A 55,229-nucleotide genomic window follows, 5' to 3' on the forward strand; every position below is an offset into this window, starting at 1 on the left:
TGATGGCGTTCTTCCTCGAAGCGACCTTTCTCGGGATTTTCGTCTTCGGTCGCGAGCGGGTTTCGGACAGGCTGTATCTCGTCTCGTCCGTCCTGGTCGGGTTGGGGACGTGGCTGTCGGCGGTGTGGATTTTGGTGGCGAACTCGTGGATGCAGACGCCGCGCGGTTTCGAAGTCGCGATGCGAAACGGCACCCCCGTCATCACCCTCGTGGACCCCGTCGCCGCCTACGCTAACCCCCGATTCCCGTGGATGTTCGTCCACATGCAGAACGCCGCCGTCCTCTCCGTCGCCCTGCTCATGGCGGGTATTGCGGCCTACTACATCCGCCGCGGCGGCCCCGAGGACGACGACCGGTTCTGGCGGGCGACGCTCAAAATAGCGCTCGTCGCACTCCTCATCACCGCGCCGTTGCAGGTGGTCCACGGCGACGCATATGCCCGTCACGTTTCGGTGACACAACCGCAGAAGTTCGCCGCGATGGAGGCGGTCTGGGACACAGCGTCGTACGTTCCCGAATACATCGTCGCTTTTCCGACGTCGTTGAACGACGTCCTCAATCCGCGCGCGAAGGACATCTTCGGCATCGGGATTCCGGGCGGCGCGTCGTGGCTGGCCAGCGGCGGCGATGCACAGGCCCGAATCGCCGGACTGAACGAGTTCGAAGGGTCACCACCGGTGGCCGTTGTCTTCTGGTCGTTCCGGTTGATGGTCGCCATGGGCTTCTGGTTCATGCTCCTCGCGTTCTGGGCGGGGTATCGCTGGCGGGAGGGAGAACTGTTCGAGGACGACCTCCTTCACAGGGCGTTCACGTGGTCGTCCCTGCTCGGATTCTTCGCGGTCGAAACCGGGTGGATAGTCACGGAGGTCGGTCGCCAACCGTGGGTCGTCCAAGGCGTGATGAAGACCAGCGCGGGCGTCTCGACGGGGCTTTCGAGCACCGAAGCGACCCTGACGCTCCTCGGCTTCGTCGGCGTGTACGCCACCCTGTTAGTCGTGTACGTCTACGTCATTCGACGAATCGTCCGCGGCGGCGCGCCCGAAGTCGAACGAACGCGCCGGGAAGCGCCGGGAAGCGAGGTGACCGCGAATGATTGACCTCGCAACCCTCTGGTTCGCGCTCGTGTTCGTCCTGCTCGGCACGTTTCTCTTCCTCGACGGGTTCGACTTCGGGGTCGGGATGCTCTTTGCGACCCGTGAAGAAGAGGAGGACCGCGAAACGTTGCTCGCCGCCATCGGGCCGGTTTGGGACGGCAACGAGGTGTGGCTCGTCGTCTTCGGCGGGGCGCTGTTCGCCGTCTTCCCGGCGGCCTACGCGGGACTGTTCAGCCGCCACTACCTCCTCATGTTCGCAATCCTCGGGGCGCTCATCCTCCGCGGTATCGCGCCGGAGTTGTACGAACAGCGCTCCGACGAGCGCTGGCAACGCTGGTGGGGCCGGTCGTTCGTCGTCGGGAGCGCGCTGGCACCGTTCCTGCTCGGCATGTTCGCGGCCAACTGGGTGCTCGGTGCATCGACCACCGTGTCCATCGCCTCGCTCGCGTTCGGGTTGACGCTCGTCGCGCTCACGCTGGTCGAGGGGGGAGCGTTCCTCGGCCTCAAAACGCGCGGACCGCTCCGCGACGAGGTGACGCGCTACGGCCGTCTGGCCGCCCTTGCGTATCTCGTCCTTGTCGTCATCGTCATCGCCTACCTCGCAGCCACCCGTTCGGACTTACACGGTGCGCTGCTGTCGCCGCTCTCTCTCGCCAGCGTCGTCGTCTCCGTCGGGTTGGTTGCGGCCCTCGTCTTCGCGGGCAGGGCCGAGCGCTATCGCGCGGCGTTCGTGGCCGCCGCCGGTCTCCCGTACGCGCTCGTCGCGTTCGTCGGGAACCTCCTGTACCCCGCCATCGACCCCGCCGTCGGGTTGACGGTGCAGGAGGGCGTCGTTTCGGACCTGCCACTCACGATAATGACCGTGGCCGCCGCGTTCATCCTCCCCATCGTAGTGGTGTACTTCGGCGTCGTGTATTCCGTCTTCCGTGGTCCCGCGGACCCCTCGGAGACGTACTAAACACCTTCGGCGGCGTGCATCACCGGACCCTTCGGTCGATGGCGGGTGGCATCGACACGCTTTCCGAGTGGGTGAAATAGGGAACCCGGACGGCCGTACTCTCAGTTGGCCGGTGTCGGGACGCCGTCGGTTCGGAACGTCGTCAGCAGCACGTAGCCGATGGGGAGCATGAGCAATCCGCCGAGGACGAAGGGGAGCCAGTAGGCGACGGCAGCATAAAGCGCCCCCGCCACGATTGGACCGACCGCTCGGGCGATGCTCCCGGCGCTTTGGGTCAGGCCGAACGCGCCGCCCTGCGTGTCCTCCGTTGCGCTCTTCGAGACGAGCGTCGTGAGCGAGACGTTCGCAAAGCCGTTACCCGCCGCGAGCGGTGTGAGGATGAACAGGAGGACGAGCAAGCCACCGGAGAACGGGCCGATGGCCGGTAGATGAGTTCCGAGTGCCGGTGAGAACGGGAGGGAGGCGAGCGTCACGAATTCGAGAACGACGCCGACCAACGCGAGGGTACGCTCGCCGTAACGGTCCGTAAGTTTGCCGACGAGGCCGCCTTGAACGACGGCGATGATGACGCCGACGTAGGCGAGGACGTAGCCGTTCATCTCCGGGCCGAAACCGTACTGCTGCTCGGTGAACAGCACGAACATGCTCTCCATCGAGGAGAACGCCAACGAAAGGAGGAAAAACGAGGCGATGAGGCCCGCGAGCGCCGGATTCGAGAACGCCGACGCGAGACGGGCGATGCGGGACTGCGATTCGTTCGTCGACTCCTTGCCGTCGTCCTCTCTGGTGCGCGTCTCGGGGAGGACGAACGCGGCGACGACGAGGTTCAGGCCGCAAATGGCCGCGGCGGCGAAACTCGGCAGGGAGAACTGGGTGACGGGAACGAACGCGGGAAAGGAGTCCTGTGCAACAGAGAGGACGGCATCGCTCGAAACGACCCCGCCGAGCGCCGGGCCGAACACGAAGCCGAGTCCGAACGCCGCGCCGATGAGGCCCAAACCCTTCGCCCGCTCTTCCGGCGGCGTGATATCGGCGATGTACGCCTGTGCCGTGGCGATGTTGCCGCCCATCGCGCCCGCGAGAATTCGGGCGACGAAGAGGACGACGAGGCTTTCAGCGACGCCGAACAAAGTCCACGCGACGACGCTTCCGAACAGCGAGAGGAGCAGGATGGGGCGGCGGCCCCGCTCGTCCGAGAGACGACCGAGGACGGGCGCGAAGAGGAACTGCATGACCGAATACGACGCGAGCAGGAGGCCGATGACGAACTCGTTGGCTCCGAAGTGTTCCGCGTAGAGCGGGATGATCGGAATCAGTATCCCGAACCCGAGCAAGTCCACGAAAACGATGGCGAACACCGTCGCTAGCGCCCTGTTCGACCCGTCTTCTGCCATCAGAGCCCTCCCGCGACGACCGCGACGGCGTAAAACAGCGTCGTCGCGGACTTTGCGGCCTGTGGGACCCCGCTATCGAGGTTTTTCTTCACTCGACTGCTTCCCACGTGACTCAGTCCGGTGAGGACGAACCAGAGGACGACCATCGTCAGGACGAGGTGGCCGCGAGAACTACCGGGGAGGCTTTCGGTGGTGTAGAGAGTACCAGCCATGAGTCTACCGGTGAGCAGGAGTATCACGGACGCGAGCGAAGTGAAGCGCGAGAACTGCTGAGTCATCCATCGGAGTCCGTCCGCGCCGAGTTTCCCGTTTCGCGCCGCCGGGACCACGAGCGCGGCCATGAACACCGTCCAACCTGTCCACACGCCCGCGAACAGCGTGTGTATAATTCGTATCGTCACGTCGAGAACCGTCATCCGCCGGAGGTTGTTTCAGACCCTTCAAATAGCTTCGGATAGAATCGGACGCTGTATAATCCGGTTCCGATTATGAAACCAGATGTAGACAGAGGGCGGGGGATGCTTTCGCCCGCCGACAGAGCCTATCTCCTCGGCGAGGCCGAGATGGAACACGAACAGTCGAAGCGCAACGCCGAGGCGCGAATCAGGACGCGAATCACGAACACGGTGCTGGATTTCATGGTTCTCGTCCATCACCTCAAAAAGAAGGACAGACGGCAGGTGTTCGACACCGACGACGGGCGGTTCATGGACGGTCTGACGGCGATGCTCTCGTTCGCCTACATCGGCATGCGCGAGAGTGGGACCGATTTCGGACACGCGCTCGAACCCGCGGTTCGGAAGGCCGAGGAGGTCCACGCCGCCGACACGCTCGGCCAAGCGGTGTCCGTGGACGTACGGTTCGACGTGGAAACGGAAGTCGAAACCGCCGTGGACGACGTGGCGGCGGCCATCGACGCCGGAAAACCCGTCACGCCTGCGGAGTTGTTCTCCGTCATGGTCGGGAGTGACGCGTTGGAGGAGGTGAGCGAAGTCACGCTCCAACTGAGCGATGGAACTGACGGCGACGGACTGTTGAAAGAGGACGAGTTCGTCGCGCACGTCGCGGAGTATCTCGATGCCGACTTACGCTGGCTTCCGTACAATCGGGTGAAAGTCGTCGTCGAAGCGTGATTGTTTCGGGGGAATCGAAGAACAGAGACGGTCTGAATGGGTCGAAACGGGCGGTTGCGGTGCCGACGGACGTCGATCAGACTGGCTGTTCTGGCTGGTCGGGCCGTTCCACTCGGTCGTATTTGTCCTCGAACTCCTGAATCAACTGCCCCATCTTCGCGTACCACTCGTTCAGCATGCGCTGCATGTCGTGTGACACCTCGTTGGGGTCGGTGGGTTTGTAGACGTGATAGTAGCCACCCTGTTCGTAGTTGACCTGTTCTTTCTGGATGAAGCCCGACTGAAGCAGTCGCTGGATGGACCGGTAGGCAGTCGAGCGTTCCCGGTCGATGCGTTCCGCGATGTCGTCGATGGTCAGAGGGGTGTCGCTCTCGATTACGACTCGATAACACCGCTTGTCGAGTTCCTTGAGTCCGTGAATACACTCCAGCAGTCCCTCACACTCCATGTCCTGCTGCAGGTACTCGGCCATCGAGTTCGCCATTATCGAGTCGAGAATAGGGAGTTGGCACGTATAAGGATTTTGCATAGTTCGTACAAAACTACTGTGACGGGTGGACGAGGGCGGATTTCCACGTCAGTCGGACGTTTCGTCCGCATCGCCGACTATCTCGCCCGTCGTCTATCGATATCTCTCCGGCATCGATACCTCTCCCGGGTCACTCGACCGTCGCCACCGAGGAGGACTCGCGTTCTCGGAGGTTGACCAGCGCGCTGTAGACGACTGCCGCGGCGACGAACAGTGCAGACCCGAAGATGAGCACCAGACTGACCGTGTCGAGGAGGTGGATGCCGAACGCGTCCCCCACACGGTTGCTTGCGACGGCGACGCTGCCCGCGAGAAGCATGGCCGCGAAGTACTCCTTGATGTCGTCCTCGTCGGTCAGGTTCGTCGCCGCCGCGCCGATGCGCGCTCCGAGCGCGCTGCCGGCCAAGAGCGGCGCGACGACGGCGAGTTCGACGGCCCCGTTCTGCGCGTAGGAGAACGCGCCGAAACCGCCCGAGATGGTTATCTGAAGCACGTCGGTTCCGACCGCGACGACGGCGGGAACGCCGAGGACGTACACCATCGCGGGCATCAGGAGGAAACCGCCGCCGACCCCGAGGAACCCGGACAGGATTCCGACGAACAGCGCGATACCGAGGGTGAGCCATATCGAAATCTCGACGCCCCCGCTGATGGAAACCATCGGCGGAATCTGGAGCGCGTCGAAGCGGTCGGGGAGCGACGACTCGCCGCCACCGCCCCGCGCGTCGCGGAGCGTGAACAGACCGACCGTCGCCAACAGGAGGACGTAGGCGGTTCCGACGACCACGTCGGCGATTCCGGTCGCTTCGAGCCACAACACGACCTGTTCCCCGGCCTTGATACCGGTCGTCATGCCGACGATGAACAACAGCGCGAGTTTGTAATCGACCTGTCCGAGGTCGCGGTGTCGGAGTGCGGCGATGACCGACGTACCGAACACGAACGCGAGTCCGCTTCCGACCGCGACTTTCGCCGAGTATCCGAACACCAACAACGCGGGCGTGACGAGGAAGGACCCGCCCATACCGAAGAATCCGAACAGGATTCCGATTATCAGTCCGAACCCGATGAAGAGGGCGATGAGCAACAACTCCACGACTACTCACCCGTGAGCACGTCGAGCACGTTCGAACCGACCGACTGGACGACGACGCCGTATCCGGCGTAGAGAACGACCGCCTCCCCGAGAACTGCACCGACGGTCGTCACCGCCTGCATGCCGCTCAGCGCTTCTATTCCGACCATGCTCATCGTCCTCGTTTCCGTACCGACACCGGTTGTGTATGGATCATACTTTTCTACTCGGTACAGTCTATCCGCCCACGGACCTTAATAGTTTTGTGGATATTGTACAAGATAACGCGGAGAGAGCGAAACTGAAATCCGTCGTCCGTTCGACTTTCGGAACGACATGGTCGGCTTTAAGGGGGTCACTTTTCACCGCGAGAATCCCCCGTTACAACCACCGTCGTGGTCGAGTTTCCCGACGGTGTTGACATTCAAAAGTTCAGTAGAAATGCAATATTACCGCGTTCGGCGACGTCGTTGCCGCGGTTGGAGCGCAGACGTCGAAGGAAACGCGCGGAGAAGAACGGCCGCGAAGGAGCAGTGGCGTGGACCTCAGTCTGCGTCGGCCGAAACGGTCGGTTGGTTCGCCCCGTATTTCCGCCAGAGACCCTGTGCGTACGCACCGGCGAACATGCCGCCGATGGCGAACAGGATGGGGACGTTCCCGATTCCGAGGCTGGCGTACGCCGCGCCGGGGCAGATGCCGGACAGTCCCCATCCGGCGCCGAAGATAGCACCGCCGACGAGGACGTTCCGGTCGAACGATTTCAGCCTACGGGCGTACGCTTTCCCGGTCAGCGGCGCTCGTCGCGACCATCGAGTCGCGACGGCGAACGTCGTCCCGGTGACGACTGCCGCACCGCCCATGACGAACAGCAGGCCGAAGTCCTCGAACTGCAGGAAGTGGAGGACGACTTCCGGTTGTGCCATGTGGCTGAATCCGAGTCCGAAACCGAACAGCAGGCCACCCGCAACGATGAGGACGTTGAACAGCAGGCCTCCGCGTTTTGGCTTTCCGCTCATGGAGTCACCTGTAGGGCCTGCATCAGTTGTGCGACGCCGATCGCCACCGTCATGAACGTCGCCACGTTGACGATGGAGGTGAACGACGCCGATCCGACGCCACAGACGCCGTGGCCGGACGTACACCCTTTCCCGATTCGTGTGCCGACGCCGACGAGGATTCCGCCGCCGAGAAGTCGCCACCACTGGACGTCGGTCGTCCAGGCTTCGCCGTGAAACGCGAGTTGGTAGACGGCGGCTCCACCGACCATTCCCAGCGTGAACAGCACACGCCAGTCCCGCGAGGCGACGTACTTCGGCTTCTGAAATCGCGGCACGTCGGAGACGTACGACAGTGTGGACTCCAAGAACGTGCTCGCCCCGGCGATGATTCCGGTACCGAGGTAGATGACGGCGACCCCGAGACCGATGAAGACGCCGCCGATGGCGTACCGCTCGATTCCGTTCGGAAACAGGTTCGTAAATGCGAATGCTGGCAATGGATCCATGAGTTCTCTCCCGCCGCGTCAGTCACTCGTGAGCGAATCCTGACTCGCGGCGCAGTTGTTCGGCCCGAGTTCGAGTTCGAACGCTTCTTCGTCGTCTGTGTGCCGTTGCCCCAAGTTCGTTGCGATGATCTCCTCGTAGTTCGACGGACGCGGCGGCATGTCCGAGAGGACGAACTCGACGAACTCCACCCGGTCCATCGACAGCACAGCCATCGATTTCCGCAGTTTTCCGACGGTCGACGTGTAGGTGCCGTCGTCCGCCGTCGTCGCCGAGTCGCTGAAGTGTGCGGGTGCGACCACGATGTCGTCCGGGAGCGAGAGGACGCGGTCCTGCAACGTGTCGTAGAGCGTTCCCGCGGCCTCTGGCGCGCCGTCGTCGCCCTCTTCGAGGTCGGGGCGGGCGACGCTCTCGGTGAACAGGCCGTCGCCCGTGAACAGGACGCCGCCGACGCGATAGGAGGTCATTCCGGTCGTGTGGCCGGGCGTGTGGACGACTTCGATTTCCGTTTCGTCGAGTTCGAGGGTTTCGCCGTCCTCGACCGTTCGGTAGGAATCGTCGTAGTCGATGCCTCGCGCTTTGGCAGGCGCGGGGACGACGGCTTCGATATCGCTCCCGTCCGCGACGGTTCGAACGCCGCTCACGTGGTCCGCGTGGACGTGCGTGTCGATGGCGTAGCGGAGGTCGGCGTCGCGCTCCGACGCGTCCGCGACGTACTCGTCGGCGAAGGCGCGAAGCGGGTCGATGACTGCCGCTTCGTCGTCGAAAACGACGAGGTAGGAGAGACACCCGCTGGAGGGTCGCTGGTACTGAATGACCTCCGTGTCGAGGTCCGCGCTTTCGATTTCCTTCCGTTCGAGGACGCGCGCCCATCCTTTCATCCCATCCCCGAGGTGGTTCACGTCGTAGTCCCGTTCGGCGAACAGCCCGGCGATGTACTCGCTTGACCCGCCCTTGGCACAGAGAACCGTTACCTCCTCGTCATCAGGGACCGGGTCGAACAGTTCGTCGTCCAGGTCGTCGGCGAGATATTCGAAGTAGGGGACGTTTACGGTCTCGACGTTTTCGCCGTCGATGTGCCACTTCTCGTACTCGTCCGCCGCTCGAACGTCGAGAATCGTGACCTCGTTCCCGGCGTCGATTCGCCCGTACAGTTCCTCGGGAGTCACCGATTCCACTTCGGCGTCCGGCGATGGAAACGCTGATTCGCTCATGCTGTACCAACTGTTATCGCCCACAGCTACAAAAGGGTTCGTATAGTAATCCACAAAATATGCAATACAGTTTCGGCAACCAATCCGAGAACAGTACGTACAAGCGTACGATGGAGAATATAACATAGTCGCTCGTGGGTGCTTCCCACAATAATCAACACACTTTTAACGATGTGACCGATATTGTTCGATACGTCCAATACAGGAGATCAGACAATGAGTATAAAATTCGATATCACGGAGACGCTCGACGTAAAAGGACTGAACTGCCCGATGCCGGTCGTCAAAACGAAGCAGGCGACGGATTCGCTCGCCGAGGGCGACGTACTCGAAATCGTCGCCACCGACTCGGGGAGCATGAGCGACCTGAAGGGCTGGGCAAGCACGACCGACGGCGTGGAACTCCTCGACCAAGCGGAAGACGAGGATGGCGGCGAGTCGGTCTACAAACACTACGTTCGGAAGACGGAGTGACCATGAGTACGGACACGCCGAACGCCACCGAGGGTACGGACGCGGCGAATAGCGATTCGGACCCTGAACTCGCGGATCGCATCGAGGAGTTGGAGGCGGAACTCGCCGACCTGAAGGAGGAGGTCGACGGCCCCAAGAAGATGACCATCATCGCCACGAAGGGGACACTCGACATGGCGTACCCGCCGCTCATCCTCGCCAGCACCGCGGCCGCCTTCGGGTGGGACGTCGTGGTCTTCCACACGTTCTGGGGACTCGACATCCTCCACGAGGAGAAGTCGAAGAACCTCAAACTCAGCGCCGTAGGCAACCCGAGCATGCCGATGCCAAACGCGATGGCCGCACTCCCCGGCATGGACTCGATGGCGACGAAGATGATGAACCGCAAAATCGAGGAGAACGGGACGGCCACCATCGAGGAACTCATCGACGTGTCGTTGGATACGGGCGTCGAACTGCAGGCCTGCCAGATGACGATGGACCTGATGGACTACGACGAGGCCGAGTTCTACGACGGCGTCGTCTCCGGCGTCGGGGCCGCGACCGCGCTCGAACACATGGCCGAGTCAGACGTGCAACTCCTCGTCTAAATCGGCCATTCTCATCGCAGTTTCCTTTTATGAGTCACTGGTTGTCACACTCTCGCAAGATTTTTTGCGAAGATACTTGTTTCAGTGAACAAGGTCGAACCATGACCACCTCTCTCCTCCACTGACCGGATATCCGGGTCAGTTCGCCGTTTCCCGTTCGTTACGCCAGCGTAGCGACCGTCAATGACCCGTTCCCGGTCGGAATTCGAAATCGGAAGCACAGAGCGGCATCTTCGCCGAAGCACAGCGGAACGGAATTTACGTATGCAATCAGGTTCAGCAATCATCGCGAAACGAGTGGACGACGGACTTCCGAAAACGGATGAAATCAGCGCGCTCGCCGACGCGGCGGACTATGAGGTTATCGGGACGATAACCCAATCGCGGACGGAGGACTCGAACTATCAGTTCGGTCGCGGAAAGGCCGAGGAACTGGCAAAACGGATCTCGGATTCGGACGCCGATTCCGTCATCTTCGACAACCCGCTTTCGCCACAACAGACGTTCGAAATCGGGGAACTGTGCCCCGACGGGACGCGAATTATCGACAGATACCGTCTCGTCCTCGAAATCTTCGCGGAGCAGGCAGGAACGAAGGAAGCACAGTTACAGGTCAAACTCGCGGAGTTACGGTACGAACTGCCGCGCGTACAGGCCGAAATCAGGTTGGAGAAGGAAGTCGCGAACGAGCGGCGGTCGCGGAACGGCCTCGGCGAGAAGGAAGATCGACGCGTTACGGACATCAGGGACCGCATCGACCGCGTGGAGTCGAAGCTCTACAACCTCTCGAATATCGACGGACAGCGGCGCGAAAAGCGCCGCGAGGAGGGGTTTTTATTCGTCGCCCTTGCGGGCTACACGAACGCCGGAAAGTCCACGCTCCTGCGCAGACTGGCCGACGAGATGGTGATCTTCCCGGAACGCCACGGGGACCTCCACGAGAGCACAGGCGTCGAGGACAGGTTGTTCAAGACGCTCGAAACGACGACGAGACGGGCCGAGATTCGCGGGCGACGGACGCTTGTCACCGACACAGTCGGATTCATTCAAGACCTGCCCCACTGGCTGGTCGAATCGTTCGAAACGACGCTGACCGAGACGTACGAGGCTGACCTCGTCTGTCTCGTCGCCGACGTGAGCGACCCGGTTGGGGAACTGCGCGAAAAATTGCGAACCTCACACGACCTCCTCGACGACGAAGTCGAGAGGGTCGTGACGGTACTGAACAAGGCGGATGAGATTTCTTCGTCGGAAATCGATGAGCGACTCGCGGGCGTGGCCGACCTCGCACCGAATCCCGTGGTGGTCAGCGCCATCGAAGACAACGGACCCGATACTCTCGAAAAACGAATCGCCGACGAACTCCCGCCGTTGGACAAAGAGCGTATACAACTTCCCAACACCAATGACGGTATGGCGTTCCTCTCGTGGCTCCACGACCACGCTCGCGTTGAGGAGGTGCGCTACCCGTCGGGAGAGCACGTCGTCGTGGAGTTCGCCGCCGTCCCGTCCGTGGCGAAACGAGCGACTGCAAAGGCCGACACGATGGTGAGCGGAGGGTAACGACCGAATACTGATACGCCTCCCTCCCGAACGTCCTTCGATGCCCAGTGTGGGCAATCGGGGGAGTGGAAACCGTGAGTAGCGAAACACAGGAAACACAGCCACCGGAGGAGGGGGACAGTTCGATGGAGGACAAATTGGTCGACCCGCCCGGACGAGCGAGGGCGAAAGAGGAGCTACCGGGGCGGTTCGATTCGAAGCTTCGGGAGTCGCTCGGCACGTCGCCGTTCATCCTCACGAAGTTCGACGCGTTCATGAACTGGGTGCGGTCGTCGTCCATGTTCATGCTGCAGTTCGGCATCGCCTGCTGTAGCATCGAGATGATGCATACCTACGCCGTGAAGCACGACTTGGATCGCTTCGGGGCGGGAGTCCCGCGCGCGTCGCCGCGACAAGCCGACGTCATCATCGTGCCGGGGACCATCGTCTCGAAGTTCGCGCCGCGGATGAAACGCGTCTACGACCAGATGCCCGAACCCAAGTTCGTCGTCAGCATGGGGTCGTGTACCTGCTCTGGCGGGCCGTTCCAGCAGGGCTACAACGTCATCAAGGGTGCCGAGGAGGTCATTCCCGTTGACATCCACGTTCCGGGCTGTCCGCCCCGCCCCGAGGCGCTCATCTACGGCATCGCCCATCTGCAAGAACGAATCGCCCACGGCGAGACGAGCCCGGTGACGGTCAAGCCCTACGAACTGGAGCGGTTCGGCGACCTGGAACCCGACGAGTTGGTCCAGTCGCTGGCCGACGAAATCGACGAGGACACCCTCGTCATGCGCTACAACTGGGTGGATTCGCCATGAGTTCCCAACGCGAAGAACGCCTCCCGGCGGTGCGGGAACTGGAGGCCGAGGAAATAGCGGAACTCCTCGGCGACCACGTCATCGGCCGCGACGACCACTTCAATGCACCGGGGTTCGTGATTCGTCCGGACGAAGTACAGGCGGCGCTGACGATTCTGAAGGAGGAGGCCGGTTTCGACCACCTCTCGTGTCTGTCGGCCCAGCAGTACGAGGACCGCTACGAGAGCATCTACCATCTGAAGAAGTACGCCGACCCGACCCAAGAGGTGAGCATCGTCGTCCCGACGCCGACGGATGCTCCCGTGAGCCAGACCGCGGAACCCGTCTACCGAACCGCCGAGTGGCACGAACGGGAGGCCTACGACCTCGTGGGAATCGAGTACGAGGGCAACCCCGACTTGCGGCGAATTCTCCTTCCGGAGGCGTGGAAGGGGCATCCGCTCTCGTTGGAGTACGACCAAGACCGACCGCAAATCGTCACGTTGGAGGAACACAAGAACCCGATAACACAGGACGAGTACGCGGACAACGCCGACACGATGTTTCTCAACGTCGGACCGCACCACCCGGCGACCCACGGCGTCCTGCACATCGAAACCGTCCTCGACGGCGAACAGGTGTTGGACGCGCGCCCCGACATCGGCTACTTGCATCGCTGTGAGGAGCAGATGGCCCAGAACGGAAAGTATCGTCACGAGATAATGCCGTACCCCGACCGCTGGGATTACACGGCGAACATGACCAACGAGTGGGCCTACGCGCGGGCGGCGGAGGACTTGGCGGACATCGACGTGCCCGAATACGCCCAAATCCTGCGCACACTCGGCGTCGAACTCTCGCGCATGGCTGGACACTTCCTCGCCTTGGGAACCTTCGCACTGGACGTGTACGGCGACTTCACCGCCATCTTCCAGTACGCCTTTCGCGACCGCGAAATCGTCCAGAACGTTTTGGAGGACCTGACCGGCCAGCGCATGATGTTCAACTACTTCCGCCTCGGCGGGGTCATCTGGGACGTCCCGGAACCGCGGCGAGAGTTCTTCGACAAGACGCTGGACTTCATCGACGGCCTCCCGTCGGCGCTCCAGGAGTATCACGACCTCCTCACCGGCAACGAGATATTCCAACTGCGCTGTGTCGGTACCGGTATCCTCGAACCCGAAGTCGCAAAGCAGTACGGCGTGACGGGGCCGGTCGCTCGCGGTTCCGGAATCGACTACGACCTGCGCCGCGACGACCCGTACGGCTACTACGACCAACTCGACTGGAACGTCGTCACCGAAGACGGCTGTGACAACTACGCTCGCGTCCTCGTCCGCCTTCGGGAAGTCGAGGAGTCGGCCAGAATCGTCGAGCAGTGCGTGGAACTGCTGGAGGACTGGCCCGAGGAGGAGCGCGAACTCCAGTCGAACGTCCCACGGACGCTCAAACCGCCGATGGACGCGGAAACGTATCGGGCGGTGGAGGCCGCGAAGGGCGAACTCGGCGTCTACATTCGTTCGGATAACACGGACACCCCCGCACGATTCAAGATTCGAAGCCCGTGTTTCCACAACCTCTCCGCACTGCCCGAGATGGTGGCGGGCGAGTTGGTGCCGGACCTCATCGCCTCCCTCGGAAGCCTCGACATCGTGTTGGGAGAGGTGGACCGGTGATCGGACTGCTCAAATCGATGGCGACGACGATGAAACACGCGCTGGACGGGTCGACGTTCACGGTCGAGTATCCCGACGTCCCGCCCGAAGTGAGTCCGCGCTTCCGCGGCATCCACAAGTTCAGTCAGGAACGCTGCATCTGGTGTCGTCAGTGCGAGAACGTCTGTCCGAACGACACCATCCAGATAGTGATGGACGACCAGCGCAACGGCGAACAGTACAACCTCCACGTCGGCCAGTGCATCTACTGTCGACTCTGCGAGGAGGTCTGTCCGGTGGACGCCATTCTGCTCACCCAGAACTTCGAATTCACGGGTGACACGAGAGACGACTTGGTGTACAACAAGGAGCAGTTGAAGAACGTGCCGTGGTACAAGGACATCGACCCGCTCGAATCGCGTGAACCCGACCGAGGCGCGTGGATAGGAGAGGGAGAGGGAAGCGTCGATTATCAGTAACGCCGGTCCTCACCGAATTTCGTCGCGATGTCGGGGGATTCGCCCGCGTATCGAGAGCGATGGACAGTCACTCCGCCGACCCGACACCGAAGCACTCTTTCTTTTCGCGCTCGTCGCCACGGATATGGGAAGTGTCAAACGTACCTTGACCCTGCTCGTTGCGCTCGTCGGCGTCGCCTTCGCCGTCCACTACGTCCTCTTCGGTTCGCTCCCGCTCGGTAAACCGCAGATGCTCGATGACGACGAAGAGGAAGTCGAACTCGACTTCGAGACGGCGACCGAATAACCCCGCTCGTTCGAAGGGAGAACCGCGGACGACCGCTCCTTTTATCGCAATCGTCAGGGCTCGTACCATGTCATCGGCATGTACCGTCCCCGCACACGTCCAGGGGTCGGAACCGACCCGACCGTCTCCCAGTCGCCGGAACGATGCCGAAACAGCGTTCCGCGGTGCGTCGCGGTCAGAACGTCGCCATCGACCGCACACCATCCGATTGCCACCTCGTCTGACGTCGGGAAGGAAATCCGTTCGAGCGATTCCTCACCGTGAGACGTGAACAGGGCGTGGTTTCCCTCCTCCCACGACGAGGAGGACGCAGGTGCGCCACCGGCGTAGAGCGTGTCGCCGTGGACGAACGCGCCGCGGAAATACCGCTGGTCGTGGTCGCCGTCCAATCGCGTCCACGTCCTGCCGACGTCTGTGGAGCGGTACAGACCACTTCCTGTCGAAGCGACGATGGTTTCCCCGTCATCGAGGGCGAGGTGGTGGATGTCGTCCGTGTGCGGCGCGTCGCAGTCGATGCACCGCGACTCCCAGTTATCCCCGCCGTCGTGGCTCACGTGAACACCACCGACCTCGACGCCCGCGACGAGTCGTTCCGGCGCGTCGGGATGCGCACGGAGGCTTCGAACCTGCGCGAGACCGTCGTGACGGACCAACCCCCAGTCGATTCGGTCCCGCAACTCCCGAAAGCCGATGACTTCCTCCCATGCTTCCTCGCTGGACGGAACGCCCGAACCGAAGTCGGCGACGAACAGGCGGGCGGGCCGCGTGCCAGCGAATAGCCGCTCGCCCGTCGGGTCGGCGGTGACGCTGTACACCTCCTCGTCCGGAACCGGAAGCGCCGTCCACTCGTTCCCGTCGGGCGAGTAGTACAGTCCCGACTTCGCGGCAACGAACAACCCGTCCAGTTCATCGAACTGCTTGACTCGAAACACCTGGTCGGCGTCGAGTAGCTTTTCGGCCGTCGTCCCTCCGGATTCGCGAAGGCCCGAAATCCGATAGACACCGTCGTCGCTTCCTGCGATGAGCATGCGAACGAAATCGGTCAGGGACGGCTTAAGTGCTATCTGAATTGAATTTTTGTAGAACGAGTTTCATATTCCTCGGCTCATCCGAGCGAGCGACGGTGTACTGGCCCACCGAGTGTGAAGAGGATCGCTCACTTCCGCGCCGAATAGACGACGGTGGGCGGAACCTTCGCCATGCGTTCCGGAACGAAACTCCCGTACTCGGACTCGTACCGCTCGGGGTCCTCGTAGCCCGGTTCCCGTATCGTTTCGACGGTGAACCCGGCGTCGGTCAGGAGCGCCACCGTCTCCCCGACGCCGCGACTGTAAATCACCATCTCGGCGTCGAACTCCTCGCTGTAGTCACGACGTGGTTCGTCGGCGAAGTAACTCCGCTCGATTTCGCCCGTCTCTGGGTCGATCGTCTTGTAGTACGGATGATCGACGCTGAAGACGAGTTTCCCGCCGTCCTTCAGCACCCGATACGCCTCCGCAAAGCAGGCGTCGAGGTCGCGAACCCACTGGAACGCGAAGGCGGAAAACGCGACGTCGTACGTCTCGTCGGGAACAGTCGACATCTCCGTCACGCTGCTTTCGACGAACTCGATGTCCTGTTCGTGTGCGTCCGCGAGACTTCGCGCGAACGCCAACTGCTCCGAGGAGATGTCTACGCCCGTCACGTCCGCTCCGCGCTTCGATACCGCGATTCCGAACTGCGCGCCGCCGCACCCGAGTTCGATGGCGTTCGTTCCGTCCAATTCGCCCAGGAGACCCAAATCGTCGCCCTGTTTCGCGCCCGGCCCGAACGCGATTCCGATCGGAATATCGCCGTCGCCGTACTCCTCCTGAAAATAGCTCGCCCAACTGTCCCACCACGTTTTCGCCTCGTGTTCGGGTTCGTTCACCGTACGAATCGTCACTCCTCGGGTCCGAATAAAGGTTATCTGCAACCGATTTTCGTTCATTTGGCTCTGGTGAATCACTAGACGGCGTAGACTTCGACCGTTAGAACTAGGGAGATGAAGCGGGAAACCTCCGATTGTTCATGTCTAAGATCTCCCGCTTCACGAGCAAAGCGGTTACGTTGGCTAAAAACGCTATTGGTGGACGAGGCGAAGTCGCCGCCCCCGAAGGGGGTGGCGGCTTCGCCGACTACGCCCTCATTTCGCTGCACTGTCTGCGGGTTTACCTCGATGAATCGTACCGCAACGCACTCGATTTGCTGAGCGAGATGCCGCATATTTGCGGGGAGATCGGCCTCGAAGAGGGCGATCTCCCTGACCACTCGACGTTAGTCAAGGCGTTTGATAGATTCGAGATGAAGGTCTGGCGAGTGCTGCTCCGACTCTCGTCGGAGCTGCACGACCTCTCAGGTCACGCCGCCATTGACGCCACGTTTTTCGACCGCGAGAACGCCAGCAAGCACTACTGCCGCCGGACGAATTATCGTGTTCAAACACTGAAAGCGACAGCTCTCGTCGACACAGAGACGCAGGCTGTCCTTGACGTTCATTGCACGACTGAGAAACCGCACGACACACAGCTCGGCTGGCAGGTCGCCTGCCGCAACGCAGGCGACCTGCGCAGCCTCGCCGCTGACAAAGGGTACGATTGGATGGAATTACGCGAAAAACTTCGAGAAGAGGACGTGAGACCGCTGATTAAACATCGAATCTTCCGGCCCATCGACCACGCGCATAACGCGCGGGTCGATGGGCCTCGCTACCGCCAGCGATCGATGTGTGAGACCGTTTTCTCGGCGATCAAGCGCACGCACGGCGACGCCGTGCGTGCGCGAACCTGGTACCGAGAATTTCGCGAACTCGTCGTGAAATGTGTCGTTCATAACATCAAGCGTGTCGCAACATAGCCAAACCAACCGCTGTATGGCGATTCACCAGAGCCGTTCATTTATACTTGTGTGGCCACGTTCCGTTCGCCAAATCGAACTCACGTCGACCAAAAAAGCGAGAACAGTTTCGCCGTCAGCCTACCCGGTACTTGACGCCGTTGTAAATCCGCCGTCGCTGGTACACCAGTTCGCCGATGAGCCAGCAGACGAGGAGCAAGAGGGCGAAGATGAGGGCGATGAAGGCGTACTCGTTCATCCAGATGGGACGGATGAAGGGCGTCACTTGGTCCCAGCGTGCGCCGTAGTCGCGCATCGTGTCCTGCATCGAGGTTCCAGCGAAGGTGTTCGAGAGGAACACGGACATCCTGAGGCTCTTTCCGGTTCCGGGGTCGAGGTTCGCGCTGCCGGATATCTGGTACGTCCCTTGGGCGTTTTGGTCGGCGATGGTCGGCCCGTTCGATTCGTCGCCGGTTCCGATTCGTTCGGCGTCGTAGGGGAGCCACGGCGAGTAGAACTCCCAGACGATTTTCCCTTCGGGGGTCACTTCGATGACGCGGTGGTCCGAGGAGTCGACGACGAGGGTGTTGCCGTTCGGTAGGCGGTCCGCGTCACGCGGCCACGTCAGGGTGTCCGACGACCCGAGTTCCCACGTTCGGTCCCAGCCGTCGCCGTTCCTCTCGTACTCGACGATGCGGTTGTTCTCGGAGTCGGCGACGAGGAAGGTCGGCGTGCCGGATTCGCTTTCGAGGTAGTCCGGGTTGTGCTGTTCGTTGAGGATGTCGTGGCTGTCGTCCTCGCCGAGTTTCATCGTGACCTCGCCCGTGTTCCGGTCGACGACGATGACTTCGTCCATGTTTCGCGGGTCCAACGCGTACTTGCCGTCGCCGACCTTCTGGACGTTGTTGAGGTGCGACCAGTCGTCAGTGAAATCGCCGCCAGCGCCCTTATCGTAGTGGTTGCGCAGACGCCACTGCCAGACGATTTCGTCTTTTTCGAGGTCGTAGACGTACACCCGGTCGTCGTTCCGTCCGGACGTCTCGTTGTAGTTCCGCATGTTGCCGACGAGGAGTTGCGTCCCGTTGTTGATGAGGTCGATATCGTGGGTGTCGTGGATGGGGAGGAAGCGTTTCCACACCTTCTCCTTCGTCTCCGGGTTCATCTCGTAGACGACCGTACCGCCGCGCTGCGTCGAGACGACGAGGAGGTTACCGTTCGGGAGCGGGTCGACGTCGTAGAACCACGTCGCGCCCTCCTTCGAACCGTTGTACACCCATTCGACGCCGCCTTTCGGGCCGACGGCGACGAGGCGAGCGGGCTTTTTCTTGTTTCCTTGGCCTTGGAAGTGATAGCCTTGAACGCTGATTATCGTCGTTCCGTTGGCCGGTTGTTCGATGGTTCCGGGTTTGAGGTTCGATGCTTCTCGGTCGTACGTAATCGCGGAGACCACGGAGGGGGTCAACAGGGCGACGACCAGCAATAAGACGACGCCGCGCGTGAGCCATTGCCGCGGCGGCAGTCGTTCCGTCCAGTCCATAACATAGTCATGTCGAGGAACTGTTTGAGTATTTTGTGTTTCGTCTACCATTGTCGTTGGCTGATTTTTTATCGGACGAAAACCGTACTTGCGACGACAACTTCGGCGACGAACCTACGCCCGGCGTCCCAACACGTCGAACTGATGTGCGACGTATGTGAGCTCCCCGGATTCTATTTGTTCGTGGCGCGTTTCTGACCACTCCGCGAACACGTCCGAATCGATGTCAGGATTGTCGGCGAGCACGCCATCCACGGTATCGAGGATGAAGCGGAGGAAGCGCGCCTCCGCGGCGGGATACGATCCGTCGGACGGATACACTAACCAATCGGAACTGCCCGCGGCGAGGAGGTCGAACCGACCCCCACGCATCGCGGACAGAAGCCGTCGCCCGGCGTTCGCGGTCCCGTCCCCGCTTCCCATATCACGGTGATACACCCGTTCGACGCGCCCATCTAACGGATGTGGCGGGTCGAAGGTCGTCCCGCCGTCGAACGTTATCGGGAAATAACAGAGGCCGCCCGGTTCGAGGAGGGAACGGAACGACGGTAGCGCGGAATCGAGGTCGAACAGGTCGGCGACGGCGTGCCCCACGAGGGCGTCCCACCGTTCGTCGGTTTCGGCCGCGAATGTCGTCGCGTCGGCGACTTCGAATTCGACGGTCAACTGACGGTCGTCCGCCGTAAGCCGCAGTTCGTCGCCGTGCGGTTCGAATCCGGAGGACAGCAACCGCTTCCGAGCGGCCCGAACGTTTTCCGGGTCGATGTCGAGGGCGGTGTACCGAACGGACCGGGGAAGACAGTTCCACGAATGCAATCGCTCCGCCATCGCACCGATTCCAGCCCCGATTTCGAGGATTCGCGCCGACTCGGGGAGTTCGTCGCTGAATCGACCGAGAACCCGTCGATTCAGCGCGCGGTCGTCCACGGTACGCTTCGCGTCGAGATAGGTCTGGAAACTCACGGGACTGTGCTCCCCCCACGCTCGGTTACATCGGTGAGAAATCGGACTACCGTCGTCGTGGTCCCCTCCCACGACGGGTGGTTTTCGTACCGCTCGCGCGCCGAGTCGCCCATTCTGCGACGGAGGTTCGGTTCGTCGCGCAGGGTTCGAATCGCGTCGGCGATGGATTCGGCGTCGTCCGGCGGACACAACAGTCCGGTCTCCCCGTCGGAGACGATTTCGTTCGCGCCGCCCGCCGTCGTCGCTATCGTCGGTAGGCCGAACGCCATGGCTTCGAGGTAGACCAACCCCAACCCCTCGTACAGCGACGGGCCGACGAGGACGTGACTTCGAGCGAGGTGGTCCGCCACTTCCTCGTCCGAAAGCCGACCCGTGAATCGGACGGATTCGCGGAGTCCGAGGAGATTCCGAAGGTGACGAAGCCGCGCCGCGTATTCGGCGTCGGTCGGCGCGCCGACGACGGTCAGGGTCCAGTCGCCGGAGACGGTTGCGAGCGCGGAGAGCAGGACGTGAACCCCTTTTCGCTCGATGAGGTTCCCGAGGAAGAGGAGCCGGAACGGGCCGTCGGTGTCGTCGCCGACCACTGAACCAGTCTCCGACGATTTCGAGGAGTTCGACACCGCGGCTTCGAACCGGTCGCCCGCGGGGTACGCCACGGTCGTCGGACAGTCGCGAAGGCGTTTCACTGACCGTCGGGTGGTCTGGCTGTTGCAGACCGCGGCATCGACATCGTCGAAATACCGTCGTTCGACGGCTCGATAGCACGCGTTCTTCCACGCCACCCGCGACTCGCTCGACCTGAGGTGGTGAACCACGGCGACGACCGGCGCGTCGAGCGCGCGGTTTGCCCGAAGCAGCGACGGATGGCAGAGGTGGTCTTCGAGAACGGCGTCGAATCCCGAAAGCCGCGATTCGAGGTCGGCGGAGAGGTTGTGAAACAGCGATTTCGCGTAGCGGTCCCACGGGAGGCCGACGACAGAAACGTCGTGGCCGCGGTTCCGAAGCCCCTCGACCAGCTTTCTATCGTAGCGAAAGCCCCCCGAGCGTTCGGACAGCGACCCGTAGACGACGAATCCGAGTCGCATCACACCGTCCGTTCGAATGCGGCCCACGCGTCGTCACCCTCGTGCATTCTGAGAGTGAGTTCCGACACTTCGGGCGCGTCGAGCGTGTCGAGCGTACGGGCGCAGAACTCCCGGGCGAATCGCTCAACGCTGGGGTTTTTCCCCTCGAACTCCGGCAGGTCGTTCAGGCTTTCGTCGCGGTAGCGCGCGACCGTTTCGTCCAGTGACGCCCGAACGTCGTCGATGTCCACGAGATAGCCGAACTCGTTCAGCGATTCGCCGCGCAGACGGAGTTCGACCTCGTAGCGATGCGAGTGGAGTTTCCCCTCCGGGCCGGGGTTCGGAACGGTCAGGAAGTGCTGTGCGACGAACGTCCGTGAAACGCAAACTTCGTACATGGTTTCGATGGGTGGGTTTCGTGTGTGCCGAGCGAACGGCGTCGGGGTCGGTCAGTCGTAGGTCAACAGGACCGAAAGTGCGTCGTCTGGTCGCTCGTCCAACAGACGGTAGCCGTCGGCGGCCGATTCGACCGGAAAGCGGTGAGTGATGAGCCGGGACACGTCTAATTCGCCGAGCCGTCGCCACGCGACGCGCAGTCGGCGGTCGGTGTCCCAGCGGCCGCGCAGTTCGGGGTCGAGGGTGCTGACCTGCGAACTGGAGATGTCGATTCGGCTCCGGTGGAATGGCCCGCCGAGGTTCAGGTCCGCCCGCTTCTCGCCGTACCACGACCCGACGAGGACGCGGCCGTCGTAACCCGTCACCGCGACGGCGTCGTCGAGCGCCGAGGGGTCGCCCGATAGCTCGTAGCTCAAATCCGCACCGGCGGGCGTGTCCGGGCGGGACAGGTGAGAACGAACGGTTTCGACGGGTTCGGCATCGGCATCCGTTCCATCGTTACCGTCGCCGATTGCGGCGTCGAAACAGCGGTCCGCACCCATCTCGCACGCGAGGTCACGCCGCGACGGATGACAATCGAGGGCCACGAGGTCCGAGAGCGGGCACTCCGTGAGGAGTCCCGTCGTCAGCAACCCGACGATTCCCTGCCCGAAAACAACGGCTTGCTCACCGACTTTGGGTGACCCGTCGAGGACGAGGTTGACCGCCGTCTCGACGTTCGGCAGGAAGACGGCCTCCTCGTGCGCGTAGCCCTCCGGAATCCGAAGCAGGTCGTCGGGCGAGGCGAGGAAGTGACTGGCGTGTGGCTGAAACGCGAAGACGGATTCGCCGAGGAGGTCCGCCTCGACGTCGCTCCCGACGGCGACGACGGTTCCGACCGCGGCGTAGCCGTACTGAAGCGGGAAATCGAGCGACCCCGAGAGCGCGTCGATGGTCGCATCCGCGTCCATTTCGGTCGGCGCGTTCCCCCGATAGACGAGGAGTTCGGTGCCGGGGCTGATGGCCGATACCGACGTTCGAACGAGTACGTCGGACGGACCCGGCTCCGAAACCTCCGTCGTGCGAACGTCGAGTTCGCGTTCCCCCGTGAAGTACACCGCCTGTGCGGATGGCACACCTGCCATGCGACGGATTGCCGGAAATTCTTTGCGGCTACCACGTCGGGCGACCGCGGAGTCGGCGGAGGGCGGCACATGCCCGTTCACGAACCAGCGGCCCCAGCGGACGCTCGCAGCGAGCGAGATACACGGAAACCGGTTCGTACTCCCCGGTTTCCAACAGCCGAAGCGCCCGCGCGGTCGCCCGGTGGTTGCCGTCAACGACGCGAGGGGGAAGGCAGTTTCGCCGGGTCACGGCCACGAGCGGTTCGTTCGGCGGGTTCTCTCGAAACGAAAGGATTCGGGAAACGTCGACACCGGATTCCGCCGTCAGCGACTCCGGGTCGCCCGCCGCAACCGCCCCCGCTGCGCCGAGAATCGTTCCGTCGGAGGAGAGCGCGCGCCACAGCAGGCCGTCCGGACCATCGACCACGCGTAGCCGTTCGAATGACTCGCGAGAGAGGGTCAATCGACGCCACGAAATCGGCTTCTCGCGCCAGATGAAGGACGCCACGCCCGGTTTCAGACGGAGAAGACGGTCCAGCAACTCGCGCTCCGAGAGCGGTTCGAGGTCCCGATTCGGAACGTTCGGCTTGCGCTGTTCGAGTTCGACCCAGTGCCTGAGGACGGTCGCCTGTGAAACCCGCGTCATTCGGTATCCAGTTCGACGCCCGTAAACTCAAATCGTGTGCCGCCGCCCGCCGCTTTGTCGAGCGACACCCGCCAACCGTGGGCTTCCGCTATCTGCCTGACGATTGTCAATCCGAGACCGGTGCCACGCTCGCCGGTGGAGTACCCGGACTCGAACACCGCCTCCCGCGCCGACTCGGGGATTCCCGGCCCGTCGTCTTCGACGAAAAAGCCGTGGTCGGTCGTCCCCGGAGTCGTGCGTTCGGTCGGTCCTCCGTGTTGCAGACCGCCGTCCCCAACGATACCGTCGAGTTCGCCGACACGAACCGTCACGTCGGGGTGGCCGTGTTCGACGGCGTTGCGGAACAGGTTTTCGAGCAACCGCTGTAGCTGACCCTCGTCGGCGTTGATGGTCGCCGTCCACGAGGAATCGAGCGTGGCCGACCCGGTTTCGACCGACCCCCACGCGTTCATCGTTATAGTCCATCCTGACACAGACTCCGTTTTGTTCACCGTCCGTCCCTGCCGTGCGAGCGTCAGCACGTCGTCGACGATGTTCGCCATCCGTTCGTGGGCGTTCTCGACTCGGTCGAGGTGGTCTTCCTCGTCGGTCGAACGGTACAGGTCGAGGTAGCCCTTTGCGACGTTGAGCGGGTTTCGGAGGTCGTGGGAGACGACGCTGGCGAACTCCTCCAAGCGAACGTTTTGGCGTTCCAACTCCTGTTGGTGGGCTTTTCGCTCGTCCTCGCGTTCCGCTCGGTCGAGGGCGGCGGCGGTGTTCGCGGCGAGGAGTTGTGCGTAGTAGACGTCGAAATCGTCCAACTCCTCCGCGCCGAACGTGATGACGCCGCGGGTGCCGAGCGGAACGGATACCTCGGAAATATCGTCCGCGACGTGATCGGTTCTGACGACCGTCTCGCCGGTTTCGTAGGTCTCCACGGTCGCCTCTCGCTCGAAGGACGGGACGGACTCGCCGTAGGCCGTCCGATGCTCTTCCGCCCGCGCGACGAGTTGCGGCGAGGCGTCGTACTCCCAGATCGCGGCCATCGGCAGCCCCAAGACGTCCCGTGCGACCCGAACCGCGATTTCGCTCACGGAAGCGGTTGGTTCGGCTTGCATGAGGGTTCGGGTGGCGTTGTGGAGGGATTCGAGCGTCTCCTCCCTGCACCTTCGTTCGGTCACGTCGCGTAGATACACCGACACCCCCTTCGAAGACGGATAGACGGTCGCTTCGTACCAGCTATCGTACGGCTCGAAATACGCCTCGAACGTCGATGGCTCCTGCGTTCGCATGGCCTCCTCGTAACTCTCGTCGAACGCCGTGTCGCCCGCTTCGGGGAACACGTCCCAGATGACTTCGCCGAGGACTTCGGGTGCGGTCCGGTTGAGTATCTCCTCGGCCCGCTCGTTGACGAACGTGAACTGCCAGTCGTCGTCCAACGCGAGAAACGCATCGGTCATCCGTGCGAGGATTTCCTCGTGTTCCTCCTTCATCCCGATGAGTTCGGTCACGTCGCGCGAGTTCAGCACTAACCCCTCCACGTCGGGGGTCGCAATGTGGTTTTCACCCGTCGTTTCGAGGTAGCGCCACGACCCGTCAGCGTGCCGGAAGCGGTAGGTGATGGTCGGGGAGATTTCGGGGTTTTCGACCGCACGATAGAACGTCTCCACGACGTGCGGCCGGTCGTCGGGATGAATGTAATCGAAAGCCGCCTCACCGACCAGTTCGTCCGGGTCGTAGCCGAGAGGTTCGACGGACGGGCTCTCGTACTGGATGATGCCCTGCTCGTCGATGAGCGTCACGAGGTCGTGTGAGTGTTCGATGAGTGCTTTCAGTCGCGCCTCCGTTCGCTTCCGCTCGGTCACGTCGCGCACCGACCCGATGGTCGCCGTGCGTCCCTCGTAAGTAGTCTCACGGACCGAGAAGTTACCGTACCGCGTCTCGCCGTCCTTCGTCAGGAACCGGGCGTCGTAGCTCGACACGTCGTGCGTTCCGTCCATTCGGTTCGCCACGATAGCCCGCAGGCGTTCGTGGTCGTCATGGTGAACGAGCGACCAGACGTTGATTCCCTTGAGTTCTTCCTCGGTGTAGCCGGTTATCTCACAGGCCCGTTGGTTGACGAAGGTGAAACAGTCGTCCTGATAGATGTACACGGCGTCGTGGCTTCCCTCGACCACCGTTCGATAGCGCTCTTCGCTTTCCTGTAGGGCGTCTTCGGTCGTGGACGACCGGACGACGTTTTCGATTCGGTTCGCCAATACCCCATATTGGTCGGGCGAAAACCCCTTTTGAAAGTAGTCGGTGACTCCGGCGGAAATCGCTCGGCTTGCTATCTCCTCGTTTCCCGCGTCGGTAAAGAGGATAAACGGAAGCCCCGGAAACTCGTCACAGACCGAGTCGAGGAGGGATACCCCGTTCGTGTCGGGGAGGTCGTATTCGGAGACGATGCAGTCGATGTCGGTCGTACGAAGGGCGCGAAGCGCTTTCTCACCCGACGATGCGGTTCGAAGTCGTAGCTGACTCGATTCCCGTTCGAGGGACTTCGTCGCAGATTCGAGCGTCTCGGTGTCGCCATCCACGTAAAGAGCGGCGAGAGTTGTCTTCTCACCCATTTATCAATTTCGTTCTATAACTGGAGTATGATACCATAATTGTTATGTTCATCGATTGGTGTTTTCCCGGTCGAGGAGGCCGGACACCTTTATCCACGGGAGTCACCTCTGTCCGAACGGGGAAAGTAATGTTCGACGACAGAACGGACGCGGGCGAACGGCTCGGCTCTCGTGTCGTACGAGAAGGGGTAGACGCGGACATCGTGCTCGCCATTCCGCGCGGTGGGCTTCCCGTCGGACGGGCAGTCGCGGATGCACTCGGCGTTCCGCTCGACGTCGTCGTCGCGAAGAAGCTGGGTGCGCCCGGCAATCCGGAACTCGCCATCGGAGCCGTCGGCGCGGACGGGAGCGTCTGGCTGAACGACGAACTCATCGAGCAACTCGGCGTCGGCGACGGCTATCTCGAAGGGGAGCGGGAACGCAAGACGAAAGCCGCCAGTGAGAAGGCGTCACAGTATCGTGACGAGCGGGAAATACCGCCCATCGAGGGAAAACGGGTGCTCATCGTGGACGACGGCGTGGCCACCGGTGCGACGACTATCGCCTGTCTCAGACAAGTGAAGAACGCGGGTGCGAGCCACGTCACACTGGCCGTTCCGGTCGGGTCGCCAAGCTCCATCGAGGAGTTGCGTAGCGAAGCCGACGCCGTACTCTGTCTCGAAACGCCGTTCCAGTTCGGTGCCGTCGGACAGTTCTACCGAACCTTCGAACAGGTTCCCGACGAAGTGGCGAAGACGTATCTGGCGGGGGAGTAGCGTTCGAAAACGGACGGGAGACGAAGAGGTCCGGACGGGAACACGGGGAAGCGACCCCGACCGATAAGATTTTCTTGGTTTCGATTCGACGGTCGGATATTATCGGAACCTCAAACCACGATTAATGCGCAGTAGCAGCGTCATTAACGATGAATATAGATTGGTGAAAATCGCACCACATTGCGAAACACTTAAGTATATTTCGTCCTAACTCGTGGTTAGGAACTAAGCTTCCGGGATTCTTTGGGTCTTCCCCACTGGGAGCCTCCGCCAACGCACTACCATGACTACAACCAAGATACAACGCTACAGCGAGTCCGGCGTAACGGCCCACGAACGGGAACACGAGACCGAGGACGAGCAAGAGGAGGGGACCTGCCCCGAATGTGGGGGTCACCTCGTCACCGACGAGGGCCACGGCGAAACCGTCTGTTCGGAGTGTGGTCTCGTCGTCGAGGAGGACTCCGTAGACCGGGGACCGGAGTGGCGCGCCTTCGACTCGAAGGAGAAGGACCAGAAGAGCCGCGTCGGTGCACCGACGACGAAGATGATGCACGACAAGGGACTGTCGACCAACATCGGCTGGCAGGACAAGGACGCTTACGGCAACACCCTCGGCAGTCGCCAGCGCGAGAAGATGCAGCGGCTCCGAACGTGGAACGAGCGCTTCCGCACCCGCGACAGCAAGGAGCGCAACCTCAAGCAGGCCCTCGGCGAAATCGACCGGATGGCGAGCGCACTCGGCCTGCCGAAGAACGTCCGCGAGACGGCGAGCGTCATCTACCGCCGCGCGCTGGACGAGGACCTCCTGCCGGGGCGCTCCATCGAGGGTGTCGCAACGTCCTCGGTGTACGCGGCGGCGCGTCAGACCGGCATCCCGCGCAGTCTGGACGAAGTCGCAGCCGTCAGCCGTATCGACGAGATGGAGTTCAAGCGCACCTACCGCTACATCGTGCGCGAACTCGGCCTCGAAATCCAACCCGCGGACCCGCTGAGCTACGTCTCGCGGTTCGCCTCGGACCTCGACATCAGCGACGAGTCCGAGCGCCGGGCGAACGAACTGCTCAAGACCGCGAAAGAACAGGGCGTCCACAGCGGTAAGTCGCCCGTCGGCCTCGCGGCCGCGGCCGTCTACGCTGGCTCCCTGCTCAGCAACGAAAAGGTGACACAGAGCGAGGTCAGCGACGTCGCCAACGTGAGCGAAGTCACCATCCGGAACCGGTATCAGGAACTGCTCGAAGCGGGCCAAGACGGCATCGCGGCCTAACGACCACGATACCGTTCGATTTCCGACGACAGTTTTAGATTCGACCAAAGTACAATTCAGTAGGGAAAACCATTGTAATTTTTACTGTAATATTTTGTCAAAGCGGCCGATACACTAATTTTGCACGGTTTTTTATCCTTGGACACCCATGCCCGACTTTCGCATCGGGTTGAACAAGCGAGTCGTCACGAGTCTCATATTTCTCATACTGTTCAGTCTCCTCGTCGTTCAGCCTGGATTTCTCACCCCGCATTCCAAGGATGAGTCACGGCCGAAAGATCCCAACGACGTTCGACTCGTTTCGCCGACCCCGAACAGTTCGGCGAAACTGTGGCCGTTTACGAGCCGCCACAAACAGTACGACTCGTTGACCCTCCCAATCAACGTCGTCGTAGAGGGGGATACGTCTCGAGTGGTGAATCAACTCAAACATCGGCGGGAGGCCCATTGGAACAATGACTCGAACGAGTGGCAGGGCGTCGCCAGTGACGAGGAGACGGCCGGCGTCGGCAAACGCGCTGACGAGTGGCACAACACGACCGGAGCGGTGCGATACACCTATATCCAAGCGCAGGGGCCGCGTGGCGGGTGGATGACGGAGACGGCCCAGCTCCACGACGGCGCATACTTCGGTTCGCGTTACCACCTCCGGTTGTACGAAGGCGGAAAGGGAACGGAAACCTGGACCGCCATCCAAGCCCACCACGAATACTTCGACTGGTTTCGGCTCCGGCACACGGTCGGGTCACTCGAAAAAGCACAGTATTACCTCGACGGGCAGTACTATGGAAAGTGGTACGTCGACGAGGTTTCACGCCAACGGTACGCAAACGGTGGCATCATCGACTCCAACGGCTGGGTTTCCATCGTCGATTTGCGACCGAAGTCGGAGATGGGACCGGTGCCGACGGCGTTGATGACCGTCCTACTCCTCGGCTCGATAAACGTAAAGGACCCCGTCCTGAACTCGATTCGAGACGTCCTTTTGCGGCTGAAGAACGAAACGGTGCAACGTGGCATCGCCTTCAGCATCTCGCTCCTCGGACTGCCACTGTTGGTGCGCACGGCGAGTATCGCCGTCGAAACGACCGTCCCGTCCGTTCCGGTAAAGGCAATCGCTGGTGCGGGCTATCTCGTCCTCGCTTTCGGTCTCCCCCTGATGGCGATTTCCCTTCCGAACGGACGACAGTCGACGGACTGGTTCGCTGTCGCCATCCTCGCCCTCGGCCTCGGATTCCTCCTCGACTACCGAAGCATCGGCGTCAACGTGCTTCCGATCACGGTCGTGTTACACCGACTCGCCGTCCTCTGCGTCGTCGGCATACTCGCGGTCGGCGGTTCGTATCAGGAAACGGATGGACGTTGGAACACGTTGGTACAGGCTGGACTCGTTATATGGTTCGGCGTCCTCGTCTGGCCGCTACTCGACGCCGTCTAAATCGAGAACTGCATTTTCGGCATTTTCAGGAACGCCGTTTCGTACCCCTCGTGACGTGAGACGGTCGGCGGCGAGTCCACTCGAACCGTGAGTTCGTCGCCCTTCTCGGCGCTCGCCACGTTCGCGCCGTAGTGAAGCCCGATGTCCGGGTCGATGGTGGCGTTCAGCACGTCGTCGAACACCGTCTTCCCGCCCCGTTTCAGCGTCGCCGAGAGGGGCAGCATCGGAATCGGATAGCCGTTGTACGGCGTTCGCGGCGAGACGAGGAGGTACGTCTCCTTTGCGATGTCCGAATCCGAAACCGTCGTCACGAGGAAGTCGGCGTCGCCGCTCGATTTTCGGCCGACGAACTGACCGGGAAGGTCCGCCTTCTCCGAAACGTGGCTCATCGGCATGTCCATCTGCATCGGCGAAATTGCGCCTTTCTGTCCCTTTTTCTCGTCGAGCGTCGTGAACGGAATCTCCTCCAACGTGTCCCGGTCGAACTCGAAGTCGGTGGTGAGCGTCGCGCCGCTCTCGAACTGCCCGGCGAGCGCGCCGGTTCGACGGACGCTCAAGCCCGAAACGCGCACCTTCGCGGTGTACTTGCCGTCCCCGTCGAAGGCCATATTGTCCCCGAAGTGAAAACCCATGTTCTGTGAGAGCATGGGCCACATCGTCCGGGTGTCGCTCCAGTCGCCCTTCGACAGTTCGACTTCGACGCTCCCGGTCGGAAGGACGGTCTTCGTCTCCGAATCCCAGACGGAAGCCATCAGGTGCAGGTCGTCGTCCTCCTGGATGGTGACTTTCTCCTGCTGTTTCGCCGTCCCGCCGCCCATCAACCAGAAGCGATGCGGGTAGGAGTAAAACAGCGCGAGACGGTATCGTCCCTGTTTCGCCATCCCCGCCATCTTCATCCCTTCCTTGTGCGTCGGGATGTACACCGCGTCCGGGCGATTCTTCACTAGCGGGGGAGCCTGTGGCATCGTCCGCGTCTCGAACAATCCGGAGCACCCCGCAAGTGAGGAGACACCGAGGACGCCAGCGGTCTGCAAAACGCTACGTCGATTCATTGGTCCGAACTTACGACCCGCCGCGAAAAGGGATTCTGGTACACCCGTCGAAAAAGGGTTCATCGCCGAGACGCAAGGAAACGATCACTCGGGGTTCGGCGTCGGAAGCGACCGAAGCGAGCGCGGCGGGACGAGGAAGTTTCCGCGGCGGGACACGGTCATGTACTGCAAGATTCCGTTGTTCAACCGCTGACCGACCGAGGAGTTCCCCGCGAGGTCGGAACCGTTCATCGCGGTACGCGTCGCTTCGAAGTCCTCGATGGTACGCTGGAAGGCGACGAAATGGAGGCTGGCCTTGCCGCCGTCCGTCGAATCGAAGTCCCGTCGGAGGATGACGGGCGAATCGTCCTTCCGGGCTCCCGCCGATTTCTGTGAGTGGCCGACCATCCCGCGCTTCCGAGCGTGGTCCTCCACGTGGTCGATGCACTCGTCAGTCATCCCGCTCGAATCTCCGAGGTTGTTGCCGACTCCCTCGACCTTTTCTTCCTCGGCGTGGACCGGACAGAACATCTTTCCGACGCGCTGTTCGCGGCTGTCCTGTTCGTACCACTGGTCGAGGTGTAGTTCGATTTTCGAGATGTGTTGGGTGGTCCCGCCCGCGAACGGCCCGTCCCGAACCGTTATTCGGTCCTCGCTCGCCTGATTCTTCTTGAAGCCGGATTTGAATCCCATGTAGAGCGGCGCGTCCTCCGAAACCGGCTCCGAGTCCGGAATCCCGCTCACGTCCTGATTGTCGGCGGGCAGGCCGTCCCCGACGAACCCCGTTCGTCGGTCCGCCTTCTCGAAGACGTCCGTGACGCCGCTCACGTCCACGCCGTTCAGTTCGTCGCGGTTTCCGAGGAGCGCCTCCTCGACCGCGAGGACGAGTTGTGCGTGGTCGCTTTCGAGTTGCACCACGGCGTCCTGTTCGTCCAGTTTCGGGTCCTCGAACGGCGCGAGCGCCTTCGGTTTCGGAAGCACGTCCTCGGCCCCGAATCGGGCGAAGTAGGACGGCGAGTACCCGATGGAGAACAACAGGCCGTCGTGACCGCGCTCGTAAGCGCGTTCGAGGCTCCGAAGCGACTTCTCGACGGTCTTTCGTTCGGACTCGCTCGGCGTCCCGTTCCCGCCGTAATTCAGAAAGACGAGTACCTTGTGGCGGGCGGCCACGTTGTTCCCGTAGTCGTCCGTGGCGAGAAACCGGTTCCACGCGTGCTGGCGCTCGGGGAGCGTCGAAAGGTCGGACGGTCCCTTCGGTACGTCCGGCATTCCGCCTCGGTCGAGACAGGCGGACAGCGCCGCCGACCCGCCGATGGCGACGGCGGCTTTCATGAACTCGCGCCGGGGGATTCCTCGCGTCGAATCGCTCATCGTTCGACGCTAGCGGGGCCGCGAGAAAAGGGGTTCTGGTACACCCGTCGAAAAGGGGCGCAAAAACGCGTGCAGTGGGAAAGGAGGACGGAAATCAGCGTTCGTCCAACACGTCGTCGACTCGCTCGGCCGTCTCGCTGGCGCGGATGTTCGAATAGCTCTCGTGGGTCGTCGCAATCGAGGCGTGACGGAGCGCCGACTGGGCCAGTTCCGCGTGACCTTCGCTGTACAGTTGGTGGCCCAATCCGCGTCGCGCGCCGTGCGGTTTCAAGTACTCGCCGTCGATGTCGAGTCCGGCGGACTCACAGAGGCGTTTCATCAGATTGCGCGCACCGCGGGTCGAAATCGCGGGGATGACGATTTCGTGCTCGCGTATTACGTCGTCGATGTCGTTTTCGTCCAGTATTTTCTCGACCTGCGCGTCCGAAAACTCCTCGCCCAAGGCCTCCCGAGCGGCGCGATACTTCGACGGCGCGTGGTCGGTCGGAAACACCGGAAACCGTGGTGTTGGCGGGTCCGAAACCCGATGATAGCGCTCTAACGCCTCCGCCGCCTTCCGCGGCAGTTGGGCGTACTCGTACTCCCGCGATTTGCCGAAGACGCGAACCGAACCGCCCTCGATGTCCACGTCCTTCCACGAGATGCCGGTTCGTTTGTCGTCCGCCGGGGCGCGGAACACTTCCGCGCCGCGGACGCCCGAGAGCGCGAGGAGGCGGACGAGAGCTCTGTCCCGGTAGGCGCGTTCACGCGACACGTCCGCTTCGCCATCCAAAGCTTCCTCAACTCGGCGGTCCATGAACGCCAGAATCGCGCTGCGGTCGCGGGCCGACCAGAACTGCCGGTTCGCGTCGGCGGTGTCTTCGGGCAGTTCGGCCTGCGCCCGCGAGACGGCGGCCGGGTTCTTCGAGATGAGTTCGTCCGCCTCGCAGAAGCCGAGAAACGCTCGGACGTAAGCGTAGTAGGTATGTGCCGTCGAGGATTTCACCTCGTCCTCGCGGACCTGTCGCTTGAGGTGACGGGCGTAGCGACGGCAGTCGATGACGTCCACGGCGTCGAGGACGGTGACGTCGCGCTCCCGGGCGAGCCAGTTCGCCCACGCCGTCAGCGCGGACCCGGCGTTGGCGCGGTAGTTGCCCGCCTCGATGCTGACGAGGTACTCCTCGATTGCGTCGGTGAGTTTCGTCCCCGTCATGCCAGTCGTGGGTCGAACGTTCCGGTGAGTGCGGTGCCACACCGCGGACACGTCAGGGTCGATTCCTCATCGACGAAGCGTCCGACCGGGCCGAGATAGCCACAGGAGGGACATCGTCGTATCGGTAGCTGAATCATCGCAACACCGTCCTGTGGGTACGGAAGCGATAAAAACCTACGTCCTACGTCCCTTCCGAAGCGTCGCCGACGTCGCTGGGCGGGTGCACTGAGATGTGCCCGTCGCTCTGGATGAAGACGTGGTGGCCGTCGAAGGTGAACGCGAAGTGACCACCGCTGCGGCACATCCCGTCGCGACGGGGACCGAACAATCCGTTCAACGCGTCGGGGTCGAACTGTTCGTACAGCGGTCCTATCTCCGTCGGGTCGGCGTCCATCACTTCCGCGATGGCGTTTATCACGGTCGTACTGAGCGGTTCGGTGGTGGTCCAGTCGTGATGCGTGTGGTACGTCGCGGTGGTCGTTGCGGGCGGGTAGGGGTACGTTTCTGATTTGCTCATTGGGACAACCTCTTGTGGGACACGGTGTCCTGTACGTCACACATACGCCCTGAAAAATCATAAATCACTGTCAGACGAAAGATGGGTATCGGTCATACGACTGAGCGTGAAAAGGCAAGACGGGGGTCTTCCGTCCACGACGAGATTGTCTTACGTAATCCGGTTGCCAGTTCGGGACGAACGTGCGGAGAGTCGATAGCAGTTTGACGAGAAAAGCCGGTTTAACAGCCACTTAGATGGAATTATCAGGTGTATAGTATTCGAGGTAGAACGTGTCGCATCTTTCATGTCGTTGGCCGAGATGCTCACCACGTTCAGTCACCAGTACCAGTTCGTCGCTGCGCCCGTCCAACTCGCCAGTTTCTGGCTGTCGGTGTCGCTTCCGCTGGTGTACGTTCCGCTACTGTTCAACGGACTGCAAGGAAACGTTCTTCCGCTGTTCTCCGGCCTGCTCGTCCTCCATGCCATCACGCTCTATCTCGGCCACGGTCACCGACGACGGAAGGCATAACATCGACACGAGGTGTACGAGGAGTGTGAACATCGTTCATCGACGGAACGGGTCGGCGCGGCGACTCGTTTCCCGGGGCGAACGCGTCTCCTCCCTCGGGTCGCGGGTCGGCGGACTGGTTCGACTCGCGGCGTCCAACGACCACGCCCTGGTGTTCGAGTTCGATTCGGTCGGTGAGCACCGCGCTTCGACGGTAGCGACGCCGCTCGCGCTGGATGTCGTCTGGACGGACGGTAGGCGGGTGACACGGGTCGCTCGATTACCGAAATGGACGGGAATAGCCCGCGGGACGGGAGATACGGTATTCGAGTTTCCGACAGGGATAGCCGACGGCGTGGAACCGGGCGACGAACTCCTCGTTCGTCAGTCCCACTCCTCGCGCTCGATGGAGTAACCCCCGCACTCGGGACAGACCTGATACTGGACCGAGAACGCCGTTTCACACCGCTTGCACTCGTACGGACGGTCGGGTCTCTCTATCACTCCGAACCGTCGAATGAGTCCCATGCCCCGCGGTTCGAACGTGAGAAACTAATAGTTCACCGGAGCGGAGTGAAAGTGAAAACGAACGTGGTTCTGTCTGGAATCACCCGCCTTCGACGGGTCACGACCGTCAAGGGTGTTCGAATCGACAGGGTTGGGAAGGCCGAAGGCGGGGAACGAGGTCATCCACGTTCGTCTCGCCACGGGAATGACAGTCGATGACACGGTGCGGTGTTCGCGGGTAGGCGCGGGGACCGTCTCCGGTCGGGAGTCACCACCACCGTCGGAGACGGCATCGTTCGTGTGTCAGGTCGCCGGGTTTCTCGGTGCCCCACGTCCGTCCGCATTTACCACCAGTCACGGAAGTAAAAAGGAGATTTTGACCGATTCCTCGAAACCGTTTCAGTCAGCGTCGACCGCGTTTTCGGGAGTGTTCATCGCGGCCGCAACGCCGTCCGCGAGCGTCGTGACCACCGCGTTACCGGCGCGTTCCCGCTCTATCAGTCCGTCGTCCGCGAGGCGCTCCAAGTGATACGAGACCGTTCCCGGCGTCCGGTCGAGCGCGGCCGCGAGATCGGAGACGCTCGCCGGGCCGTCGCGGGCGACGGTTTCGAGGAGTTCGGCCGTCGACTCGTCAGAGAGCGAAGCGGCCAGTTCAGGATTGTCGTTTCCGGCGGGGTGTACGCGGCGTTTCCCGCGAACCGTCGCCGTCTCGACTAATCCCTCCTCTTTGAGGATTCTGACGTGGTAGCGCACCGTCGAACGGGGGATTTCGGCGCGCTCGCTCAGCGCCGACAGGGAGAGTCCGGGTTCGTCGCCGACGGTGGCGAAAATCTTCGCTCGAGTGACGTTATCGAGCGGGTTGGACCCGTCGTATCGGCTATAGCTTCGGACCGTAATCGAGCCTGGTGCTTCGTCGATATCGGCGTACTCCGCCCCGATGAGGACACTTCTCGGTGTCGGTCCGCCGTGGGTGCCGGCCCGTGCCGGTGAATCGACGGTCGGCGCGTTCGTCGGGGGCGGTACTTGTATCGCGTGGTGTACCGGCGTGCTCGCACTCGCCGAGACGACGAACCCCAGGGGAACGGTCGCAACGAGGAGTAGAGCGGTCAACACCACGACTGTTCGAGAGCGAGACATGGTTTACCTTTTTCAGTCCTTCGAGAAATGTTGTGTGCACCGGGGCATTATCGCTCTTCTGGTGACGTTCAGTGCGAAAAAAGTGAACCGAAGTCGGAACGGTGCCAATTACGGCTCTCTTCCTATTTCGCCTCGTAACTCACGAGTTTCATCTCGCGGACCTTCGTTCCTTCATCGTCGTACACGACGCCGTACATCGCGGTGCCGTGGTCAGGCGAGTAACACGCGTCGGTGAACACCGAGCCGTTGACCCGTATTTCGGAGTTGTAACAGCCGATACCGGCGTAGTTCTTCTCCCCCGTTATCTCGTAGGTCATCGTCCCGTCCGAGGAGGGAACCGTCCACGTGTTACCCACGCGGAAGTCGTTCCCGTAGACGCCGTTCATCGACGGGGAGAACATCGTCATGGTGGCGTACTCGCCTCCCGGGAGGAACGCGACTTGCACCATCGCCTCTTCGCGGGTGAACGTGGCGGTCCGTTCCTGTGTCTTCCCGTCGTGGGTGAACGAACTCCGCATCGTGATGTTCTCACCCTCGACCGATTGGATATCCCAAACGATTTTCCCGGTTCCGGCGTCCTTCTCGTAGGTTTCATAGGTGTAGGTTCCCGGTCGCTCGAACGCGAACGGAAGGAACACGTCGTCCTGTGTGGTGCCCGCATCGCCAGCGCCGCTACCGTCGCCGCCGGACGAATCGGAGTTGCTCCCGTCGCCCGCATCGAGTTGATTCGAAACGCCAGCACAGCCAGCGAGGACGACGGATACGACGACGAGGAAGAGCGTAACGCGTCGCATGTTACGCCAATCGAGCCGCCAGTTTGCCGAACACGGGGAGGGCATACTGTTCGTGCGAGTAGGCTTTGTACAGCAGGAACGCCCACGTGAGGAAGGCGACGAAAGCGACGACGAAGTACACGAGCGAGAACAACAGCGAGAGCAACCCGCCGAGACGCGGAATGAACAGCAACATCATCTGAAAGACGGTCATGCCCACGTACACCGCGAACAGACCGACGCCGAAGACGATGCTCTGTGCGGCGTGGAACCGAACGTACTCGTTGTCACCATCGAGGAGGAAGAACAGTATTCCCGTCAGAGGACTGAACAGATACGCCAGCGCACCGGCGATATTTTCGTCGAGTCCCGTTCCAGTGCTCGAACTGGTCGATTCAGCAACGTCGGTTGTCGTTTTTGGTTCGGCAGCCATGAACATAAGTGGAACCCACGAATGATATAATTACTGAGCGGTATATTTCCGTGCCGTGAAACCATCCCACGTATCGAAACGCGGTTCGAAGTGTGAAACACTATACCAGAGAAATACAATATGACAGTCGATGAGTGAGGGTAAAAACTCGGAACTCGTCGTCGCTGCCGTCAAGCGAGCGGACACGTTACACGCGTTGGCTGGCCGGTCGCTGACGCGCTCGGAGCTACAGGACGAAATCGAGGTGTCGAGAACCACGACACACCGTATCGTCCGGGAGTTGACCGATAAATCGCTTATCCGTCGCGTCGGTGGTACGTACGAACTCAGCCCGTTGGGACGTATCGTGGCAAAGGAGGTCGAGCACTTACAGGACACCGTTTCGGTCGCCGAACAGTTGTCCGCACTGTTGCCGTCCCTCGACCGAACGGAGATCGACCTCGAACATTTCACCGAGGCGACCATAACCGTACAGGAACCGAGCGACCCGTACGGACCCGTTCGCCGGTTCATCTCGCTGTTACGCGAGTCGGAAACGCTGTGTGGATTCGACACGACCACCATCGCGCCGATGTACGTGGACGAAATCCGCGACAGCATCATGGCGGGGATGCGGACCGAAATCATTTACCTCCCGACGGTCATCGACCAGCTCCTCGATGACCACCGCGAGGCGACCGAGAACGCCATCGAGAGCGGCCAACTCGACCTGTACGTCTACGACGACTTGCCGTTCGGGCTGGCGATATTCGACGACCGAGTCGGTATCGGCGGCTACGACGAAAACGGCATTCTCCGCGTTTTCGCGGACACCGACGCCCCGGAAGTCCGCTCGTGGGCGGAGTCGCTCTACGAGGAGTACCTCGCCGAGGCGACGTCGGTTCGAGAACACGCCGATTGGAAGAAGTGACGTCAGTCGCGAAGTTCGTCGCCCGTTTCGAGTCCGCTCGCCAACGCGCGGTGAACCCGTCCTTCACCCGCGACCCAATCCCCGGCGAAAAACAGGTCCGAGGCGACCCCTTGTCGTAGCACGTCTCTTTCGGCCCCGTCGTTCGGGAGCGCGTCCCGCCATCGAATCACGTCGTACCAGTCCGGGGCCGCGAGCGGGTTTTCCGAGAGGAGGTCCGCCGCTCGGTCGGCGACTTCGGTAGCGATGTCGAAATCGTCGTCGTCGTAGCGTGAGGCGGACCAATCGGGGGCCATCTGTACGACGAGCAGGCCCTCACCGTTCGGGATGTGTCCGGGCTTGCAGGATTCCCTCGACAGCCATCCGATTTCGTGGTCCTTGTCCGCGTTCACGAGCGCGTAGTACGGTCGCTCGATTTCGAACGAGTAGTGTAACGCGACGGTAATTATCGGTCGGTAGGGAACGTGACCGACGTGTTCTCGAAGCTCTCGGCGAACGTCCCCCTCCCACTCCGCGAGGTCGAGGAGGGACGCCGTGATCGGCGCTGGCGGCGTGAGAACGAGGGCGTCCCACGGGCCGTATTCATCGCCGTCCGCGTCCTCGACGTACCACGCCTCGTCCCGGCGGAGGCCGACGATTCGGGTGTCGGTCCGAACCGTCGCGTCGCTCGCGCCGCACAGTCGTTTTCCGAGCGTCCCGAGACCGTCCCGAAACGTCCACTTCGGGGTCTCCTCGTCGCGACCCTCGGTAATCTCGCCGTCGGCGTCGAAGGTCCAGACAGGCCCCTCGGTTTCGACCAAGCCGTCGCCAAGGTCACGGATGACGCGTGAAACGCGGTCGTCGTCGCTTTTGACGTAGTTCGCGCCGACGTCGTAAACACAGCCCTCCCGCTCGCGGGTGGCGGCGCGACCACCGACTCGCTCGGTACGCTCGAAAATCGTTACTTCCGCGTCGTCACCCACGGAGAGGGCGACCCCTAGCCCGGCGACGCCGCCGCCCACGACGGCGATGCGGGTCACGTCAGCACCTCGGTCGCTCGTCTCGTCCCATCGATGTCCGGCGGCGATTTTCCGTCGATGAGCGTTTCGTCTTCCGAAAACACCATGATACGAACTCGTTCGGTCGCTCGCGGCAAAGTGGTTGCGGCGCGGCAGATGTGATTGGTATGGCGCGGCAAGTGTGGATGACGACTTTCGAGCGTTCGTGAAGAGAGCGGGTTCGACATCCGTTCGCGTACTATCCCTTCCACCCGCATCCGTTTTTATACGCATCAGAAAATTTATGTATGTTAGATGATTCCTCCGACGCAAAATCCCCCTGATGCAAAAGTTGAAGGAATTCCTGTCGAATCGGGATGTAAGAGAATGGACAACGAACAACAACTGCCGGTCGGTCACCTCGTCGCCGACGACACCGAAGTGGCGATTCCGGTCGTCGAAATCCTGACGGGACGTGGCTTCGTCACTGGGAAATCGGGAAGCGGGAAGTCGAACACGGCGTCCGTCGTTGTCGAACAACTGTTAGACGCGGGCTATCCGGTCGCCATCATCGACGCGGACGGCGAGTACTACGGCCTGAAAGAGGAGTACGAACTCCTCCACGTCGGCGCTGACGAGGAATGTGACATCCAAGTCGGCGCGGAACACGCCGAGAAGGTCGCCTCGTTGGCGCTCGAACAGAACGTTCCCATCATCCTCGACGTGTCGGGGTTTTTGGACGACGACGAGGCCGACGCACTCATCCGCGAGACGGCGCGTCACTTGTTCGCCAAGGAGAAGAAACTGAAAAAGCCGTTCCTGTTGGTGGTCGAGGAGTGCCACGAGTACATCCCGGAGGGCGGCGGCATGGGCGAGACGGGCAAGATGCTCATCAAGGTCGGCAAACGCGGACGGAAACACGGCCTCGGCATCATGGGTATCAGCCAGCGCCCCGCCGACGTGAAAAAGGACTTCATCACGCAGGCGAACTGGCTGGTCTGGCATCGCCTGACGTGGGAGAACGACACGAAAGTCGTCAGCCGAATCGTCGGGAACGAGTACGGCGAGGAGGTTCCGAACCTGAACGCCGGGGAGGCCTTCGTACAGACGGACTGGACCGACAGCGGGATTCGGCGCGTGCAGTTCGACCGGAAGCGGACGTTCGACGCGGGGGCGACGCCGGGGTTGGACGACTTCGAGCGCCCGGAACTCAAATCCGTCAGCGACGCGCTGATGGAGGATTTGGAGGGCATCACCGAGTTACAAGAACAGGAACACAACCGGGTCGCCGAACTCGAAAGCCGACTGGAGCGCAAACAGGAGCGAATCGCCGACTTGGAGAACGAACTACAGACGGCGCGGGACGTGTCCAACGCCGCGCGCAAGATGGCGAACGCCCTCGCCCACGGCGATCTCGGCGGCCCCGAGGAGTTCGAGGAGCGACTCCGCGAGAAGAACAAGCGAATCCGGGAACTCAGGGAACGCGTCGAGGAACTGGAAAACGAGCAGACGGAACTCCGCTCGTTCGAGGAGTGGAACGAAGGGGTGGAGGACGTCGAAGCGAACACTCTGGACGAGTTCGAGCCGGCCGAGCCGGTCGAATCAGTCGAAGCGAGCGAATCCACCGAATCGCTGAAATCGGACGAGTCGGGCGACTCGCTCGGAGCGAGCGAGCGTCCCGCTGCGAGCGGTGTGGGCGAACAGACCACATCCGCCGACGAACGACACGAAACCGCCGAAGAAGCCTCGGCGGGGACGCGAAAGCGCTGGGGGGCGAACGTTTCGAGCCCCGAGAGCAGGGAGAGTCCGGACGACAAGGGTTCCATCGAAGCGTATCAGCGGGAACTCAGGGAGCGCGGGCGGAAACTGGGAAGCGCCGTCTCGAACGACTCGATTCCCGACACCTCCTCTCTCGTGGAATTGGCGAACGCGGACCCCGTGGCGGTGCGCATCGAGGCCGCGCGGCGGGAGTCGCTGTGCAACGAACACCACGCGTGGGATGTCGTCAAGGCGCTCGCCTCGGGGGGACCGATGACCGTCCACGAAATCGCGGACGGGGTGACGGCGTCCGTCGAACAGATTCAGAGTCTCCTCGCGGAGCTACGGAATCGGTCGCTCGTCACGCGGGACAATGCGCGCCAGTACGCCCTCGACAGGGAGGGAATGATTTCGGTCGTCACCGACCCCGACGAGCGGGCACATCACAGTGAACTTCACTCTCAGTGGCGCGATTAACGCCACTCCTCGTCTATTCCGGCGTCTTCTTCCACGTCCACGAGACCACGCGGTTGCCACTCACCGTTCTCCCGGCAGCGGGAGATGAGCGCGATGCCGACCGAGAGGAAGACGACGACGAAGAGGAGGTAAACGAGTAAAAACACACCGAAGGTCATCGCTATCGATACGCGCCGCAACGTTCTCCGTCTTTCGGCGTCACTCCTCGGTCTCCGAGGGGTCGTAGAGGAACCGGAACGCACCGGCGACCATCAACCCGGCACCGAGGGCCATCGCGGCGTAATCGATAGCCGACTCCTCGCCGAGGAGCCCCGGAAACGCCATAAACGCGAGCCAGCAGACGCCCAAGATAGGAAGCACGAGGGCCATGAGACGTCGTTTGTGGGTTTCGTCCGTCGTTTCGTCGTTCGTTTGTTGAGCCACGCGTAACCAGCCTGTGTCGGCGTCACGGGCTGAATGCTTATATGTTTCTGTTAATTCGGGAAGTTTTTATTGCATCTTTCAACATTTGCTGCTGTTCGTCAGAAACTATCAAACTTCATAGACAGTAAGTGGAGAGATATGTCGACGTGAATCGAGTGCTCACACGCGCCAAACGGGAGACAACTGAAAGTGAAAGGGACGAAAGGATGGAAACGAAACAGAGGAGGAAAAACAAAAGAAAGGAAGCGAATGAAAGGGGACGGAGAGAACGAAGAGAAGACAGAGCTACCGTGGACAGCCACGAGGGGTCGACGGCCCGGTAAGAGGGGGTGTCCATTCCTCGGATAGATGAGTACCACGTACCGACCTGCCACGCACCATGCGTACGAACCGTCCAATGCGCGACTCTTGAAGGTTCCTATTTTGACTCAATGTACATGAGCCATTTTAAATACTACTTTGCTTCGCCGACGGTGACACGTTGAGCAGCACTGGAACGGGGTGCATCGAGGTGCTTCTGTAACCAGAGTTCGACCGTCGTGATGGACGAAATCGTCTTCAGGTGGTCCGCGTGACCGTCGAGGTGTTCGTGCTGAAGGGTACGAACGCCGTTCGAATCGAAGACGTCGCGGTTACAGGCGGCGTCCAACAGTCCGTTCACGAACGACCGCATCGTCGGGTCGTTCCGGTACCAACGCCCCATCAGGCAGGCGTCAGGTCCGACGAGGCGCTTTTTCAGGTTGTCGGCGACGAACCCGGCCGTGTGGAGCGCGAGCGGCGACGTCGGCGGCCGCTTCGTCCGATTGTAGGGAACCGTCGCGGACGGCCCGCCGACCCGCCGCGCGACTTCGAGTTTGAGCGGCGCGACGGCGGTGGGAATCCGACCACGGGTTCCGGGAAGGGATCCGATTCGATAGCGCTGGAAGGGCATCCGGGCGACGTGGTTCATGAACTCGCCGTCGGCGAAGGGAACGCGGGTCCCCGCCTGACTGCGATACAGGCGGTTCGAGCGGAAGTGGGAGTCGGCGAACAGTTGCCAGAGCGCGTCCAACGTGCGGTGTTCCCGACGGGGTTGCGTACTCTCCTCGACCACGCGGCCGACGGATTGGGTGGGAGAGATGTCCGAGGAAAGGAGATTCCGAACGTCGTCGGGGGAAATTTGACCCTTCTGGGCGACCAGTGCGTCCACCGACGACATGTCGGTCAGATACGACCGGTAAAGCACGTCGCCGAAGAACTCGCCCTGACTGCTGCCTTCGAACAGCACGTCCACCTGTCCCGACACGTCGTTCAGGACGGGCGGGAGGTTGACGAAGAATCCCCACTGTAACATCCCGTCCATGATGTCCACGCCGCGTTCGATGGTTTCGACGAACTCGCTCGCAGAGTACCCGCAGAACTGGTTCGGAAGGGAGAGAGATTCCGCGACGCGTTCCGCACCCAAGCGGTCCTCCTGCGTCGCGGAGTTGTCGTAGGTGAAGGTCCGAAACGAGCCGATTTCGTCCTTCAACGCGGAGGCGAGCGTCCTGCTGTCGAGGCCTCCGGAGAGCCACACCCCCGCTCGCCCGTCGAAGGTGTTCGCGGCGTTCTTGACCACGCGTCGATACCGACGCACGGCCTCGTCGACATATCCCTCCTGCGGGCCGATGCCGAAGTCCGGTTCCCAGTACCGACGCGTTTCGACGTTGCCGTCCTCGTATCTGAGATACGACGCCGGCCGGAGCGACCGGACATCGCTCACCAGCGTCTTGTGGCCGAACACGTAGCCCATGAACAGCATGTCGCTCACCGCCCGTTCGTCCACTCGCGGGTCGTGCAGTTGCGTGACGAGCGAAGAGAGTTGGCTGCCGAACAGGAATCCGTTGACAGTCGAGTAGTAACAGGGTCGGGTGCCGAGTTTGTCCGTCGCGACGAGGGTTGCGGAGCGGTCGGCGGCGACGAGCAGGAACGGGCCGCTGAGTTTCGGAAGCGTGCCGTCCGGGTCCGAAAGAACCCGCTCGAAGAGTTCGTCGTTCGACCATCCTAATTCCGCACGGTTCGATATGACGCCGTGAAGCACGCCGACGCGTCGTCCGTCGTGCCACATCGTCCATCCGTTCGGGTCGCGGTCGCCGTGGTGAACGAGTCCGATTCGACGGTCGCCAACGGACCGTTCGGCCGTTCCGTACCATTCCTCGTCGTCCATCACGCCGAGCATCTCACCGAGCGCTCGACTGTTGACAGTACCACCGGTTACGCCGGGCATAGCAGAGACGTTCACGAGAGCCTATATTGTTATGAGACGCCTTCACCGGACGTAGGACCGACGTACGAACGCGCGTAGGGTGAGAAAAATCGGATTGGTTTTCCCTACTGTGAGCCGTCGCCGAAGAATTCGGCACAGAGTTTCCGCTCCGCTGCGCGAAGGTGTTCGTGGAACGTCGAACGCGAGATGTGCATCGACTCGGCGAGTTCCTCCCCCGTCACCGGCCGCGGCCAGTCGAAAAAGCCGCTGACGTAGGCCTTCTGGAGCGAGGTCAACTGTCGCTCGGTGAGGGTGTCGGTGAGGCTCTCGATGAAGTCCTGTTTGGTCTTCGCGGGCCGTTCGTGGTGCCGATAGGCGAGGAGTTCCGTGCCGGCGTACGACTCCTTCAGGCGCTCGATGAGGCTTCGAACGTCGGCGTCCTGTGGGAACTCGACGAGGACGCGGGCCTCGTCGGGCGTCGCCGTGATGTCCTGCGTCTTGCCGCCGTAGTCGGACATCGTGGAAACGAGCGTCCCCTCCGGGAGGACGAACTCGAACACCGTTTCGTCGTCCTGTTCCGCGACCACTCGCGCGTCGAGCACGTCGTCTCGTTCCGCGACGATTTCTAACACATCCTCGGTGGAATCACAGCGGACGGAGAAGAACGAGACGACCGACCCGTCGTCCCGATTGGTCGACTGAAGGTAGCCGATTTCGGCGTCGGTTCGGTCGGCGATATCGACGAAGAAGAGGTCGGGACTCCGGAAGGAGAACTCGGCCTCGACCACGCTGTCGGCGATGAGGATGCGGCGCGTCTCGCGGGCGTTGACGGCGCTCCCGATGGCCCGGGCGAGCGAGCGAAGGACGACCTGTTCCCGTTCGTCGAACGCGTCGGATTTCGTCGCACAGATAGCCAACACGCCGTACTCCGTGTCGTGATACGAGAGCGGGACGGCGGCGACCGCGGAGCAGTCCTCGACGTCGAGCGTGTCGGTCTGCAACTCGCCGGTTTCCAAGGCCTCGGTGACGATGGGGTGGTCGGGTTGGGGGTCACAGTCCCCTGCGACGGTCCGCACCTCCACCCCGTCGGTTCGGACGTTTCGCTCGCCGATCCACGCGAAGTTGTAGGGTTCGACCTGCGTCACTTGCGTGCAGACCGCCGTCTCGATGGCCTCGCGGGTCGGCGCTTCCACCACCGCACTGGTGACGTCGCCGAGGAGTCCCTCGATTCGTTCGAGGAGGTGTTCGAGTTCGGTGGCCCGCCGGTGGGCGGCCTGCTCGGCCCGTTTTCGCTCCGAGATGTCCATCTGGAACCCGATGAAGTGAGTGACCGTTCCCGTCTCGTCCCGAATCGGCGCGATGTCCACGCGATTCCAGAACTCCGACCCGTCCTTGCGATAGTTCAGCAGTTCGACCGAAACCGGTACCTCGTCCTCGATGGCGTGACGCATGGCCGCCACCGCCTCGGGGTCGGATTTCTCCCCCTGTAGGAATCGGCAGTTGTGTCCGCGGACCTCCTCGACCTCGTATCCGGTTAGCTCCTCGAAGGCCTCGTTTACGTACAGGAGCGGTTGGTTGTCCGGTTTCGCGTCGGCGATGGTGATACCGACCGGAGCCTCGTTGATGGCGCGCTCTTTCAGGTCGAGTTCGGCGACGACGTCCTCCGTGGCGGCGGTATCCCCCTCGCGGAACAGGACCGTCACGCCGTCCGAATCGGGGTGAGCGGTGGCCTCGTATCGGGTTTCCATGGCGACGGAAAACGATTCGGTGCGGTCGTTGCGTCGTGCGGTTTTGCAGTGATCGACGATCGTCTCGCCGACCTCGGGCGGGAGCGCCGTCGGCAACCGATCGTCGATACCGACGCCGAGGAGGTCGCGGGCCGGGTCGTTCAGGTAGGCAACCCGCCAGTCGGTGTCCAGCGCGATGAGTGGAGTAGAGAGTCGGGAGAGCGCCTGACTCGCCCCCACGCGCGCCTCGTCAGGGATGTCCATACCTACCCTAGGGACTGACGGAAAATAGTAGTTCAGTTATTGGCGACACGTTTCGTCCCACCTCTGACTCGGTCCCGAGTATTTTGTCCTTTCTGCCACGACGTTTTTCAGCCGTCATCCGGTAGGAACCACCATGTCGAACACGGTGTCGCTTACGGACGACGAAATCAAACGAATCGTCTCTATACTGCGGGAGTATCGGATGCAGACGGGGGAGGACGTTTCGGGTCTCGTCGAGACGTTCGAGGAACACGAACGGCGGCCCGAACACGAGTATTCGACCGACCTCGACGGGGTCGAGGAGTAAGCCGGAAAATCGAACACTCGTCGTTCAGACGAGCGTCGTCGGGCGCTTCGAGAGGTAGTCGAACACCGCGCCGAGGGAAAAGCCGTAGGCGAAGTGCGCGAGCAGGGTCAACACCAGATACAGCACGAGGAGGATTCCCGTGTAGCCGTCGTAGAAGGCGAGGACGAACCCCGTCCAGAGGACGAATCCGTACGGAAGTCCTCTCACCGCGTACGTTTCTCCCGGCAGATACGACCCGATGGAGACGAACAGGAGCGGCCACGTCACCATCCCGCCGCCGAGGAAGATGACGTATCCGACCGCCGCCGGGTTCGCGGGGAGGAGTACGTCGGCACCCGTGAGCTGTGCCAGCACGGAGAACGAGTTGAGGTCGAACGCCCCGAGCGTCGCTCCGACCAGTAGCACGGCCGTCATGACGGCAGTGCCGACGAGTCCGCCGACGGCTCCGATGAACCCGTCCGTGATGATTCCGGAGAGGCTGTCGAAGTCCGGTTCCGCGACTTCCTCGCCGACTTCGACCTCGACGGCCGGTTGTGTGCCATTATCAACCATGATTGATGATAGCACGTACAGTAGCAAAAATCGTTCCTCCATCAGGAATCCGAGAGTTTCGACGCCGAAAGCCGAAGAAAAACGTCCGTCCGTTCACTCGGCGACGTTCTCGCGCAGTTCGGGGAGGAGGTCGGTCACGTCCCCGCGAACGTCGAAGGCAGCGTTCGGACTGAACGGCGTCTCGTCGAAGTTGATGACGGCGGTCGTCGCCCCCCCGCGGTCGGCGGTTCGCGGAAGCGACGCCGCGGGTTCAACCGTCAGCGACGACCCGATGGCGAGGAACACGTCCGCTCTCCGTGCGTATCGTCGTGCGCGGTGGAGCGTCTCCTCCTCCAACCGCTCGCCGAACAGTACCACGTCGGGTTTGAGGACGCCGTCACAGGCCGTACAACGGGGTGGCAGTTCCCCGGACTCGATTCGGCGGCGGACGGGTCCGGCGTCGGTTCGCCGACCGCAGTCGTCACAGACGACGCGGTGAGCGTTGCCGTGCAGTTCGACGATATCAGGGGCAGCAGAACCGCCGCTGTGAGCGTTCGAGGCGTCCGCGTGGAGGCTGTCCGTGTTCTGGGTGATGATGGCGTCCAACTTTCCGGCGGCGGCGAGTTCGGCGAGTGCGCGATGGGCGGCGTTTGGTCCGACGTCGCCGCCGAACATCGTCTCGTGCAGTTCGAGACGGTCGGCCCAAAATTCCGCCGGGTCGCTTCGGAATCGACGGTAGTAGAACTCCTCCTGGTCGAAGCGGTTCCAGAGTCCCGAGTCGCTCCGGAAGTCGGGGATGCCCGACGCGGTGCTCATCCCCGCACCCGTGAAGGCGACCACGGACTCCGCGTCACGGATGCACTCCGCGAGTCGGGCGATGTCGTTCATGCTCCGAAATCAGTGACGGTGGATTTGTATAGTTGTGGAAATCGAACCGCGAGAACCTGTCAGTCGGAACTATTCGAAAGAACCGTGATGGAATCCTGTCCTGACCGAATCACGTCATTTCGCCTGCCATCCACTTTAAGGTTCCCGCGGGTTTCTCTGCAAGCATGACCCGAATCGTCGCTGGAACCGACAGCGCCGAGACGAGCGAGAAAATGTGTGACTACCTCCAATCGCGCCTCGACGAGGAGGACGAAGTACACGTGCTGAACTCGCTCCACGGCGGCAACGACGAGGAGATGGTTGCGGACGGACAGCAAGCGCTCTCCGTGTTTCGAAAACGACTCGGCGGGGAGTTCGACGTCGAGACGGAGCAAAACACGGACGCGAGCGACCCGGCCCACGACATCCTCACCGCCGCGGACGAGTTGGACGCGGACGAAATCGCCATCGGGCTGACCCAGAAGCGGAGCCCCGCCCAGAAGGTGTTGTTCGGGAGCAACACCCAATCGGTCCTCATGCAGACTCGCCATCCCGTCGTCGGCGTGCCGCTTCGGAAGTCCAGATAAAACCCCCGCGTCCGTTTTCATCGACTGGGAACGGCCCAGTCGGTTAAGGCGCGTCCGTCCTAACGGCGTATTACGAGCCGAATCGCACCGTAAAATCACGACCGACTGTGACCGATATTTGGTAGGGACACGACCACAATGAATCTCCTCGGAGAAGCCGCCACCGGTGTCGGGCTAGGACTCGCGCTGGTGGCGACCGCGCTCTTGCTCGCTCGCTCGCTCAACATCGAAGACGCAATCGAACAGAAGGGGACGCCGAAGACCGACGGCGGCTACGTCAGCGGATTTCCAGCCGGATACGGGAAACCGACCGGCGTCATCCGATGGCTGACGACCGTCGACCACAAGGACATCGGCCTCCTCTATCTCCTGTTCGGGAGCGTCGCGTTCTTCTGGGGTGGCATGGACGCGATGATGATACGGACGGAGTTGTTCACCCCGAACGTGGACGTCTGGAACGCCACGACCTACAACGGCCTGTTCACCATGCACGGCCTGACGATGCTGTTCTTCTTCGCCACGCCCGTCCTGTTCGGGTTCGCGAACTACTTCCTGCCGCTCCTCATCGGCGCGGACGACATGGCGTTCCCCCGCATCAACGCCATCGCCTTCTGGCTGCTGCCCGCGGCGTTCCTGTTGGTCCGATTCGGCCTCATCTCCGATATCTTCGGCCACGTCATTCAGCCGGTTCTCGGAAACGCGGCCGCACAACCCTTCTTCACGCTCGAACCGCCGACCACCGGGTGGACCATGTACACGCCGCTGTCACGTCAGCAGTCGAATCCAATGATAAACGTGATGCTCCTCGGGTTACACCTCTCGGGACTCAGCACCACGATGGGGGCGGTCAACATCATCGTGACCACGTTCACGCAGAAGGACGTCGAGTGGGCCGAACTCGACATCTTCTCGTGGACGCTCCTCACGCAGGCGGGCCTCGTTCTGTTCGCCTTCCCGCTCCTCGGCAGCGCCATCCTCATGCTCCTGTTCGACCGCGTGTTCGGGACGACGTTCTTCGCGCTCAACGGTGGCGGGCCGCTCCTCTGGCAGAACCTGTTCTGGTTCTTCGGTCACCCCGAAGTGTACATCCTCGTCCTCCCGCCGATGGGGCTGATAAGCCTCATCATCCCCCGGTTTACCGGGCGTCGGCTGTTCGGGTTCAAGTTCGTCGTGTACTCGACGCTCGCAATCGGCGTCCTCTCGTTCGGCGTCTGGGCACATCACATGTTCACGACAGGGATGGACCCGCGCCTCAGGGCGAGTTTCATGGCGGTGTCGTTGGCCATCGCGGTGCCGAGCGCCGTCAAGGTCTTCAACTGGATTTCCACGATGTGGAACGGAAACATTCGCCTGACCGCGCCAATGCTCTTCTGCGTGGGGTCGATTGCGACGTTCATCATCGGCGGCGTAACGGGCGTGTTCCTCGCGTCGATTCCGGTCGACCTCGTGCTCCACGACACCTACTACGTCGTCGGCCACTTCCACCTCATCATCATGGGGCTGATTCCGTTCGCCATGTTCGCGGCGGTGTACTTCTGGTTCCCCATCTTCACGGGCCGAATGTACAACAAATTCCTCGCGAAGGTCCACTTCTGGCTCACCTTCATCGGCGTCATGCTGACGTTCAACACGTTCATCGTCCTCGGCATGGTGGGCCTGCCGCGGCGCTACGCGAGTTACCCGCCGCAGTTCGCGTTCCTCCAGCAAGTCGCCACCGTGGGCGCGTTTATCATCGCACTCGGCACGTTGGTCTGGGTGTGGAACATGCTCCAGTCCTACCGGAACGGGCCCATCGTCACCGACGCGGACGTGTGGAACCTGAAAGAATACGGCTTCTTCTCGCGCGAGTGGCAGTGGTTCGAGGAACAGTTGGAGTAACTCTCGGCGCTTTTTTATCGCGTGAATCGACCGTAGAAGACGCCCAACGAGTAGCCGTAGGCGAGGTGAGCGAGCAGGCTGAAGACGATGTAGAGGAAGAAAAATGCGCCCTCGAGTTGGAGTCCCGCCGACCCTAAGCCGAGGAACGCGAACCACAGCAGGAAGGCGAACAGGATGCCGCGAACGCCGATATCGTCGGCACCGGGTATGACCGCGAATCGGTCCTCTATCGCCGCGAACAACAGGGGCCAGACGACGACACCGGCGAAGACGAAGACGGCAAAACCGAGGTACAGGTCGCCGGGCATTCTGACGAACTTCGCGATTGCGGACGGGACACCGAGGTTGAACCGCGATTCGGCTTCGGCAACGAGAAAGATGAACAGCATGATGGCGGTGCTGACGATACCCGCCTTGAGCGTCTGAATCCCCTCTACGACGGCGGGGGGCAGGCCGGAATCATCGTCGAATCCCGCGACGTCCTGTGACATACTAACTGGCATGAGCGGGAGCGATTTATATGTACTCCCTATCTGCCGCCGGAGAAAAATCGTTTTCGTGGACACGGAACCCGCCGAAGGGACGAGGTCACGTGGTTCGCCAAAAGACGTTACCCGGTGGACAGCTCACTTTTCGACGTGACACTCGAGAACGAGAGCGACACGTTCGACATCGGCGGCGAACTGACGGTCAACCGACTCGGCTACGGCGCGATGCGTCTCACCGGCGAGGACATCATCGGACGCCCGGACGACGAGGAGGAAGCGCGACGCGTCCTGCACGAAGTCGTCTCGACCGGCACGAACTTCATCGACACGGCGGACTCCTACGGCCCAGCGGTGAGCGAGCGACTCATCGGTGAAGCGCTCCATCCCTATCCCTCGGACCTCGTCGTCGCCACGAAGGGCGGCCTCTGGCGCGACGCCCGGGACGGGTCGTGGCCGAAATGCGGCGAACCGGGCTACATCAGGAACGCCATCCTCGGTAGCCTCGACCGACTCAAAGTCGATACCATCGACCTGTACCAGTACCACCGCCCGGACCCGGACGTCCCGTTCGAGGACACCGTGAACACGTTCGCGGAACTCAAAGACGAGGGGAAGGTCCGACACGTCGGCCTGAGCAACGTCTCGGTCGAACAGTTGGAGGAGGCCCGCGACATCGTGGACATCGCCACGGTACAGAACCAGTACAACGTCGGTAACCGCGAACACGAGGACGTGCTCGAAGCCTGCGAGGAGTACGACATCGGCTTCATCCCGTGGTTCCCGCTCGGCGCGGGCGACCTCGGCGACAAGGCAGACGTGGTGGACCAAATCGCCGCAGACCACGACGCCTCCGACCGACAGATAGCTCTCGCGTGGCTGCTTCATCATTCGCCGGTCACGCTGCCGATACCGGGCACGTCGAGCGTGGACCACCTGCACGAAAACGTCGCGGCGTCGCACATCGACCTCTCTTCCGACGAGATGGAACGTCTCGATTAAGTGGAAGTCAGGCCGAGAGACCGCGAACGTTCTGCTGAAGTCGAATCGTCGCGGTGAGCAGGAACGCACCGATCATCACCACGAAGACGCTTTCGACGCTTCCCACGAGCACCGACTCGACCCCGACGACGACGCCGAGGTCGGCGAGGCCGAGGAGGCCCGAACAGACTAAAACCGGAAGCAAGTGGCGACGCAGCGTGTCGATAGACGTTCCCTGCGCGAGCGATTCGAGTCGGTCGGCGAAGACGATGCCGTAGACGGCGAACGAGAGGCTTCCGAGGCCTTTGACGAACGAGACGACGGAGCCGTGACCGAGGAGCAGGACGACGAGGAGTTCGAACAGGATGACGCCGACGAACCCGATTTCGATTCGGCGCAGTCGCGACAATGGAAACCGCCGTTCGTCGGCTGGCGGGGCTAACGTGCTGTTGTAGTACAGTTCGCGCATCGCGAACGCGAGGAAGACGGTGCAGAACAGAAACGTCGCGTGGGCGAGCGCGAGGAGCCATCGGTCCGCGGAAAGCACGCCCGCCATCCCGAGGACGCCGTACAGAACCCCCGCAAGGCCGATGGAGACGAGATAGCGCCAGAAGGGTCGTTGGGACTCCAATCGATTCAACTGCAGATTACGGAACGCGTAGAATCCGAAGATTCCGGCCGAGACGGCGAGGAGGCCCGAACCGACGAACCGCACGACGCCACCGCTTGCGTCGGCACCGACCTGTGCGAGTGGGATGACCATCTGCTTGCGTCGAGATGAGCGCGCAGTTATTTAATATATTCGACCCATCAGTTCAGGATAGTGTGATTCGACGACTCGTTCGAGAGCGACCCGGAGGTCTTCGACCGTTTCGTATCGGTCCGATTTGCGCTTCGCCAGCGCGCGCTGAAGACAGTCGTCGATTTCGGGCGGCACGTCGGGATTCACATCGGATGGCATCGGCGGAGCATCCGACGTCACCCGTTTCACGACGAGGTGCGGGTCGCCCGCAAACGGCGAATCGCCGGTGAAGAGGGCGTACAGAACCGCACCGAGACCGTACACGTCGGTCGAATGGTCGATGCCGCCGAAGGATTCGGGTTCCAGATGCTCGGGTGCCGCGTAGGCCGGCGGCACGGGCGTCAGTCGAGCGTCGGCCATCACCTCGGCGAATCCCCAATCGCCGATCTTCGGGACGGGCCACGTCGAACCGAACGTCCTCGTGAACCGTATCGCGGGGGGACAGGGGCCGCCGTGAATCACCCCGAGGGCGTGGGCGTGTGAAACAGTTCTGACGATGCCGTGTGCGAACCAGAGCGAGGGTTCCAATCCGACGGCTACGTGGTCGTCTAACGTTCCACCACCAGTGAACTCCGTCGCGACCCACGGTGGGACGTTCCCGCGTGCTCGAACAGTCAGCACGTGGTCGTGGTCGTGGATGGCCTCCCACCGGTCGATGGCGTCGAAGAACGAATCGATAATCGATTGCTCCCGATGGTCGGGTCGAAGGGTAAACAGCGTCGTCATGGCGTGCTGTTCACGGGTGGTCGCGGCCCGTGCGTGGTGAGCGACCACGAGCGGCGAGCGCCCGGCGGGACGCAGCGTCTCGAAATCCTCGTACTCGACCGGAAGCGGTTGCGGCGATTCGATGTCCTCGGGGGACGGCGGACCCGTGCCGGAACGGAAGGTGTCCCCGGATGACGATTTCGACGTCGATATCCCATCGACTTCCGACGCCGGTTCGATACGGATGGCACCCGTTTCCGGCCCGCCCCGTCCCAACTGCACGACGTTCGCTCCGGCGGGGAACACCTCCGCCGTTTCCGGGTCGGAAACGCTGATGACGACCGGTTGGCCGTCTAACGTCGCCCCAGAAAGCGCGTTGGAGATGTGTCGAATCGCCTCCGTCGCGTACCGTCGAACGGTTCCGCTCCCCTCGTCTCGGAGTTCGAAGAGCGAACCGAACACCGGTTCCGCGGACCGAGGATACGTTTCGGCCACGCCGGCCACGGTGACGACGGCGTTTTCGCGCACCAGCGGGTCGCCGTCTTCGACCAACTCGGGAACGTGTTTCATGGCCAACTTGGCGTCGCCGGGATTGGATTGCGCGACTTCCGCGAGCGCCCACGTCGCGCCGCGTCGTACCCACTGGTCGTCGTCGGTGATGGCCTGTGTGAGGTCCGGAACGGGAACCCGTTCCGGCGCGTTGGCGGCCACCTCCGCGAGTGCCGACGCCGCGCTCGCTCGTCGCTTCGGGTCGTCGGCGTCGAGCGACACGAGGAGGTCCGAAACGTCCCGCGCCGAGAAGACGTTCGCACGCTCTCCGTTCCCGTATCGCCGTATATCGCGCTCCTCGGAGTCGAACCGTCCCATATATTTAATCTTCGTTACCTATCGATGGTTCGATATGCAATAGCCGTTGTGTGTCCTCCGAACCGGGTCGGGAAACGGGAAAATACCGGATCCCCGGTGAACTGTCACGATAATCGAAAGAACCCTTATGCGCCACGGAGTAGATGGTAACACGACACATGAAGAAACTCATCAACGAACCGTCGGCGGTCGTGGACGAGATGCTGGACGGGATGGTCGCCGCGCATCCCGACGAGGTTCGACGACTGCCGGACTCGAACGTCCTCGTTCGAGCGGACGCGCCGGTCGAGGGAAAGGTCGCCGTCGTGAGCGGCGGCGGAAGCGGGCACGAACCGACACACGCGGGGTACCTCGGGCCGGGAATGCTGGACGGCGCGGCGTCAGGCGAAGTGTTCACCTCGCCGACGGCGGACGAGGTGAGCGAAATGGTACAGGCCAGTGACGGCGGCGAGGGCGTCCTCATGGTCATCAAGAACTACGAGGGCGACGTGATGAACTTCGAGACGGCGGGCGAGATGGCCGAGATGGAATCCGACGTGGACGTCGTGCAGGTCGTCGTCAACGACGACGTGGCCGTCGAGGATTCGCTGTATACCTCCGGACGCCGCGGGGTCTGTGGTACCATCTTCGTCCACAAGGTCGCTGGAGCGATGGCCGACGAAGGCGGGGATTTGGACGAGGTACAGCGAGTCGCCCAGAAGGTCATCGACAACGTGGCGACGATGGGCACCGCGCTCACCTCCTGTATCACGCCCGAGAAGGGCGAACCGACGTTCGACCTCGGTGAGGACGAAATCGAACTCGGTATCGGGATTCACGGCGAACCGGGCGTCGAACGCACCGAGACGATGTCCGCGGACGATATCACCGAGCGACTGACCGAGAACGTCCTCGACGACCTCGACCTCGATTCGGGAACCGAAGTCGCCACCATCGTCAACGGAATGGGCGGAACGCCGCTGTCGGAACTGTACATCGTGAACCGGAAACTCCAGTCGATACTGGAAGACGAGGGATTGGAGACGTGGGACGCGTGGGTCGGAGACTACATGACCTCGCTCGACATGCAGGGGTGTTCGGTGACGGTGTTGGAGTTGGACGACGAGTTGAAGGAACTGTTGGCACATCCGGTGGAGACGCCCGCGTTGACGGTGGCGTAGTCGAAATCATATTTCGGAACTGTTTCGCGGAGTGAAACTTCGTCTCACCACCAGTAACATCGAATAGACTACCCTCGTTTTCGAGCTATTTTAGTACTAACAAAACGTTTTGGAATATATGATAACTGTCCTCGGTTACGTTCTGAGCGTCGTAATCGTACTCGGGTGTATGTTCCTCCTCACTCTTTTGTCGGACAAGTTATTTACTGATTTGATAATTTTGCAATCAACACCGGCGCGAATCGTTACGGACCTCCTCGGAGGAGGAGTCGGATTCGTGATTGGAGTTACGATAGTGACCGTCCTTTCGGTCTGAACTGCTCAGAATCATCCTCAGTGGACTGATGCGTTTTTGGAACGTCAACAAATCAGTATTTGCGTCACAACCCATCCCGATACTATCGATAGGATTTTGTCTGAATCGGGAACAGTCACCGACGACACGAGCGAAGGTTTACCCTACCCCGCCCCGTGGGGTCGGCATAGAGATGGCAGATACAGCAACGGAGCGGG

Annotated in this window: 60 protein-coding genes (2 of these 60 running past the window's edge); 24 read left to right on the forward strand and 36 right to left on the reverse strand. The window is 61.9% G+C overall.

Annotated features, from left to right (window positions below; translation table 11 throughout):
* Positions 1-1,097, forward strand: the 3' portion of a protein-coding gene (locus AC1XDK_RS19240; protein WP_483351580.1) for a cytochrome ubiquinol oxidase subunit I. It extends 301 nt beyond the left edge of the window; only the last 1,097 of its 1,398 coding nucleotides appear in the window; its start codon lies beyond the left edge, outside the window; it ends in the stop codon at positions 1,095-1,097.
* Positions 1,090-2,052, forward strand: a complete 963-nt coding sequence (cydB, locus tag AC1XDK_RS19245; RefSeq protein ID WP_483351581.1) for a cytochrome d ubiquinol oxidase subunit II — start codon at positions 1,090-1,092, stop codon at positions 2,050-2,052. Before AC1XDK_RS19240 ends, cydB begins: the two co-directional genes overlap by 8 nt.
* A 101-nt stretch (positions 2,053-2,153) precedes the next feature.
* Here cydB and AC1XDK_RS19250 read toward each other — a convergent pair whose 3' ends face one another.
* Both AC1XDK_RS19250 and AC1XDK_RS19255 read right to left on the reverse strand, forming a co-directional pair.
* Complete coding sequence (locus AC1XDK_RS19250; RefSeq protein WP_483351582.1) at positions 2,154-3,446, reverse strand: MFS transporter; 1,293 nt, start codon at positions 3,444-3,446, stop codon at positions 2,154-2,156.
* A complete protein-coding gene (locus AC1XDK_RS19255) occupies positions 3,446-3,862 on the reverse strand; it encodes a CopD family protein (protein ID WP_483351583.1) in 417 nt (138 codons plus the stop codon). The genes AC1XDK_RS19250 and AC1XDK_RS19255 overlap by 1 nt, the downstream gene beginning before the upstream one ends.
* A 72-nt stretch (positions 3,863-3,934) precedes the next feature.
* Between AC1XDK_RS19255 and AC1XDK_RS19260 the strand changes: the two genes are divergently transcribed.
* Positions 3,935-4,579 carry a DUF8102 family protein gene (locus tag AC1XDK_RS19260; protein ID WP_483351584.1) on the forward strand — a complete coding sequence of 215 codons (645 nt, stop codon included), beginning with the start codon at positions 3,935-3,937 and terminating at the stop codon, positions 4,577-4,579.
* A gap of 76 nt (positions 4,580-4,655) precedes the next feature.
* On the opposite strand, the gene AC1XDK_RS19265 is transcribed toward AC1XDK_RS19260, so the two are convergent.
* The 6 genes from AC1XDK_RS19265 to AC1XDK_RS19290 all read right to left on the reverse strand — a co-directional run bounded on the left by AC1XDK_RS19265 (position 4,656) and on the right by AC1XDK_RS19290 (position 8,899).
* The gene (locus tag AC1XDK_RS19265; RefSeq protein WP_483351585.1) at positions 4,656-5,063 is read right to left on the reverse strand and encodes a helix-turn-helix domain-containing protein; all 408 of its coding nucleotides are present in this window, start codon (positions 5,061-5,063) and stop codon (positions 4,656-4,658) included.
* A 175-nt stretch (positions 5,064-5,238) separates the two neighbouring features.
* A complete protein-coding gene (locus AC1XDK_RS19270; protein WP_483351586.1) occupies positions 5,239-6,204 on the reverse strand; it encodes a sulfite exporter TauE/SafE family protein in 966 nt (321 codons plus the stop codon).
* 2 nt (positions 6,205-6,206) lie between these two features.
* Positions 6,207-6,353 carry a DUF7512 family protein gene (locus tag AC1XDK_RS19275; RefSeq protein ID WP_483351587.1) on the reverse strand — a complete coding sequence of 49 codons (147 nt, stop codon included), beginning with the start codon at positions 6,351-6,353 and terminating at the stop codon, positions 6,207-6,209.
* Positions 6,354-6,728: 375 nt separating this feature from the next.
* Positions 6,729-7,199: a DUF6691 family protein gene (locus AC1XDK_RS19280; protein WP_483351588.1), complete on the reverse strand. Its 471-nt coding sequence runs from the start codon at positions 7,197-7,199 to the stop codon at positions 6,729-6,731.
* Complete coding sequence (locus tag AC1XDK_RS19285; RefSeq protein WP_483351589.1) at positions 7,196-7,687, reverse strand: YeeE/YedE family protein; 492 nt, start codon at positions 7,685-7,687, stop codon at positions 7,196-7,198. Before AC1XDK_RS19285 ends, AC1XDK_RS19280 begins: the two co-directional genes overlap by 4 nt.
* Positions 7,688-7,705: 18 nt before the next feature.
* On the reverse strand, positions 7,706-8,899 hold the full coding sequence (locus AC1XDK_RS19290) for an MBL fold metallo-hydrolase (RefSeq protein ID WP_483351590.1): 1,194 nt from the start codon (positions 8,897-8,899) through the stop codon (positions 7,706-7,708).
* A gap of 216 nt (positions 8,900-9,115) precedes the next feature.
* Between AC1XDK_RS19290 and AC1XDK_RS19295 the strand changes: the two genes are divergently transcribed.
* The 7 genes from AC1XDK_RS19295 (at position 9,116) to AC1XDK_RS19325 (ending at position 14,725) form a co-directional block, all read left to right on the forward strand.
* A complete protein-coding gene (locus AC1XDK_RS19295) occupies positions 9,116-9,373 on the forward strand; it encodes a sulfurtransferase TusA family protein (protein WP_483351591.1) in 258 nt (85 codons plus the stop codon).
* 2 nt (positions 9,374-9,375) lie between these two features.
* Positions 9,376-9,963 (forward strand): DsrE/DsrF/DrsH-like family protein, encoded by a 588-nt coding sequence (locus AC1XDK_RS19300; protein WP_483351592.1) that lies wholly within the window; start codon positions 9,376-9,378, stop codon positions 9,961-9,963.
* A 264-nt stretch (positions 9,964-10,227) separates the two neighbouring features.
* Positions 10,228-11,526: a GTPase HflX gene (gene hflX, locus AC1XDK_RS19305; protein WP_483351593.1), complete on the forward strand. Its 1,299-nt coding sequence runs from the start codon at positions 10,228-10,230 to the stop codon at positions 11,524-11,526.
* Positions 11,527-11,651: 125 nt separating this feature from the next.
* Positions 11,652-12,326 (forward strand): NADH-quinone oxidoreductase subunit B, encoded by a 675-nt coding sequence (locus AC1XDK_RS19310; RefSeq protein WP_483351652.1) that lies wholly within the window; start codon positions 11,652-11,654, stop codon positions 12,324-12,326.
* Positions 12,323-13,981 (forward strand): NADH-quinone oxidoreductase subunit D, encoded by a 1,659-nt coding sequence (locus tag AC1XDK_RS19315; RefSeq protein WP_483351594.1) that lies wholly within the window; start codon positions 12,323-12,325, stop codon positions 13,979-13,981. Before AC1XDK_RS19310 ends, AC1XDK_RS19315 begins: the two co-directional genes overlap by 4 nt.
* A complete protein-coding gene (locus tag AC1XDK_RS19320; protein WP_483351595.1) occupies positions 13,978-14,439 on the forward strand; it encodes a NuoI/complex I 23 kDa subunit family protein in 462 nt (153 codons plus the stop codon). Before AC1XDK_RS19315 ends, AC1XDK_RS19320 begins: the two co-directional genes overlap by 4 nt.
* A 124-nt stretch (positions 14,440-14,563) precedes the next feature.
* A complete protein-coding gene (locus tag AC1XDK_RS19325; protein ID WP_483351596.1) occupies positions 14,564-14,725 on the forward strand; it encodes a hypothetical protein in 162 nt (53 codons plus the stop codon).
* Between the two features lie 53 nt (positions 14,726-14,778).
* On the opposite strand, the gene AC1XDK_RS19330 is transcribed toward AC1XDK_RS19325, so the two are convergent.
* Together AC1XDK_RS19330 and AC1XDK_RS19335 are read right to left on the reverse strand one after the other, a co-directional pair.
* Positions 14,779-15,753, reverse strand: coding sequence for a WD40/YVTN/BNR-like repeat-containing protein (locus AC1XDK_RS19330; protein WP_483351597.1), 975 nt, complete (start codon positions 15,751-15,753; stop codon positions 14,779-14,781).
* A 128-nt stretch (positions 15,754-15,881) separates the two neighbouring features.
* A complete protein-coding gene (locus AC1XDK_RS19335; RefSeq protein ID WP_483351598.1) occupies positions 15,882-16,634 on the reverse strand; it encodes a class I SAM-dependent methyltransferase in 753 nt (250 codons plus the stop codon).
* Positions 16,635-16,774: 140 nt separating this feature from the next.
* On the opposite strand from AC1XDK_RS19335, the gene AC1XDK_RS19340 reads away from it, so the two are divergent.
* The gene (locus AC1XDK_RS19340; protein WP_483351599.1) at positions 16,775-17,599 is read left to right on the forward strand and encodes an IS5 family transposase; all 825 of its coding nucleotides are present in this window, start codon (positions 16,775-16,777) and stop codon (positions 17,597-17,599) included.
* A 115-nt stretch (positions 17,600-17,714) separates the two neighbouring features.
* Here AC1XDK_RS19340 and AC1XDK_RS19345 read toward each other — a convergent pair whose 3' ends face one another.
* The 7 genes from AC1XDK_RS19345 to AC1XDK_RS19375 form a co-directional block, all read right to left on the reverse strand.
* Positions 17,715-19,115, reverse strand: coding sequence for an aryl-sulfate sulfotransferase (locus AC1XDK_RS19345; protein WP_483351600.1), 1,401 nt, complete (start codon positions 19,113-19,115; stop codon positions 17,715-17,717).
* 114 nt (positions 19,116-19,229) lie between these two features.
* Complete coding sequence (locus tag AC1XDK_RS19350) at positions 19,230-20,078, reverse strand: class I SAM-dependent methyltransferase (RefSeq protein ID WP_483351601.1); 849 nt, start codon at positions 20,076-20,078, stop codon at positions 19,230-19,232.
* Positions 20,075-21,190 carry a glycosyltransferase family 4 protein gene (locus AC1XDK_RS19355; RefSeq protein ID WP_483351602.1) on the reverse strand — a complete coding sequence of 372 codons (1,116 nt, stop codon included), beginning with the start codon at positions 21,188-21,190 and terminating at the stop codon, positions 20,075-20,077. Before AC1XDK_RS19355 ends, AC1XDK_RS19350 begins: the two co-directional genes overlap by 4 nt.
* Positions 21,163-21,540: a 6-pyruvoyl trahydropterin synthase family protein gene (locus tag AC1XDK_RS19360; protein WP_483351603.1), complete on the reverse strand. Its 378-nt coding sequence runs from the start codon at positions 21,538-21,540 to the stop codon at positions 21,163-21,165. The genes AC1XDK_RS19355 and AC1XDK_RS19360 overlap by 28 nt, the downstream gene beginning before the upstream one ends.
* A 51-nt stretch (positions 21,541-21,591) precedes the next feature.
* Positions 21,592-22,653, reverse strand: a complete 1,062-nt coding sequence (locus AC1XDK_RS19365) for a zinc-dependent alcohol dehydrogenase (RefSeq protein WP_483351604.1) — start codon at positions 22,651-22,653, stop codon at positions 21,592-21,594.
* A gap of 37 nt (positions 22,654-22,690) precedes the next feature.
* Positions 22,691-23,287: a hypothetical protein gene (locus AC1XDK_RS19370; RefSeq protein ID WP_483351605.1), complete on the reverse strand. Its 597-nt coding sequence runs from the start codon at positions 23,285-23,287 to the stop codon at positions 22,691-22,693.
* On the reverse strand, positions 23,284-25,878 hold the full coding sequence (locus AC1XDK_RS19375; protein WP_483351606.1) for a PAS domain S-box protein: 2,595 nt from the start codon (positions 25,876-25,878) through the stop codon (positions 23,284-23,286). The genes AC1XDK_RS19370 and AC1XDK_RS19375 overlap by 4 nt, the downstream gene beginning before the upstream one ends.
* 128 nt (positions 25,879-26,006) lie before the next feature.
* Between AC1XDK_RS19375 and AC1XDK_RS19380 the strand changes: the two genes are divergently transcribed.
* The 3 genes from AC1XDK_RS19380 (at position 26,007) to AC1XDK_RS19390 (ending at position 29,338) form a co-directional block, all read left to right on the forward strand.
* Positions 26,007-26,633, forward strand: coding sequence for a phosphoribosyltransferase (locus tag AC1XDK_RS19380; protein ID WP_483351607.1), 627 nt, complete (start codon positions 26,007-26,009; stop codon positions 26,631-26,633).
* A gap of 283 nt (positions 26,634-26,916) precedes the next feature.
* The gene (locus AC1XDK_RS19385) at positions 26,917-27,900 is read left to right on the forward strand and encodes a transcription initiation factor IIB (protein WP_483351608.1); all 984 of its coding nucleotides are present in this window, start codon (positions 26,917-26,919) and stop codon (positions 27,898-27,900) included.
* A gap of 148 nt (positions 27,901-28,048) precedes the next feature.
* A complete protein-coding gene (locus tag AC1XDK_RS19390; RefSeq protein ID WP_483351609.1) occupies positions 28,049-29,338 on the forward strand; it encodes a hypothetical protein in 1,290 nt (429 codons plus the stop codon).
* Here the strand turns inward: AC1XDK_RS19390 and AC1XDK_RS19395 are convergent.
* The 5 genes from AC1XDK_RS19395 to AC1XDK_RS19415 all read right to left on the reverse strand — a co-directional run bounded on the left by AC1XDK_RS19395 (position 29,335) and on the right by AC1XDK_RS19415 (position 33,449).
* Positions 29,335-30,390, reverse strand: a complete 1,056-nt coding sequence (locus tag AC1XDK_RS19395) for a DUF7350 domain-containing protein (RefSeq protein ID WP_483351610.1) — start codon at positions 30,388-30,390, stop codon at positions 29,335-29,337. The genes AC1XDK_RS19390 and AC1XDK_RS19395 overlap by 4 nt on opposite strands.
* Positions 30,391-30,474: 84 nt before the next feature.
* Complete coding sequence (locus AC1XDK_RS19400; RefSeq protein ID WP_483351611.1) at positions 30,475-31,740, reverse strand: DUF7405 family protein; 1,266 nt, start codon at positions 31,738-31,740, stop codon at positions 30,475-30,477.
* A gap of 94 nt (positions 31,741-31,834) precedes the next feature.
* Complete coding sequence (locus AC1XDK_RS19405) at positions 31,835-32,932, reverse strand: tyrosine-type recombinase/integrase (protein WP_483351612.1); 1,098 nt, start codon at positions 32,930-32,932, stop codon at positions 31,835-31,837.
* Positions 32,929-33,069: a hypothetical protein gene (locus AC1XDK_RS19410; RefSeq protein ID WP_231187025.1), complete on the reverse strand. Its 141-nt coding sequence runs from the start codon at positions 33,067-33,069 to the stop codon at positions 32,929-32,931. Before AC1XDK_RS19410 ends, AC1XDK_RS19405 begins: the two co-directional genes overlap by 4 nt.
* 44 nt (positions 33,070-33,113) lie before the next feature.
* Positions 33,114-33,449: a HalOD1 output domain-containing protein gene (locus AC1XDK_RS19415; protein WP_483351613.1), complete on the reverse strand. Its 336-nt coding sequence runs from the start codon at positions 33,447-33,449 to the stop codon at positions 33,114-33,116.
* 253 nt (positions 33,450-33,702) lie between these two features.
* Here AC1XDK_RS19415 and AC1XDK_RS19420 point away from each other — a divergent pair, with 253 nt between their 5' ends.
* The gene (locus AC1XDK_RS19420; RefSeq protein ID WP_483351653.1) at positions 33,703-33,960 is read left to right on the forward strand and encodes a DUF8028 family protein; all 258 of its coding nucleotides are present in this window, start codon (positions 33,703-33,705) and stop codon (positions 33,958-33,960) included.
* A gap of 25 nt (positions 33,961-33,985) precedes the next feature.
* Complete coding sequence (locus AC1XDK_RS19425) at positions 33,986-34,354, forward strand: DUF192 domain-containing protein (protein WP_483351614.1); 369 nt, start codon at positions 33,986-33,988, stop codon at positions 34,352-34,354.
* Here AC1XDK_RS19425 and AC1XDK_RS19430 read toward each other — a convergent pair.
* The 4 genes from AC1XDK_RS19430 to AC1XDK_RS19445 form a co-directional block, all read right to left on the reverse strand.
* The gene (locus AC1XDK_RS19430) at positions 34,324-34,467 is read right to left on the reverse strand and encodes an FmdB family zinc ribbon protein (RefSeq protein WP_483351615.1); all 144 of its coding nucleotides are present in this window, start codon (positions 34,465-34,467) and stop codon (positions 34,324-34,326) included. The genes AC1XDK_RS19425 and AC1XDK_RS19430 overlap by 31 nt on opposite strands.
* A gap of 378 nt (positions 34,468-34,845) precedes the next feature.
* A complete protein-coding gene (locus tag AC1XDK_RS19435; protein WP_483351616.1) occupies positions 34,846-35,583 on the reverse strand; it encodes a winged helix-turn-helix transcriptional regulator in 738 nt (245 codons plus the stop codon).
* A gap of 122 nt (positions 35,584-35,705) precedes the next feature.
* Positions 35,706-36,377, reverse strand: a complete 672-nt coding sequence (locus AC1XDK_RS19440; protein ID WP_483351617.1) for a hypothetical protein — start codon at positions 36,375-36,377, stop codon at positions 35,706-35,708.
* Between the two features lies 1 nt (position 36,378).
* A complete protein-coding gene (locus AC1XDK_RS19445) occupies positions 36,379-36,789 on the reverse strand; it encodes a DUF4870 domain-containing protein (protein WP_483351618.1) in 411 nt (136 codons plus the stop codon).
* A gap of 130 nt (positions 36,790-36,919) precedes the next feature.
* Between AC1XDK_RS19445 and AC1XDK_RS19450 the strand changes: the two genes are divergently transcribed.
* On the forward strand, positions 36,920-37,699 hold the full coding sequence (locus tag AC1XDK_RS19450; protein WP_483351619.1) for a helix-turn-helix transcriptional regulator: 780 nt from the start codon (positions 36,920-36,922) through the stop codon (positions 37,697-37,699).
* A 2-nt stretch (positions 37,700-37,701) separates the two neighbouring features.
* Here AC1XDK_RS19450 and AC1XDK_RS19455 read toward each other — a convergent pair whose 3' ends face one another.
* The gene (locus AC1XDK_RS19455) at positions 37,702-38,715 is read right to left on the reverse strand and encodes an NAD(P)/FAD-dependent oxidoreductase (protein WP_483351620.1); all 1,014 of its coding nucleotides are present in this window, start codon (positions 38,713-38,715) and stop codon (positions 37,702-37,704) included.
* 345 nt (positions 38,716-39,060) lie between these two features.
* On the opposite strand from AC1XDK_RS19455, the gene AC1XDK_RS19460 reads away from it, so the two are divergent.
* Positions 39,061-40,908: a helicase HerA domain-containing protein gene (locus AC1XDK_RS19460; RefSeq protein WP_483351621.1), complete on the forward strand. Its 1,848-nt coding sequence runs from the start codon at positions 39,061-39,063 to the stop codon at positions 40,906-40,908.
* On the opposite strand, the gene AC1XDK_RS19465 is transcribed toward AC1XDK_RS19460, so the two are convergent.
* The 4 genes from AC1XDK_RS19465 to AC1XDK_RS19480 all read right to left on the reverse strand — a co-directional run bounded on the left by AC1XDK_RS19465 (position 40,905) and on the right by AC1XDK_RS19480 (position 45,546).
* Positions 40,905-41,054 (reverse strand): hypothetical protein, encoded by a 150-nt coding sequence (locus AC1XDK_RS19465; RefSeq protein ID WP_483351622.1) that lies wholly within the window; start codon positions 41,052-41,054, stop codon positions 40,905-40,907. The genes AC1XDK_RS19460 and AC1XDK_RS19465 overlap by 4 nt on opposite strands.
* A 52-nt stretch (positions 41,055-41,106) precedes the next feature.
* Positions 41,107-41,331 carry a hypothetical protein gene (locus tag AC1XDK_RS19470; RefSeq protein ID WP_483351623.1) on the reverse strand — a complete coding sequence of 75 codons (225 nt, stop codon included), beginning with the start codon at positions 41,329-41,331 and terminating at the stop codon, positions 41,107-41,109.
* Between the two features lie 454 nt (positions 41,332-41,785).
* Positions 41,786-43,576: an asparagine synthase-related protein gene (locus AC1XDK_RS19475; protein WP_483351624.1), complete on the reverse strand. Its 1,791-nt coding sequence runs from the start codon at positions 43,574-43,576 to the stop codon at positions 41,786-41,788.
* A gap of 104 nt (positions 43,577-43,680) precedes the next feature.
* A complete protein-coding gene (locus tag AC1XDK_RS19480; RefSeq protein WP_483351625.1) occupies positions 43,681-45,546 on the reverse strand; it encodes a bacterio-opsin activator domain-containing protein in 1,866 nt (621 codons plus the stop codon).
* A 133-nt stretch (positions 45,547-45,679) separates the two neighbouring features.
* Here AC1XDK_RS19480 and AC1XDK_RS19485 point away from each other — a divergent pair, with 133 nt between their 5' ends.
* Complete coding sequence (locus AC1XDK_RS19485; RefSeq protein ID WP_483351626.1) at positions 45,680-45,853, forward strand: hypothetical protein; 174 nt, start codon at positions 45,680-45,682, stop codon at positions 45,851-45,853.
* A gap of 24 nt (positions 45,854-45,877) precedes the next feature.
* Here the strand turns inward: AC1XDK_RS19485 and AC1XDK_RS19490 are convergent, their stop codons facing one another.
* Together AC1XDK_RS19490 and AC1XDK_RS19495 are read right to left on the reverse strand one after the other, a co-directional pair.
* On the reverse strand, positions 45,878-46,405 hold the full coding sequence (locus AC1XDK_RS19490) for a DUF6789 family protein (RefSeq protein WP_483351627.1): 528 nt from the start codon (positions 46,403-46,405) through the stop codon (positions 45,878-45,880).
* Between the two features lie 93 nt (positions 46,406-46,498).
* A complete protein-coding gene (locus AC1XDK_RS19495; RefSeq protein WP_483351628.1) occupies positions 46,499-47,272 on the reverse strand; it encodes an SIR2 family NAD-dependent protein deacylase in 774 nt (257 codons plus the stop codon).
* A 164-nt stretch (positions 47,273-47,436) separates the two neighbouring features.
* On the opposite strand from AC1XDK_RS19495, the gene AC1XDK_RS19500 reads away from it, so the two are divergent.
* Complete coding sequence (locus AC1XDK_RS19500) at positions 47,437-47,838, forward strand: universal stress protein (protein ID WP_483351629.1); 402 nt, start codon at positions 47,437-47,439, stop codon at positions 47,836-47,838.
* A 138-nt stretch (positions 47,839-47,976) separates the two neighbouring features.
* The gene (locus tag AC1XDK_RS19505; protein WP_483351630.1) at positions 47,977-49,716 is read left to right on the forward strand and encodes a cbb3-type cytochrome c oxidase subunit I; all 1,740 of its coding nucleotides are present in this window, start codon (positions 47,977-47,979) and stop codon (positions 49,714-49,716) included.
* A 14-nt stretch (positions 49,717-49,730) separates the two neighbouring features.
* Here AC1XDK_RS19505 and AC1XDK_RS19510 read toward each other — a convergent pair whose 3' ends face one another.
* Positions 49,731-50,207: a DUF6789 family protein gene (locus AC1XDK_RS19510; RefSeq protein ID WP_483351631.1), complete on the reverse strand. Its 477-nt coding sequence runs from the start codon at positions 50,205-50,207 to the stop codon at positions 49,731-49,733.
* A 147-nt stretch (positions 50,208-50,354) separates the two neighbouring features.
* Between AC1XDK_RS19510 and AC1XDK_RS19515 the strand changes: the two genes are divergently transcribed.
* A complete protein-coding gene (locus AC1XDK_RS19515; RefSeq protein ID WP_483351632.1) occupies positions 50,355-51,203 on the forward strand; it encodes an aldo/keto reductase in 849 nt (282 codons plus the stop codon).
* A 7-nt stretch (positions 51,204-51,210) separates the two neighbouring features.
* On the opposite strand, the gene AC1XDK_RS19520 is transcribed toward AC1XDK_RS19515, so the two are convergent.
* Complete coding sequence (locus AC1XDK_RS19520) at positions 51,211-51,945, reverse strand: hypothetical protein (protein WP_483351633.1); 735 nt, start codon at positions 51,943-51,945, stop codon at positions 51,211-51,213.
* 30 nt (positions 51,946-51,975) lie between these two features.
* Positions 51,976-53,556, reverse strand: coding sequence for a protein kinase domain-containing protein (locus AC1XDK_RS19525; RefSeq protein WP_483351634.1), 1,581 nt, complete (start codon positions 53,554-53,556; stop codon positions 51,976-51,978).
* Positions 53,557-53,714: 158 nt separating this feature from the next.
* Between AC1XDK_RS19525 and dhaK the strand changes: the two genes are divergently transcribed.
* A complete protein-coding gene (dhaK, locus tag AC1XDK_RS19530; protein ID WP_483351635.1) occupies positions 53,715-54,716 on the forward strand; it encodes a dihydroxyacetone kinase subunit DhaK in 1,002 nt (333 codons plus the stop codon).
* Between the two features lie 488 nt (positions 54,717-55,204).
* On the forward strand, positions 55,205-55,229 hold the 5' end (the start) of the coding sequence (gene dhaL / locus AC1XDK_RS19535; RefSeq protein WP_483351636.1) for a dihydroxyacetone kinase subunit DhaL. Its footprint extends 707 nt past the window's final position; 25 of the gene's 732 nt are visible here — the first part of the coding sequence; the start codon lies at positions 55,205-55,207; its stop codon lies beyond the right edge, outside the window.

It is taken from the genome of Haladaptatus sp. HS23 (assembly GCF_056892285.1).

What these genes read in the sequence shown, in the direction of transcription:
- AC1XDK_RS19265 (WP_483351585.1), bottom strand. Translation starts at nt 5,063, where the DNA reads ATGGCGAACTCGATGGCCGAGTACCTGCAGCAGGACATGGAGTGTGAG.
- AC1XDK_RS19435 (WP_483351616.1), bottom strand. Translation starts at nt 35,583, where the DNA reads ATGTCTCGCTCTCGAACAGTCGTGGTGTTGACCGCTCTACTCCTCGTT.
- AC1XDK_RS19390 (WP_483351609.1), top strand. Translation starts at nt 28,049, where the DNA reads ATGCCCGACTTTCGCATCGGGTTGAACAAGCGAGTCGTCACGAGTCTC.
- AC1XDK_RS19445 (WP_483351618.1), bottom strand. Translation starts at nt 36,789, where the DNA reads ATGGCTGCCGAACCAAAAACGACAACCGACGTTGCTGAATCGACCAGT.
- AC1XDK_RS19300 (WP_483351592.1), top strand. Translation starts at nt 9,376, where the DNA reads ATGAGTACGGACACGCCGAACGCCACCGAGGGTACGGACGCGGCGAAT.
- AC1XDK_RS19510 (WP_483351631.1), bottom strand. Translation starts at nt 50,207, where the DNA reads ATGTCACAGGACGTCGCGGGATTCGACGATGATTCCGGCCTGCCCCCC.
- AC1XDK_RS19495 (WP_483351628.1), bottom strand. Translation starts at nt 47,272, where the DNA reads ATGAACGACATCGCCCGACTCGCGGAGTGCATCCGTGACGCGGAGTCC.
- AC1XDK_RS19315 (WP_483351594.1), top strand. Translation starts at nt 12,323, where the DNA reads ATGAGTTCCCAACGCGAAGAACGCCTCCCGGCGGTGCGGGAACTGGAG.
- AC1XDK_RS19520 (WP_483351633.1), bottom strand. Translation starts at nt 51,945, where the DNA reads ATGGTCATCCCACTCGCACAGGTCGGTGCCGACGCAAGCGGTGGCGTC.
- AC1XDK_RS19415 (WP_483351613.1), bottom strand. Translation starts at nt 33,449, where the DNA reads ATGAGCAAATCAGAAACGTACCCCTACCCGCCCGCAACGACCACCGCG.
- AC1XDK_RS19385 (WP_483351608.1), top strand. Translation starts at nt 26,917, where the DNA reads ATGACTACAACCAAGATACAACGCTACAGCGAGTCCGGCGTAACGGCC.
- AC1XDK_RS19505 (WP_483351630.1), top strand. Translation starts at nt 47,977, where the DNA reads ATGAATCTCCTCGGAGAAGCCGCCACCGGTGTCGGGCTAGGACTCGCG.
- AC1XDK_RS19325 (WP_483351596.1), top strand. Translation starts at nt 14,564, where the DNA reads ATGGGAAGTGTCAAACGTACCTTGACCCTGCTCGTTGCGCTCGTCGGC.
- AC1XDK_RS19345 (WP_483351600.1), bottom strand. Translation starts at nt 19,115, where the DNA reads ATGGACTGGACGGAACGACTGCCGCCGCGGCAATGGCTCACGCGCGGC.
- AC1XDK_RS19260 (WP_483351584.1), top strand. Translation starts at nt 3,935, where the DNA reads ATGAAACCAGATGTAGACAGAGGGCGGGGGATGCTTTCGCCCGCCGAC.
- AC1XDK_RS19430 (WP_483351615.1), bottom strand. Translation starts at nt 34,467, where the DNA reads ATGGGACTCATTCGACGGTTCGGAGTGATAGAGAGACCCGACCGTCCG.
- AC1XDK_RS19500 (WP_483351629.1), top strand. Translation starts at nt 47,437, where the DNA reads ATGACCCGAATCGTCGCTGGAACCGACAGCGCCGAGACGAGCGAGAAA.
- dhaK (WP_483351635.1), top strand. Translation starts at nt 53,715, where the DNA reads ATGAAGAAACTCATCAACGAACCGTCGGCGGTCGTGGACGAGATGCTG.
- AC1XDK_RS19310 (WP_483351652.1), top strand. Translation starts at nt 11,652, where the DNA reads ATGGAGGACAAATTGGTCGACCCGCCCGGACGAGCGAGGGCGAAAGAG.
- hflX (WP_483351593.1), top strand. Translation starts at nt 10,228, where the DNA reads ATGCAATCAGGTTCAGCAATCATCGCGAAACGAGTGGACGACGGACTT.
- AC1XDK_RS19255 (WP_483351583.1), bottom strand. Translation starts at nt 3,862, where the DNA reads ATGACGGTTCTCGACGTGACGATACGAATTATACACACGCTGTTCGCG.
- AC1XDK_RS19525 (WP_483351634.1), bottom strand. Translation starts at nt 53,556, where the DNA reads ATGGGACGGTTCGACTCCGAGGAGCGCGATATACGGCGATACGGGAAC.
- AC1XDK_RS19480 (WP_483351625.1), bottom strand. Translation starts at nt 45,546, where the DNA reads ATGGACATCCCTGACGAGGCGCGCGTGGGGGCGAGTCAGGCGCTCTCC.
- cydB (WP_483351581.1), top strand. Translation starts at nt 1,090, where the DNA reads ATGATTGACCTCGCAACCCTCTGGTTCGCGCTCGTGTTCGTCCTGCTC.
- AC1XDK_RS19490 (WP_483351627.1), bottom strand. Translation starts at nt 46,405, where the DNA reads ATGGTTGATAATGGCACACAACCGGCCGTCGAGGTCGAAGTCGGCGAG.
- AC1XDK_RS19405 (WP_483351612.1), bottom strand. Translation starts at nt 32,932, where the DNA reads ATGACGGGGACGAAACTCACCGACGCAATCGAGGAGTACCTCGTCAGC.
- AC1XDK_RS19290 (WP_483351590.1), bottom strand. Translation starts at nt 8,899, where the DNA reads ATGAGCGAATCAGCGTTTCCATCGCCGGACGCCGAAGTGGAATCGGTG.
- AC1XDK_RS19440 (WP_483351617.1), bottom strand. Translation starts at nt 36,377, where the DNA reads ATGCGACGCGTTACGCTCTTCCTCGTCGTCGTATCCGTCGTCCTCGCT.
- AC1XDK_RS19400 (WP_483351611.1), bottom strand. Translation starts at nt 31,740, where the DNA reads ATGAGCGATTCGACGCGAGGAATCCCCCGGCGCGAGTTCATGAAAGCC.
- AC1XDK_RS19410 (WP_231187025.1), bottom strand. Translation starts at nt 33,069, where the DNA reads ATGATTCAGCTACCGATACGACGATGTCCCTCCTGTGGCTATCTCGGC.
- AC1XDK_RS19250 (WP_483351582.1), bottom strand. Translation starts at nt 3,446, where the DNA reads ATGGCAGAAGACGGGTCGAACAGGGCGCTAGCGACGGTGTTCGCCATC.
- AC1XDK_RS19380 (WP_483351607.1), top strand. Translation starts at nt 26,007, where the DNA reads ATGTTCGACGACAGAACGGACGCGGGCGAACGGCTCGGCTCTCGTGTC.
- AC1XDK_RS19450 (WP_483351619.1), top strand. Translation starts at nt 36,920, where the DNA reads ATGAGTGAGGGTAAAAACTCGGAACTCGTCGTCGCTGCCGTCAAGCGA.
- AC1XDK_RS19370 (WP_483351605.1), bottom strand. Translation starts at nt 23,287, where the DNA reads ATGACGCGGGTTTCACAGGCGACCGTCCTCAGGCACTGGGTCGAACTC.
- AC1XDK_RS19375 (WP_483351606.1), bottom strand. Translation starts at nt 25,878, where the DNA reads ATGGGTGAGAAGACAACTCTCGCCGCTCTTTACGTGGATGGCGACACC.
- AC1XDK_RS19340 (WP_483351599.1), top strand. Translation starts at nt 16,775, where the DNA reads ATGTCTAAGATCTCCCGCTTCACGAGCAAAGCGGTTACGTTGGCTAAA.
- AC1XDK_RS19275 (WP_483351587.1), bottom strand. Translation starts at nt 6,353, where the DNA reads ATGGTCGGAATAGAAGCGCTGAGCGGCATGCAGGCGGTGACGACCGTC.
- AC1XDK_RS19330 (WP_483351597.1), bottom strand. Translation starts at nt 15,753, where the DNA reads ATGCTCATCGCAGGAAGCGACGACGGTGTCTATCGGATTTCGGGCCTT.
- AC1XDK_RS19475 (WP_483351624.1), bottom strand. Translation starts at nt 43,576, where the DNA reads ATGCCCGGCGTAACCGGTGGTACTGTCAACAGTCGAGCGCTCGGTGAG.
- AC1XDK_RS19485 (WP_483351626.1), top strand. Translation starts at nt 45,680, where the DNA reads ATGTCGAACACGGTGTCGCTTACGGACGACGAAATCAAACGAATCGTC.
- AC1XDK_RS19460 (WP_483351621.1), top strand. Translation starts at nt 39,061, where the DNA reads ATGGACAACGAACAACAACTGCCGGTCGGTCACCTCGTCGCCGACGAC.
- AC1XDK_RS19285 (WP_483351589.1), bottom strand. Translation starts at nt 7,687, where the DNA reads ATGGATCCATTGCCAGCATTCGCATTTACGAACCTGTTTCCGAACGGA.
- AC1XDK_RS19360 (WP_483351603.1), bottom strand. Translation starts at nt 21,540, where the DNA reads ATGTACGAAGTTTGCGTTTCACGGACGTTCGTCGCACAGCACTTCCTG.
- AC1XDK_RS19395 (WP_483351610.1), bottom strand. Translation starts at nt 30,390, where the DNA reads ATGAATCGACGTAGCGTTTTGCAGACCGCTGGCGTCCTCGGTGTCTCC.
- AC1XDK_RS19280 (WP_483351588.1), bottom strand. Translation starts at nt 7,199, where the DNA reads ATGAGCGGAAAGCCAAAACGCGGAGGCCTGCTGTTCAACGTCCTCATC.
- AC1XDK_RS19295 (WP_483351591.1), top strand. Translation starts at nt 9,116, where the DNA reads ATGAGTATAAAATTCGATATCACGGAGACGCTCGACGTAAAAGGACTG.